Source organism: Hydrogenophaga sp. (assembly GCF_030656115.1).
In the GTDB taxonomy this organism is placed as follows: Bacteria; Pseudomonadota; Gammaproteobacteria; order Burkholderiales; family Burkholderiaceae_C; genus Hydrogenophaga.
The window spans coordinates 1-46,128 of the sequence record NZ_JAUSOO010000158.1 but is presented as its reverse complement, the minus strand read 5'-3'; the positions used below and the strand labels follow the sequence as shown (position 1 = coordinate 46,128).

Genomic DNA, 46,128 nt, shown 5'->3' with positions numbered 1-46,128 from the left:
ACAAGGGCAAGGGCATCCGTTATTCGGATGAAAAGGTCGTGATCAAGGAAACCAAGAAGAAATAAGGATCAGGATCATGTTGACGAAAAAAGAGCAACGTCTCCGCCGGGCCCGTCAGACGCGCATCCGCATTGCGCAGCAAGGCGCCGTCCGCCTGACTGTGAACCGCACCAACCTGCACATCTACGCCAACGTCATTTCCGACGACGGCGCCCGTGTGCTGGCCTCCGCCTCCACGGTCGAAGCCGAAGTGCGTGCCCAAATTGGTGGCGCTGGCAAGGGTGGCAACACCGCTGCCGCCCAGTTGGTGGGCAAGCGCATCGCTGAAAAAGCGAAGGCAGTAGGCATTGAAAAAGTGGCGTTTGACCGTTCCGGTTTTGCTTACCACGGCCGGGTGAAAGCCCTGGCAGATGCGGCCCGTGAAGCCGGTCTGCAGTTCTGATCAAACGGAATACACAAAATGGCTAAATTTACCGCAAACATCAAGAACGAAGCAAACGACGACGGTTTGCGCGAAAAGATGATCGCGATCAACCGCGTGACCAAAGTGGTCAAGGGCGGTCGCATCCTCGGTTTCGCCGCACTGACTGTGGTTGGTGATGGCGATGGCCGCGTTGGCATGGGCAAGGGCAAGGCGCGTGAAGTGCCGGTCGCAGTGCAAAAAGCCATGGAAGCGGCTCGCCGCAACATGATCAAGGTGTCGCTGAAGAATGGCTCTTTGCACCACAGTGTGCACGGCGAGCACGGTGCCTCCAATGTCATGATGCTGCCTGCTTCCAAGGGTACCGGCATCATTGCTGGCGGCCCTATGCGCGCCGTGTTCGAAGTGCTGGGTATCACCGATGTCGTGGCCAAAAGCCACGGTTCGAGCAACCCTTACAACCTGGTGCGCGCCACGCTGGACGCATTGAAGAACTCGACCACGCCGGCCAGCGTCGCTGCCAAGCGCGGCAAGTCGGTTGAAGACATTCTGGGTTGATGGGAGCAATCATGACCACACAAAATACCGTCAAGGTCCAGTTGGTGCGCAGCCCGATTGGCACCAAGCAGTCGCACCGCGACACCGTTCGCGGCTTGGGCCTGCGCAAGCTCAACAGCACCAGTGAACTGCAGGACACTCCTGCAGTCCGCGGCATGATCAACAAGATCAGCTACCTGGTCAAGGTACTCTGAACCGGAGTCGCAAGACATGGAACTCAACACTATCAAGCCTTCAGAAGGCTCCAAGCACGCCAAGCGTCGCGTGGGTCGTGGCATTGGCTCGGGTCTGGGTAAAACCGCTGGCCGTGGTCACAAAGGCCAAAAATCGCGTTCGGGTGGTTACCACAAGGTGGGCTTTGAAGGCGGTCAGATGCCGCTGCAACGCCGTCTGCCCAAGCGTGGCTTCAAATCGGCGCAACTCCAGTTCAACGCTGAAGTGACGCTGGCTGACATCCAGGCTCTGGAGGTCGCTGAAGTCGATATGCTCGTTTTGAAGCAGGCAGGCCTTGTGCCCCATTTGGCCAAACGCGTCAAAGTCATCAAGACCGGTGAAATTACCCGTGCGGTGGCGTTCAAAAGCGTTGGCGCAACGGCAGGCGCAAAAGCAGCCATTGAAGCAGCCGGCGGTTCGCTGGTCTGACCGAAACTTAGCGGAAGCAACTTGTGGCAACTGGATCAACGACCCTAGCCAAAACAGGCAAGTTCGGCGACCTCCGTCGCCGGCTGGTGTTTCTGTTGTTGGCGCTGGTGGTTTACCGCATTGGGGCTCATATCCCCGTGCCCGGTATCGACCCGGCCCAGCTGGAGGCACTCTTCAAAGGTCAGGCTGGCGGCATTCTGAGTTTGTTCAATATGTTCTCGGGTGGTGCGCTGTCACGGTTCACCGTGTTCGCCCTCGGGATCATGCCGTACATCTCGGCGTCCATCATCATGCAGCTCATGACTTACGTGGTTCCCACGTTTGAGCAGCTGAAGAAGGAAGGCGAAGCGGGTCGCCGCAAGATCACCTCGTACACCCGTTACGGTACCCTGGCGCTGGCTATTTTTCAGTCAATGGGCATTGCCTTGGCGCTGGAAGGTCAGGCTGGTTTGGTGATTGATCCTGGTATGGGGTTTCGCCTGACGGCTGTGGTGAGCTTGGTGGCCGGTACGATGTTCCTGATGTGGTTGGGTGAACAAATCACCGAACGCGGTCTGGGCAACGGTATCTCAATCCTGATCTTTGCTGGTATCGCCGCAGGTTTGCCCAGCGCAGTCGGCGGACTGCTGGAACTGGTCCGTACCGGTGCAATGAACATACTTGTGTCGATTTTCATCATCGCGCTGGTTGTTCTTGTGACCTATTTCGTCGTGTTTGTCGAACGCGGTCAGCGCAAGATTCTGGTGAACTATGCACGCCGTCAAGTGGGCAACAAGGTGTATGGCGGTCAGTCATCGCATCTGCCGCTCAAGTTGAACATGGCGGGCGTGATTCCTCCGATTTTTGCTTCCAGCATCATTTTGTTGCCAACAACAGTTGTGAGTTGGGTCAGCACGGGCGATTCCACACGTTGGTTGAGAGACATTGCTTCGGCCTTGTCGCCTGGTCAACCCATCTATGTAGCGTTGTATGCTGCGGCCATCATCTTCTTCTGTTTTTTCTACACCGCACTGGTGTTTAACAGCCGTGAAACGGCTGACAACCTGAAGAAAAGTGGTGCATTCATCCCCGGTATTCGGCCGGGGGATCAGACCGCACGTTACATCGACAAAATTCTGCTTCGGTTGACCTTTGCAGGTGCGATCTACATCACAGCGGTTTGCTTGTTGCCTGAATTTTTGATCCTGAAGTACAACGTACCTTTCTATTTTGGCGGTACGTCGTTGCTGATCATTGTGGTCGTTACCATGGATTTCATGGCCCAGGTTCAGAATTACATGATGTCGCAGCAGTACGAATCGCTGTTGAAAAAGGCCAACTTTAAGACCTCTATCGGCAACTGAGTTTTGTGATGGCCAAGGACGATGTGATCGAGATGCAAGGAGAGGTTCTGGAGAACCTCCCCAACGCTACCTTCAGAGTCAAGCTCGAAAACGGGCACATGGTTTTGGCACATATTTCCGGCAAGATGCGGATGCATTACATACGCATCTTGCCAGGCGACAAGGTCAAAGTGGAGCTCACGCCGTACGACCTTACGAGGGCGAGAATTGTTTTTCGCTCCAAGTGATCTGTCAGTTGTTGACTATTTTTGGAATATCTAGGAGAAGATTATGAGAGTTTCGGCTTCGGTCAAAAAAATGTGCCGCAACTGTAAGATCATCAAGCGGCATGGTGTGGTGCGGGTTATCTGCACCGACCCACGTCACAAACAGCGTCAAGGCTGATTGAAGTTTAGAGGACCAAAATGGCTCGTATTGCAGGCATCAACATTCCGCCGCACAAGCACGCCGAAATCGGCTTGACGGCAATTTTCGGTATCGGTCGCACCCGCGCTCGCAAAATTTGCGAAGCCTGTGGGATCGACTACACCAAGAAGATCAAAGACCTCAGCGACGCTGAACTCGAAAAAGTTCGCGACCAGGTTGGCGTTTTCACGATCGAGGGTGACCTGCGCCGTGAAACCACCATGAACATCAAGCGTTTGATGGACATTGGTTGCTACCGTGGTTTCCGCCACCGCCGTGGTCTGCCGGTTCGCGGTCAGCGCACCAAGACCAATGCACGTACCCGCAAGGGCCCGCGCAAGGCAGCACAGTCGCTGAAAAAATAAACGGTTTCAAGGATTACCATGGCTAAGCAACAATCCAACACCGCTGCAGCACGCGTCCGCAAGAAAGTCCGCAAAAACATTGCCGACGGTATTGCACACGTGCATGCTTCGTTCAACAACACCATCATCACGATCACCGATCGCCAAGGCAATGCCTTGTCTTGGGCGTCTTCTGGCGGTCAAGGTTTCAAAGGCTCACGCAAGTCGACGCCTTTCGCAGCACAGGTGGCCTCCGAAGTCGCTGGCCGTGCAGCCATTGAGCAAGGTATCAAGAACCTTGATGTCGAGATCAAAGGACCAGGTCCAGGTCGCGAATCGTCCGTGCGTGCTTTGGGCGCTCTCGGTATCCGTATCAATTCGATTGCAGACGTGACACCGGTACCTCATAACGGCTGCCGGCCACAGAAACGCCGTCGCATCTGATGCGCGTTGCCGCCGAGAGCGGTATACTGTAAAGCTTTTTTGAGCGCCACCGCAGTCGTCTGCGGTGGCATTTTTTGCTAAGCCCACCGCCATCTCTTGTCCGAGATGGCTCCCGCAGCGTTCTGTTGCGGCAGCGTAAACCCTAGGAAATCAACGTGGCACGTTACCTCGGCCCCAAGGCCAAACTTTCCCGCCGTGAAGGCTCTGACCTGTTGCTCAAGAGCGCACGCCGCTCCATCAGCGACAAGGCCAAATTTGATTCCAAGCCTGGTCAGCATGGCCGTACCTCGGGTCAGCGCACATCTGACTTCGGTCTGCAGCTTCGTGAGAAGCAAAAAGTCAAGCGCACCTACGGCGTGCTTGAGCGCCAATTCCGTCGCTACTTTGCAGAGGCAGACCGCCGCCGTGGCAATACCGGCGCCAACCTGCTGTTCTTGCTCGAAGCCCGACTCGACAACGTGGTGTTTCGCATGGGCTTCGCTTCCACGCGAGCTGAAGCACGCCAGATCGTGTCCCACAAGGCCATCTTGGTCAACGGCCAATCGGTGAATATTCCTTCGTACTCGGTAAAAGCCGGTGATGTCATCGCTGTGCGCGAAAAGTCGAAGAAGCAGGCCCGCGTGATTGAGGCTCTGGAGTTGGCCAAACAGATCGGCTTCCCTGCCTGGGTTGATGTGTCTGTGGACAAAGCCGAAGGTGTGTTCAAGAAATCGCCTGACCGCGACGAATTCGCGGCCGATGTCAACGAGTCGTTGATCGTCGAACTGTATTCCCGTTAATTTCGTTCCCGGCGGTCGCCTGAAGGCAGCTGCCGGGCCATGCTCCGTCTGCCTTATCGGTGTAACGAGCCGAGGGTACTGAAGGAAGTCTGAATGCTGAACAATCTGCTCAAGCCCAAAACCATCAATGTCGAGCAAGTCTCGACCAACCGTGCGAAAGTCACGCTGGAGCCTTTCGAGCGCGGCTACGGTCACACGCTGGGCAATGCCCTGCGTCGGGTCTTGCTGTCCTCCATGACGGGTCATGCGCCGACCGAAGTCACCATTGCGGGTGTTGTACACGAGTACTCCTCAATCGATGGCGTGCAAGAAGACGTCGTCAACATGCTGCTGAACCTCAAGGGTGTGGTGTTCAAGCTCCACAACCGCGACGAAGTGACACTGAGTTTGCGCAAAGATGGCGAAGGCCTCGTTACTGCGGCCGATATCCAGACGCCGCACGATGTCGAAATCGTCAATCCTTCGCACGTCATTGCGACTTTGTCGGCTGGTGCAAAACTGGACATGCAAATCAAGGTCGAGAAAGGCCGTGGTTATGTGCCCGGTAGCCTCCGCCGCAACGATGACCAGGCACGTTCGCTGGGTCGTATCGTGCTTGATGCCTCTTTTTCGCCGGTCAAGCGCGTGAGCTACACCGTTGAAAGTGCCCGTGTTGAACAGCGTACCGACTTGGACAAGCTGGTTCTCGAAATCGAGACCAACGGTTCCATTGGTCCTGAAGAGGCTGTGCGTGCTTCAGCCAAAATTTTGGTCGAGCAATTGGCTGTTTTTGCTCAACTTGAAGGATTGGAGTTGTGGGATCCTGTCCAGCCTGCACCGCGCAGCTCTCAGCAGTTTGATCCGATTCTGTTGCGTCCTGTCGATGAGTTGGAGCTGACGGTGCGTTCGGCGAACTGTCTCAAGGCGGAAAACATTTATTACATCGGTGATCTGATCCAGCGCACCGAGAACGAGCTGCTCAAGACGCCCAACTTGGGTCGCAAGTCGCTCAACGAAATCAAGGAAGTGCTGGCATCCCGCGGCCTGACCTTGGGTATGAAGCTTGAAAATTGGCCACCTGCTGGTCTCGACAAGCACTGAAAAATGAGCCAGCCATGGTTGGCAACTGACCAACCCGCAGTACCTGATACGGCTGCGGGTAAAACATTAAAAGGATCTAAAAATGCGTCACGGACACGGACTGCGTAAACTCAACCGCACCAGCGAGCACCGCCTCGCCATGTTGCGCAACATGATGAATTCTTTGCTCACGCACGAAGTCATCAAAACCACGGTGCCGAAAGCCAAAGAGCTGCGCCGCGTGGTGGAACCCATGATCACCTTGGCCAAGGTGGCTACTGTGGCCAACCGCCGTTTGGCGTTTGATCGCTTGCGTGATCGTGACGTGGTTGTGAAGCTGTTCAACGAACTGGGCCCACGTTTTGCTGCCCGTCCGGGTGGTTACACGCGCATCCTGAAAATGGGGTACCGCGTGGGCGACAACGCTCCTATGGCCTTGGTCGAACTGGTTGATCGTGCGGAAGATGCTGCTCCAGCAGCAGAAGCCGATAAAGCGTGATATAATTCATTTCTTGACGCGCGGTGGAGCAGCCTGGTAGCTCGTTGGGCTCATAACCCAAAGGTCGCAAGTTCAAATCTTGCCCGCGCAACCAATAAATTCAAGTACCAGCTTGGCAAAAAAGCCCACCAAACGGTGGGCTTTTTTGTTGGTGCACCCATGTTGGTATGTCCAACATGGGCGCACCCCCCGCTCATGCGATTGCCATATTCGAAGGTTGTCTGAGCACTGTGTTTGTGAGAGACCTGCTTTCACAACGCAGACAGCTGTTGGAAACGGATTTTGCTGCGAACAAGCTGCGTGAACCGGGCTTCCATTCCTCTAGGCGGTAAACGCGGCTTTGCTTGCAGGCAGACCGCTTCACCCAGTCACTTTGTGCTGGGCTTCAGCAACGTCACCTTGAATGGGTGTATCAGGATGTCGGTAAGCCAAACGGCTTGACCATGGGCCAGCCTTTTTTAGCCCAGTCGCTCATGCCGCCGTGCACGTAGCGCACGTTGGTCCAGCCGGCTTCTTTCATGGCTTGCACCACTTTGCTGGACCGGTTTTGCGTGTTGCAGATGATGAGCACGGGTTGTGCCGGGTCTTTGGGGATTTCGCTGGCGCGCTGGTTCAGCTGTGACATGGGCAAGAGCATCGCGCCGTTGGCCACGCCGGTGGCGTGTTCTTTGGGCTCGCGTATGTCAAACATCACCACCTGTTTGCTTTCAAACAGCTGGCGGCCTTCTTCCAGGCTGACGCGCAGGGAGTCTGGGGTGGCCTGGTCTGAGCAACCGGCGACCAAAGCCAGAGCAGCTGCGCCCAGCAGGCCCAGGGTGCGGCGGGTGATGAGCGATGGGCGGTTGGTGTGTGTCATGTGGCGGCGTTTTTGTATTTGATGCTGCAGCCATAGGCCTGGCTGGTGGGGTTGCTGACGGGTTTGCCGGCGAGCAGTTCGTTCAGGCCCTGGCGCACGAAGTTGGTGGCTTTTTCAATGTCGGCCACGCGGGCTGACGGGATGCTGTCGATGGCGCCGGCGTACACCAGCACGCCTTGCGGGTTGACGACATACATGTGGGGTGTGACGCGGGCACCGTAGGCCATGCCGACGGTGCCGTCTTCGTCCATCAGGGTGGCGGTGGGGCTGGCTTTTTGCTCGGTCATCCAGCGGGCCAGCTGGGCTGGGCTGAGGTGGTCGGCGCTGTCGTTGCGGGTGGAGTTCACGGCGAGCCACACCACGCCTTGGGCGGTGAATGCTTTTTGCAGCGCCTGCATGTTGCCTTGGTAGTGCTTGCGCACAAAGGGGCAGCCGGGGTTGTTCCACTCCAGCACCACGGGCTTGCCTTTGTATTGCGACAGCTTCACGGGTTTGCCTGCGGTGTCGCTGAGTGTGAAGTCGGGCGCGGGCTGGCCCACGCTGGCGGCCTGGGCCAAGCGCGGCAGCAGGCTGGCTGGTAGAGCGAGTGCGCCCAGTGCAGTGGCGCTGAGGGTGGTGAACTGGCGGCGTTGCAGCATGGTGTGTCTCCGTTGAACAGCAAAATTTCTACGATACGGTTGGGGCGGTTGGGTTTGATCCGACAGTTCACCGAACCTGCCCTACCGGAGCGTTACAGGCTCCCCAGCGCCGTGCGCACATCGTTCACGCTCAACACCTCAGACAGCACATGGGTGGGCTGGCCGTTGCGGTACAAGGCGTACACCGGCACGCCGTTGCGGCCCAGACTGGCCAGGGCGGCTGTGACGGTGGGGTCGCGGCGGGTCCAGTCGGCGCGCAGCAGGGCCACATTTTTCGCGGCCATGTCGGCCAGTACGCTGGCGTCGGCCAGGGTGGTGCGCTTGTTGTATTGGCAAGTCACGCACCAGGCGGCGGTGAAATCGACAAACACGGGGCGGCCTTCGGCCAGCAGGGCAGCCTGGCGTTCGGGGCTCCAGGGCTGCCAGCTCAGACCGTCTACGGCGGTGGCCACGGCGGCGCCGGGTGCAGCGTCGGCCATGCGGGTCACGTTGGGGCCCACGGTCCAGCCCAGCCACAGCAGGCCCGCGAGCGACAGACCCGCCAGCACGGTGCGGCTCTTGCCGCGCAGGCCCAGCGCCCACACCAGCAGCGCCAGTACCACCAGCAGCATGAGCAGGGCGGCCGTGCCGTCGATGCCGCTCTGCTGGCCCAGCACCCACAACAGCCACACCACGGTGGCAAACATGGGGAAGGCCATGAGCTGGCGGAAGGTGTTCATCCAGGCGCCGGGGCGGGGCAAGGCGCGGGCGATGGCTGGCCACCAGCTGGCGGCCAGGTAGGGCAGGGCCATGCCCAGCCCCAGCATGCCAAACACGGCCAGCGCCTGCGCCGTGGGCAGGCCAATGGCCAGGCCCAGCGAGGCGCCCATGAAAGGCGCTGTGCAGGGCGAGGCGATGGCGGTGGCGAGCACGCCGGTCAAAAAAGCGTCGGCGGTGGGGTTCTTGGCCTGCAGGCTGGCCACAGCGCTGGGCAGCACGCTGCCAAATTCAAACAGGCCCGCCAGATTCAAACCAATGAGCGTGAAGAGCACCGCCAGCGCCGCCACCACGCCGGGGCTTTGCAGCTGAAAGCCCCATCCCAGCTGCTCGCCAGCCGCGCGCAAGCCCAGCAGCAGGCCGCCCAGCGCCAGAAACGACAGCACCACGCCGGCGGTGTAGGCCAAGCCGTTGGCGCGGTGGGCAGACCGGTCGTCGGCGTGTTTGGCAAACGCCAGCACCTTGATGGCGAGCACCGGGAATACGCAGGGCATGAGGTTGAGGATGGCGCCGCCAATGAGCGCGCCCAGCAGCGCGGCCCACAGCGTGATGGGTGGGCCGCTGGGTGCGGCCGGCGCGGTGGCGGCGCGGGCTGCGTTGGCGTCGAGCGCGGCTTGCAAAGCATCGGGCACGGCAGCGGGCAGCGGGGCGGCGGCGGGCCAGGCGCCTTGCACCGGCACGTCAAGCAACACACCGGTGCTGCCGGGGCCCGAGCCGCTGGGGTTGGCCAGCGCCACCACCAGCGGCACCTGGGTTGGGCTGTCGGCGCGGTGCGGCGAGAGCGGTACCCGGGCGGTCCAACGCTCGCCGGTCCAGGTCTGGGTCCAGGCGGCGCCGGGTTCAATGAGGCCGGCGGTTTCGGGGAAAAACTCCAGCGGCTGGCCACGCCACGCGGCGGGCAGGCCCGCCAGCGACACGTTGAGCCAGCCGGCTTCGGGCGTCAGGGTGCTGTCGGCCGCAGGCTGGCTAGCGGGGGCAGCGGCAAACGCCGCTTCAAAGGCCATGCCGTGCAGCGCGGTGGAGCCCTGCACGGGAATGCGCAGCGTGAAGTGGCCTTCTTCGGGGATGCATTCCTGGCGGCAGGCCAGCCATGCGGCGTAGAGCTTCACGTCCACGTGGGTGCCGGTGAAGCCCGGCTCGATGGTGAGGGGCACAGGCAGCAGCACGGTGCCATCAAAGCCGTAGTTGGCCAGGGTGCCAAGCGGGAATTTTCGTGGCGTGGGCCAGGCGATGTCGCCCGCGCTCACACCGGCGGGCAGGGTCCACTGCAGTTCGGTGGGCAGGCCCGAGTCGCCCGAGTTTTTCCAGTAGGTGTGCCAGTGCGGCTGGTGGGAAAGCTGCAGACCGACCCACACCGTTTGGCCCGGCGCAGCGCCTTGCGGGGCGTGCGCCAGCAGCTCGGCGCGTACCTGCTCGGTTTGCACCACCGTCGTGCCCGCCGTGGCCGACAACAAGCCTTGGGATTGCGCGGTGTGTGGCACGAGCAGGGCGATCAGCAGCGCCAGCAGCATGGCGGGCAGCCAACGGTGCAACGCAACGCCAGACCGCCGTTGCAGGGTGTTGGGGATGGCGGTGTTGAACAGGGTGGGGAACATCACGGGCGGTTTGTTAGGGATGGGCGGGACCGACGCCGTGGTGCCCACGGGGACACATAGGAGCGGCGTGGGCGCGGCAAGTTCCAGTGCGGGTGGGCTGCCATGCGCCATGGGCCCAGAGCACGTGCTGAATATAAGGTAACGCTTACATGTTCGTTGGTTCGGCCTCTGCAAACACCACTGTGCTCACCGGTGCACCTGCGTTGCGCCCGCTCAAGTTGGTGGTGACGATGCACAGCCGATGGGTTCACAAGCCGTGCTGATTTCGATAAAAACACGGTTTGGGGTGAAAGGAGCGGCTCTGATGGGATCGATCTTGGAACAGGCCCTGTTGCCTTGGGCGAAACGGGTCCAGACACGGGCCAACTTGCCGGTGCGTCTGAGTTGGGGCGAGCGCGGAGCGTCTTCTTTGGCGCTGGGCGAGTTTGAAGAGCCTCGGGTGGAGATACGGGTGCGCGACCCGGCCGCCTTGCCGTTGCTGATCGACCCCAGGCTGGACACGCTGGGCCAGGCCTATGTGGAGGGCCTGATTGACGTGGACGGCCCGCTGACGGACATGATGGCGGTGGCGCACCGGCTGGCCGAAACGGCCGAGCCAGCTCAAGGGCTGATGGGGCGCATCCGGCGCCGCTTTGGCCACACGCGCGAGAGCGACAGCGAGGCCATTCAGTACCACTACGACGTGTCCAACGCGTTTTATGCGCCGTGGCTGGGCGAGGGCATGGTGTATTCGTGCGGGTATTTCGAGCAGGGTGATGAGACGCTGGACACCGCGCAGGCCAAGAAGATCGACCACATTCTGACCAAGATCCAGCTGCAGCTCGGCCAGCGCCTGCTGGACATTGGCTGTGGCTGGGGCGCGCTGGTGTTGCGCGCCGCGCAGCACTTTGGCGCCCGGTGCGTGGGTGTGACGCTGTCGCAAAACCAGGCCGACCTGGCGCGCGAGCGGGTGCGAGCCGCCGGGCTGCAAGACCGCATCGACATTCGCTTGCAGGACTACCGCGACGTGAGCGACCCGCCGTTTGACCGCCTCACCAGCGTCGGCATGTTTGAACACGTGGGGTTGGACCACCTGGCGGCTTACTTCGGGCACATGCGCCAGTTGCTCAAACCCGATGGCTGGGCCATGAACCACGGCATCACCAGCACCGATGCCCTGGACGGCGAAACCCGCCACGGTGGTGGTCATTTCATTGACCGCTACGTGTTCCCGCGCGGTGAGTTGCCGCACATCAGCACCGTGCTGCGTTGCCTGCAAGAAGGCGGGTTGGAGGCGTTTGACGTGGAAAACCTGCGCCGCCACTACCAGCGCACCACCCAGCTCTGGGCCGAGGCGTTTGAGGCCCACACCGCGCGCATCAAGCCGCTGGTGGACGAGCGGCGCTGGCGCATCTGGCGCGTGTATCTGGCCGGCTGCGCCTGGGCGTTTGACCACGACGAAGTGGCCATCTACCAGGTGCTGTGTCGTCCGGCTGGCCAGTCCTCGCAGGGCTTGCCGTGGTCGCGGCGGTGGATGTACCAAGCGCGTTGAGCGCTGGCCTGTGCCGCGGGGCGCCCCGCGTAAGATGCCGGCCATGAACGTCCCTTCCCGCTACTGGTCCGATCTCACCACCGCCGAATTTTCGGCGCTGGACACCCGCCGCACCATCGCCGTGTTACCCGTGGCCGCCACCGAGCAGCACGGGCCGCACCTGCCGCTGTCAGTGGACACCGACCTGGTGAACGGGGTCATTGCCACCGCGCTGCCGCACCTGGCATCCGAGCTGCCCGTGTTGTTTTTGCCCACCCAGGCGGTGGGCTTCAGCCCGGAGCACGCCCGTTTTGCCGGCACGCTCACGCTCAAGGCGGAGACGCTGGTGCGGCTGTGGACCGAGCTGGGCGAGTGCGTGGCCGCCAGCGGGGTGAAGAAACTGGTGCTGTTCAACGCCCACGGCGGCCAGGTGGGCGCCATGGACCTGGTGGCGCGCGACCTGCGGGCCCGGCTGGGCATGCTGGTGTACAGCGTGAGCTGGTTCAACCTGCCGTTGCGCGACGCCGATGGGCAAGACGTGAACGCCTTGTTCAGCGCCGAAGAGCACCGCTTTGGCATTCACGGCGGGGACGTGGAAACCTCGATGATGCTGGCCCTGGCGCCGCCGCGCGTGCGCATGGCGCAGGCCGAATATTTTCGCTCCACGTCGCAAGACCGGGCCGAGCGCTTTCCCATTTTGGGCAACGGCAAAAGCGCCAAGCTGGGCTGGCAGATGCAGGACTACAACGCCAACGGTGCGGTGGGCAACGCGGCAGCAGCCACCGCCGACAAAGGCCGGGCACTGCTGGACGCCGCCGGCCGCGCGCTGGCGCAGCTGCTGAGCGAGATCGACCAGCTGCCGCCGGACACGCTGAGCGACAAAACCGCCTTCAGCTGAGGGGCGGAAAGGATCGGGCACGCCTGTGGAGCGCGTGACCCCACCCAGGGCACCCGTGGAACCGGCTGCGCCGGGCCATTGGGTGCGTCCCCCTTGGGGGAAGCTGCGTCTGCGGCGCAGGGGCTTACGCGTAGGTCACCCAGTCCACAAAACCCGGCGCATCCAGGTGCGGCAGGGTGTTGTAGGTCAGCAGGGTGTGGCGTTTGGGGTTGAACTGAAACTCGGTCACCGCGCTGTTGCGGATGCGCATGTTCAGCTCGATCGTGCCTTCCGGGCTCAGCCCCAGCACATGGCCCACGGCGGTGGCAATCGGCCCGCCGCTGGACACGATGAGCACCTTGTGGTCGGGGTGGTGCGCGCGCACATGGTCCAGCGCGCTGGTGATGCCTTGCACAAAGTCGTTGTAGCTGGGCATGCCCTGCGGGCTCACGGTGCCCGCCATCCACTGCGTGAGGCCGTCGCGCAGCAGCCGGAAATGGTGGCGGTACAGCTCGGGTGTGTCAGGCTTTTGCAGCGGGTGGGGGTGCACCGTGTGGATCACGGCCTGGCTGTCGTATTCGTTCAGGCCGGGCCAAGCCAGGGGCTCGTTGTCCAGCCCGGCGCCTTCAGCGATGCCGGCCCAGGTCTGGGCGTGGCGGCGCAGGGTGCCGGTGATCACGGCGTCAAACCGCAGGCCGCGCTCGGCCCAGTAACGGCCCAGCTGCAGGCTCTGTCGCTGGCCCAGCGGGCTGAGCTGGTCGTAGTCGTCGGCGCCAAACGAGGCCTGGCCGTGGCGCACAAGGTAGAGGGTTCCCATGAGTGGCATTCTGTGGGCGGGCTGCGGTAGCGCTTTGTCACCGCAGCGACTGGCGCACACAGGCGCAGTCACGCCGGTGTCAAAGAAAGCAGGGCTGCCGATCGCCCTGTTCGGTTCATTTTGGTTGTCGTTATTGCCCTGAATTGGTGTGATTTAATTCACGAATATGCTTGTTGCCCCCCACCGCCATGCCGCTTGACCTGCTGACCCTTTTGGCGGTACGGCTCGGCGTTGATGGCTTGATTGCGGCGGCTTTCTTCGCTCTCATGCGCCGTTATCCCGCCATTGGCGGGCCGGGCTGGTGGACTTTGTCGGCCCTGCTGTCCATCGTGGGGTCGATCGGGCTTTGGCTGCGGGTGGACGCCCACACCCTGTTCTCCATCAGCGTGGCCAACACGGCCATCTGCGCCGGAGGCGCCTTTGCCTGGCTGGGCGTGCGCAGCTACCTGGGCCTGAGCAGGCCGCTGGGCTGGGTGGTCACCGGCTTGATGGCGTTGTTGACCGCCAACGTGTGGCTCTTCAGCGTGTGGGACTCGGTGGCTGCGCGCCAAATGCTGTTTTCCCTCACGGTCATCTCGGTTGGGGTGCTGGCGGTACGCGACGTTGAACGCAGCGACCCGCAGCAGCGGGTGCCCGAGTTGCAGGCGCTGAAGATCCTGGTCTGGGTGGAATGTACCGCCATGGCTGTGTTGGGCATGGTGGTGGTTTACGTGGCGTTGAACTCACAAGGACGGGCACCGCTGACGCTGATTGCGCCCGTGTTCGTGTTCTTTTTTCTGCTTGCCAAGCTGTTGCGGGCGGTGCTGTTCACCGCGCTGGTGGCCTACCGCTTGCGCCGCGATGGCGATCAGGCCCGCCAGGTGCTGCAGATCCGCGAAGCCGACTCGCGCGCTTTGGTGGAAAACCTCAGCGCTGGTGTGATGCTGTTCCGGCCCGACCGCACGCTGTCCCACGCCAACGGCGCAGCGCGCCGCTTTCTGGGCTGGGGCGAAGGGGGGTTGAACCTGGCCGCACGCGACCCGATGGTGTCGCACGGGACCCTGCTGGCCGAAGACGGCCAGCCCATGCACCGCCACGAATTGCCGTTTGAACGCGTACTCTCCACCGGCCAGCCGGTGCGCGACGTGGTGCTCGGTGTTTCGGTGGGCGGCGGGGGGGTGCGCTGGGCGCTGTGCAACGCCCACCCGGAGAACGATGCCCAAGGCGGCTTGCGCCATGTGGTCCTCACGTTTGTGGACATTTCGTCCTTGCGCGCAGCCCGGCACCAGCAGGAGGCGCTTCAAAACCAGCTCGCCCAGTCGCAAAAAATGAAAGCCCTCGGCACGCTGGCAGGCGGTGTGGCGCACGACTTCAACAACATCCTGGCCGCCATTTTGGGCAACGCCGACCTGGCACGCCAAGACCTGGCGCTCAACGCGCCTGCGCGCGAAAGCCTGCAAGAGATCAGCACCGCAGCCCGGCGCGGGCGCGAACTGGTGCGGCAAATTCTGGCTTTCAGCCGCCAGCAGCCCATGGCGCTCCAGCCGGTGCAGGTGGCCGATGTGGTGGCCGAATCCTGCAGCTTGTTGCGCGCGGCCATGGCGCCCCAGGTGGAGCTGGTGCAGTGCTGTGCGCAAGGCGTTGGTCCGATCCTGGCCGATACCACCCAACTGGGGCAGGTGCTGCTCAACCTGGGTACCAACGCTGTGTATGCGCTGCAAGGTCAGCCAGGGCGTATTGAATTCCGCGTGGAAGAGTTGCCGCCGAGGCACCAGGCGTTGCCCGCCGAGCTGGCCAGCAGGTGCGCCGAGCGGGGCACCGGTGCCGTGCGCATTCAGGTGCAAGACAATGGCAGCGGCATGAGCGAGGAGACACGCAGCCGCATATTCGACCCGTTTTTCACCACCAAACCCGTCGGCAGTGGCACGGGTTTGGGCTTGCCGGTGGTGTTGGGCATTGTGCAGGCCCTGGGCGGTTTCATTGAGGTGCAAACCGCTGCGGGCGAGGGCACCACGTTTTCGCTGTTTTTTCCTGTGTTGGACAATCCGTCCACGGTGTGCAGCGCCGAGGTTCTTGACCTCCCTTTTCGCACCCCCGCCCAACCAGAGATTCATACCATGGCCGACACGCAGACAACAGCGCCACAGCACATTTTGTACCTCGACGACGACGACGCCTTGGTGTTCCTGGTGCGGCGTTTGCTTGAGCGCCGCGGTTACCGTGTCACGGGTTTTACCGACCAGGCGCAAGCCATCGCTGCGGTGCGCGCCGACCCGGAGGGCTTTGACCTGCTGCTGACCGACTACAACATGCCTGGCATGTCCGGTCTGGAGGTGGCCAGGGCTGTGCTGGGCATTTGCCCCACACTGCCGGTGGCTGTGGCCTCGGGCTACATCACCGACGAGCTGCAAGCCCAGGCGCTGGCCGCCGGTGTGCGCGAGGTGGTGTTCAAGACCGATGCGGTGGAAACTTTCTGCCAAGTCGTGGCGCGGCTGGTGAAGTAGCGCACGCGCGGCGCCTGCTTCAGCGCCGCAGAGCCTGAGAGGCTTTCGCTCATGCCCGCACACCACCCCAAAACGCACCCGTGCGGCGTTGCAAATGCGCGTCAACCTGAGCGGTGGTTGTGCTTTGCGCCTTGATCGGGCACGCCCGAAAAATTGTCAGCTTGTGAGGACTTTGGCGAACGTGGCGCTGTCCACATTGCCACCGCACAACGTGGTGCCCACCACCTGTCCTTGGAGCCGATCGCGCTCCTGCCACGCCGCCGCAAAGCTCGCAGCCCCGGCGCCTTCGGCCACGTTGTGCGTGTCGGCAAACAGCCAGCGCATGGCCTGCGCCACCTCGCTGTCGCTGACCTTCACCACATGGTCCAGGTGCGGTATCAAGACCTGCAGGGCTGCCGCATCGGCCACGCGGCAGGCCATGCCGTCGGCCAGTTCGGTGGTCACCGCTGACTCGACCACGCGGCCCGCCGCGATCGAATCGGCGTAGGTGGTGGCGTGGGCGCTGACCACACCGACGATGCGCGCCCGGTGCCCCAGCGCCAGCTTGGCGGCAATGGCCGAACAGGCGCCCGATCCCTGGCCGATGGGCACATAGACCACGTCGAGCTGTGGCACGGCCCGGAAAAATTCCCACCAGTAGGTGCTCACGCCGCGCAGCAGGTCTTTGTGGTAGCTGGGCACCATGTGTGCACCGCGCTCGGCGGCCAGGTGCATGGCGTGTTCGCGGGCGGCCTGGAAGTCCTCACCGTGTTCGATCAGCTGCACGCCCAGTGCGCGCATGGCGTCGTTTTTCTCGGTTGAATTGCCCCGTGGCACCACGATGCTGCAGGCCACGCCGTGCGCTCGCGCGGCCCAGCCCATGCTCTGGCCGTGGTTGCCCCGGGTGGCGCTGATCACTTCACGCGGCATGTCGCCGCGTTGCCGGAGCTGGTCGAAATAGGTCAGACCTCCGCGAATCTTGAACGCGCCCACCGGCGTGTGGTTTTCGTGTTTGACCCAGCAGTCCGTGCCCAGGCGCTGGCTGAGCGTGCCCCAACGGTACTGCGGCGTGGCCTGAAAAGCGTGGTAAACCACCTCGGCGGCGGCCTCGATGTCTGGCAGGTTGGGCAGTTGGAGCGGCATGTTGGGCAACGGTGGGGTCAGATGGCCGAGCGCAGCGTGCGCGGGCCTTGGGGTGTATCGAGCTGTGCGGTGAGGGCGGCCGGCCCGGGCGCCACCGGCATGGCGCTCAGCCCGAGGGTGTCGAGCGCGTGCTGCAGCTGAGGCGCGTCCGGGTGGCTGAGGGTGAAGCTGCGCAGCGCGATGCCGCTGGCGGGCATGGCGTCGGCCGGGTGGGTGTCGCCCCACTGAATCAGCGTGGGCAGCGCGCCACCGAGCAGGCGCTGGCCGTCGTCGCGCACGCTGATGCGCCATTGCAGCAGGCCCTGCGGGGTGGGGCGCGAGGCGGCCAGCACCGGGCCGCGATCAAAGCCGAGGGCGCCCAGTTGCCGGGTTGCTGCGACCACGTCGGGCACGCTGGCCACCCAGTGCACCAGCTGCGGGCCGTGCTGTGCCAGCCGTGCCTGCAGCGCCGGGTCGTCCAGGTCGAACCAGCGTTTCAGCCCGGCCGGGCGCGTGGGCGTGGCCTGCGGGCGGATGGCGATGATTTCCAGGTAGGCGTGTGGTGCGTGTTCGCAGGCCAGCCGCAGCAGCCGGTTGTGGGTGCCAAACAGCGCGTGTTCACCGCCGGGGCCGGGCGCCACGCCCAGCGTGGCTTCGCACCAGGCCACGCCTTCGGCCAGCGTGCGCGCGGCCACCACCAGGTGGTCGAGCTGCGCGGGTGGCGGCGAGGTCACAGCGCCACCTGGCCGCTGATGCAGGTGACCGACTGGCCGCCGACCCACACCGTGCCGCTGGCGTCGCGCTCAATGAACACGCGGCCATCGCGCGCCATCGCCGTGCCTTGCGCGGCCACGTAGCGCTCGGGCGCCAGGCCAGCGCCGATCAGCCATTGCGCGAGCGCGGCGTTCAGGCTGCCGGTCACCGGGTCTTCGCACAGACCGTTGTTGCCGGGGAAGAAGGCGCGGACTTCAAACGCCGTGTCGCGGCCAGCGGGTTGCGGCCCCACCACGCCAATGTCCAGCCCGGCCAGCACCGCGCCGTCGGGCTTGAGGGCCAGCACCTGCTCGGCACTGCGCAGCATCACGCCACGCCAGTTCGGGCCGTTGTCGCACCAGGCGTGGGCCGTGATGTCGCTGCGCGCCACACCCAAACCTCGGGCAATGCGCTGCACATCGGTTTCGTCCAGCGGGCCGTTTTTGATCAACGGTGGTGCGGCAAAGGCTGAACGTTCGCCGTCGCGCTTGATCTTCACCAGCCCCACGCCACATTCCTGCACCACATGTTCGCCGCGCGGCACGCCGCCCGCTTCCAGCCACGCATGGCAGGTGCCCAGCGTGGGGTGACCGGCAAACGGCAGTTCACGCTCAGGACAAAAAATGCGCACGCGGTAGTCGGCCCCGCTGGCGCGGCCTTCGGGCGTGGGCGGCAGCACAAAGGTGCATTCCGACAGGTTGGTCCAGTTCGTGAAGTGCTGCATGGCCTCGGTGCTCAGGCCGGTGCCGTCGAGCACCACCGCGAGAGGGTTGCCCCGGTAGGGCGTGGCGGTGAACACGTCCACCTGGCTGAAGGGTCTGGATTTGAACAGGCTTGAGCGAGTGCGTGACCGCCTGGTGAACACGTCCACCTGGCTGAAGGGTCTGGATTTGGGATGCATGGGCGGTTTGGGTTCCGGAGCTGGAAGCTCCGGCTACGGTGGTTGTGGTCAGTGGCTGCTGCGGATGGCCCGGGCCAGCGCCGCTATGCCGGTGCGGATTTGTTCCACGTTGGCGGTCACAAAGCTCAGGCGCAGGGTGCGCGGGTCGGCGTGGTCGGCGTAAAACGCGCTGCCCGGCACAAAGGCCACGTTCTGTTCCACCGCCTTGGGCAGCAGTTCAATGGCACTCATGCCTTCGGGCAGGCGCACCCACAGGAACATGCCACCGTCGGGCTCGTTCCACTGCACGTCCAGCCCCGCCATTTCGGTTTTCAGGGCGTCCAGCATGGCGTGGCACTGGCGCTTGTACAGCGCGCGGATGGTGGGGATGTGGCGGTCCAGGAAGCCGTCTTTAATCACCTCGGCCACCACGCGCTGGTTGAAGCTGGGGCTGTGCAGGTCGGCCGCTTGCTTGGCCTGCAGCAGCTTGGGGTACACGCTGGGCGGCGCCACCAGAAAGCCCAGGCGCAGGCCGGGCGCGAGGATCTTGGAGAACGAACCCAGGTAAATGCAGCCGTCGGGGTTCAGCGCGGTCAGCGGTGTGGGCGGGGGCTGGTCAAACCACAAATCGCCATAGGGGTTGTCTTCCACCAGCGGCAGGCCCAGCCGGGCAGCGGCGGCCACCAAGGCTTGGCGTCGGGGCAGGTCCATGCTGCGGCCGGTGGGGTTTTGAAAGTTGGGCAACACATACAGAAAACGCGGCGCGGCCTGCGGGTTGGCCACCGGGTCCAGGTCCAGCGTCAGCAGGCGGCGGCGCTCCAGGCTTTCCGGGTGGTCAGCGCCTGCGCCCAGCTGTTCCAGCAGCGCGGCCACGTCCACACCGCCCGCGTCGCTGGCCACGCCTTCAATCACCGGCTCCATGGGCGAAAACGCCTGCAGCGCGCCCAGGTAGGTGGGCGTTTCCACCAGCACGCGGCTGCCCGCATCAATCAGCACCTTGCCCACCAGGTCCAGCCCTTGCTGGCTGCCGGTGGTGATGAGCACCTGCGCCGGGTCCACCGCCCAGGGCAGGCTGGCCGCCACCCACTCGCGCAGCGGCGCAAAGCCCTCGCTGGCGGCGTATTGCAGCGAGGCGCGACCGCTCTCCAGCCCGTGGCCGTGCAGCACGCGCTCACAGGCTTCGGCAAAGGCATCGACCGGAAAGGTTTCTGTGGACGGCAAACCGCCCGCAAAACTGATGATGCCGGGCTTCTCGGTCACTTTCAGAATCTCGCGGATCACCGACGGGTTCATCCGTTCAGCGCGCTGGGCCAGGGTCCAGGGGGTGTTCATGTGGGTTCTCCTTCTTGGGGGCCGTAGAAAACGACCCAGGTGACAAAGTCTTGACTGAAATCTTCGAAGCGGTGCGGTGCGCCTGCGGGCACGAACAACACATCGCCGGTTTGCACCTCACAGCGCTCGCCGTCGAGCCAGAAGCCCGAACGACCACGCTGCACCACGTACAGTTCGTCCTGTGTGTGAGGTTGCTGTATGTCTTGGCCCAGTTGCGATGTGGCGGGTGCGAAAAGCTCCACACTCATGCTGCCGTGCGCCAGCGCACGGACGAACGGCGTGCCGAGTGGGTAGTTTCCGCCGGGCGCTTGAGGCAAGGCTTTCAGGTGGTCTTGAAAGTCGGCTTTCATGTCACAGTTGCTTCACGGGTGTGGATGGGGTGGCGGGCACGGCCATGCGGCGGCCCATAAACACGGTGGCCACCACGGCGAGCGCAAAGCCCAGCGTGGTGAGGTCCAGCGATTCTCCCAGCAGCGGCACGGCGGCCACGATGCTGACGAAGGGTTGCAGCAGTTGCAGCTGGCTCACGCGCAGCGCGCCGCCCAGCGCCAGGCCGCGAAACCAGGCGAAGAAGCCGGCCCACATGGAAAACACACCCACATAGACCAGCGCCAGCCAGGCCGATGTGTTGATGGGCTGCTCGGGCCAGGTCAGCAGCGCGCCCGGCACGGTGATGGGCAGCGCCATCACGCAGACCCAGCTGATCACGCGCTCGGCGCCCAGCACCGGCGTGACCTTGGCACCCGCCACATAACCCACCGAAGCCGCCAGCACCGCGCCCACCAGCAGCAGGTCGGCCCAGGCCAGGCCAAAACCGTGCCCCTGCTGCAGGGCGCGCAACACGCTGTAGGCCGCCACCAGCAGGCTGCCCAGCCCGGCAAACAGCCAAAACCCCAGGCGCGCGCGCTGGTGCAACAGCCAGGCCGCCGCAGCGGCGGTGGCCAGCGGCAGCAAGGCGGTGATGACGGCCGCGTGGCTGGCGGTAACGTGGCGCAGCGCCCAGCCCAGCAGCAGCGGGTAGCCAATGGCATTGCCCAGCAGCGAAAGGGCCAGCGGTTGGCGGTGCTGCGGTGCCGGCAGCGGTGAGCGTGTGGCCAGCAGGTAGATCATGGACAAGCCCCCGGCCAGCGCCGCGCGGCCCCAGGTGACGAACCAGGGCGAGAGCTGCGGTGCGTCGGCCGTGCCGGTGGCCAGGCGTGTCATGGGCAAAGTCAGCGCAAACACCACCACGCCCACCAGGCCCAGCCACAGGCCCAGGGTCTGGTTGCGCTGGTCTTGTGCGGCCGACAGGCACACGCCGGTGGTCATCGCAAGCCCCCAGCGGTGTGCGTTGCCAGCCCGGTGCCCAGCATCCACACGGCGGTGAGCACCAGCGCCAGCGCCATGCAGCGGTTGAACACCAGCAAGCGCCCGCCGGTGGGCTGCCCGTCCACCACCGGCCCGGCCAGCCAGTGGCGCAGCAGCGAGCCCACCGTGGCATAGGTCAGGTTGCTGAAAAACGCATAGGCCAGCAACACCGGAAACACCTGCACAAAGCGTTCAGCCGCATCGGGCCGCCCGGCCACCCAGCCCGCCACAATGGACAGCGCCAGCATCCAGGCCTTGATGTTCAGAAATTGCAGCATCACGCCCTGGGTGAAGGTGACGTTCAGCCGCGCAGCATTCACCGCGCTCAGGCTGCGGCTGCCCGACAAGCGCCAAGCCAGCCACAGCAGGTAGCCCACACCGCCCAGCAAAATGCTCCAGCGCAGCAGCGGCAGCGCCACCACCAGCGCACCCACGCCGCCCGCGCACAACGCAAACAGCAGGCCCCAGCCCACCGGCACCGCACACACAAAGCGCATGGCGCGGCGCAGCCCGAAGTTGGCCGCCAGCGCGGTGGACAAGGTGGTGTTGGGCCCGGGGGTGAAGCTGGTGGCCGTGGCCAGCACCAGCAGCGCGCTGAATTCGGCGGCGTTCATGCGGCAGCCCCGTGGCGAATGGGCGCAAAGACAAAAAATGCTTGTGTGTGCATGGCAGACACTTTATCCTTTTAAAACCATACACAAGCCATACAGTTCAGGGGCTCAGTTCACAAACTGTGTGACCGGTTCGACTCATACACCCGCCATGTTCAACGACACCCCAACGCCCGACGCCCTGGCCAGCGCGCCTGCCCTCACGCGCACCGCCGCACAGACGCTGGCCGAGCAACTGGCGGCCCGGTTTGCCGACCGCATCCGCGACCGCCTGCTGGCCCCCGGTGCGCGCCTGCCCAGCGTGCGCCAATGCGCTGCCCAGCACGGCGTGAACCCGTCCACCGTGGTGGCCGCCTACGACCTGCTGCTGGCCCAAGGCCTGGTGCAGGCGCAGCGCAACCGGGGCTACTTTGTGCGCGACCGCGCACCCCTGCGCGAAAGCCTGAGCGACCGCAGCAAGACCGCCGCCACCGAAACCCACACCGAGACCACCCAGCCCCTGGCCGCGCCGGTGAACGCCGCCGCGCTCATTCGCGGCATGTTCCACCCGGCGGGTTCGCGGCCGCAGCCCGGCATGGGTGCCTTTCCGCCCGACTGGATGGCCTCCACCTTCATGCAAGCCGCCGTGCGCCGCGTCACCACACCGCAAGCGCTGGCCGACAGTTCGCTGCGCTACGGCGAGCCGCTGGGCGACGGCCACCTGCGCCGCGTGCTGGCCGACCGGCTGCAAGGCATGGGCCTGCCGGTGGGGCCGCAGCAGATCATCACCACCGTGGGCGCCACCCACGCGCTGGACATTGTGAGCCGCACCCTGCTGAAACCGGGCGATTGTGTGATGGTGGAGGAGCCCGGCTGGGCGGTGGAATTCGCCCGCCTCGCCGCCATGGGCATGCGCATCTTGCCGGTGCCACGCGGCCCCGCCGGGCCCGACCTGGCGGTGATGGCGCGCTACTGCGAAGCCCACGCGCCCAAGCTGTTCGTCAGCGTGAGCGTGTTGCACAACCCCACCGGTTACAGCCTGTCGCCCGCCAGCGCCCACCGCGTGCTGCAGTTGGCCCAGCAGCACGACTTTTGCGTGGTGGAAGACGACACCTACGGCCACATCGCCCCCGAACACGCCACCCGCATGAGCGTGCTCGACGGTTTGCAGCGCACCATCTATGTGAGCGGTTTCGCCAAAATTCTGGCGCCCAACTGGCGCGTGGGCTACCTGGCCGCACCTGCCGAATGGGTGGAGCGCCTGCTGGACACCAAGCTGCTGACCACCCTCACCACGCCCAGTCTGCTGGAGCGCGCCCTGGCGCACTGCATTGAACAAGGCCAACTGCGCCGCCACGCCGAACGCATCCGCACCCGGCTCGACGCCGCCCGCAGCCGCAGCGCACGCCTGGCGCTGGCGGCGGGCTGCCGCTTTGTGTCAGAGCCCGCTGGTTTGTTTGGTTGGGTTGATACCGGCGTGGACACCGAAGCCTTGTCGCAACGCATGCTCGACGAAGGCATTCTGATCGCCCCCGGCGCCCTGTTCCACGCCGCCCGCGCGCCCAGCACGCTCATGCGCATCAACTTCGCCACCACGCAAGACACGGCGTTTTGGTCGGTTTACCGCCGGTTGGTGGCGGGGTGAAATGTCACGATGAACCGCAGCTGCATGGGTGAAGCGTGCCCCCACCCCAACCCTCCCCCAGAGGGGGAGGGAGCCAGACATGGTGCGCCCAGACCCTCCGCAAGGAGCCAGACATGGCGTTCTCAGGCGTCGCGCATCGGGGGTGTCTTGCTCCTTCCACCTCTGGGGGAAGGTTGGGATGGGGGCTCTGCGCACCTTTCAACACGAGAGCGGCTGACCGCTCACGCCCTCAACTCCCACCCAAGGTTTCCCAGCGTTCCATGGCCTGCAGCCATTCCGCTTCCACCTGCGCATGCCGGGCCGCCAGTTGCGCGGCGCGGGCCGGGTCGGCTGAAAACAACTGACCATTGTTGAGCTGCAGGTCCAATTCGGCCTGCTCGGCCTCCAACTGGGCTATGCGCTCCGGCAGTGCGTCCAGCTCGCGCTGTTCTTTGTAGCTCAACTTTTTCTTGGTGGCGGGGGCAGAAGGGGCAGCGGCGGGGGCCGCTTTGCCCGCCGGTGCGCTGGCCGGGGCCGTGCTTTTCTCGCGCTGCAAAGCCTCGGCCCGGGCCGACTGCGTCAGCCAGTCCTGCACGTCGCCCACGTACTCGCGCCAACGGCCTTCGCCCTCGCTCACGATGGTGCTGGTCACCACGTTGTCCAAAAACCGGCGGTCGTGGCTGACCAGAAACACCGTGCCCTCGTACTGCTGCAACAGGTCTTCCAGCAGCTCCAGCGTGTCAATGTCCAGGTCGTTGGTCGGCTCGTCCAGCACCAGCACATTGGCCGGGCGCGCAAACAGCCGCGCCAGCAACAGCCGGTTGCGCTCGCCGCCCGAGAGCGTGCGCACCGGCGCATTGGCCCGCGCTGGTGAAAACAAAAAGTCGCTCAGGTAGCTCTTCACGTGGGTGCGTTTGTTGCCAATCTCGATCCACTCGCTGCCCGGGCTGATGAAGTCTTCCAGCGTCGCGTCCAGGTCAATCTGGTCGCGCATCTGGTCAAAATACGCCACGTTTTGCTTGCTGCCCAGGCGCACCGTGCCGCTGTCGGGGGCCAGCTCGCCCAAAATGATCTTCAACAGCGTGGTTTTGCCCGCGCCGTTCGGGCCAATCAGGCCAATCTTGTCGCCGCGCAAAATCGTGGCCGTGAAGTCTTTGATCACCGTGCGCAGGGCGCCGTCCGCCGTCGGGTAGGCCTTGGTCACCTTCTCCAGCTCCGCCACAATTTTTCCACTGGCGTTGCCGCTGGCCACCTCCAGCTTCACGCTGCCCAGGGCATCGCGCCGCTGTGCACGTTGTGTGCGCAGCGCTTCCAGCCGGGTGATGCGGCCCTGCGCCCGCGTGCGCCGCGCCTCCACGCCCTTGCGAATCCACACCTCTTCTTGCGCCAGCAGCTTGTCGGCGCGCGCGCTGATCACCGCCTCTTGCGCCATTTGCTCTTCTTTGAGCACCTGGTACTGCGCAAAATTGCCCGGGTAGCTCAGCAGCCGCCCCCGGTCCAGCTCCACCATGCGCGTGGCCACCCGGTCCAAAAACGCCCGGTCGTGGCTGATCGTCACCACGCTGCCCTTGTATTCCAGCAGCAGGTCTTCCAGCCAGGTGATGCTGTCCAGGTCCAGGTGGTTGGTGGGTTCGTCCAGCAGCAACACGTCGGGCCGACTCACCAGCGCCTGCGCCAGCGCCACCCGTTTCTTGTTGCCGCCCGAGAGCGCGCCCACCAGCACGCTGCCCTCCAGGTGCAGGCGGTGCAGCGTTTCTTCCACCCGCTGCTCCCAGTTCCAGGCGTCCAGCGCCTCAATGCGGTTCTGCAGCGCGTCCAGGTCCAGCCCGTCGGCGCCGCTCAAATACAGGTCGCGCGCCGCCCGCGCATCGGCCAGGCCCACGCTGGCCGCCTCAAACACGCTGCTGGCCAAATCCAGAATGGGCTCTTGCGGCACATACGCCACACGCAGCCCGGTTTGCACCTGCACGGTGCCATCGTCGGGCTTCTCCAGCCCGGCCAGAATTTTCAGCATCGACGACTTGCCAGTGCCGTTGCGGCCAATCAGACCCACACGCTCCTGGGCCTCCAGCGCAAAGTCGGTGTGGTCCAGCAGCGCCACATGGCCAAAGGCCAGTTGCGCGTTCTGCAAGGTAATGAGTGCCATGAAATTGCCAAAGTAAAGTTGCGGCGATTATCCCAGTCGGCCATCACCGTGATGGGCCTTGAGGCGGCATCGGGTCAGCAGTGCACACGTATCCGATTGCAACCAATCGCAACAGCCGGTCCAGGCAACAACGCTGTCGCTTCCCCCATTTGGGGGAGCGTGGCGCATGCGGAGCACAGACAAGTCGGGTGAATTTGTAAATAAAACCGGTTTGTAGCCCGTAACGACACCACCTGTCGTCGGCAGTTTCTAAGATCGCTTACATCCATTCCCGAGCCGCCCACAGCGCCCCGGCCCATCCCTGTCATCGCTACCTGTTGACGCTCGAAAAGCCACCATGCCCAAGCCGGATACCCACAACGCAGAACGCGACACACTCGCCCCGCGCCTCACAGCCATTTTGCGAAAACTCAACGACGGAGAGAAGCTGGTGCCGCGCGAGCTGGCCGATGAGTTCAACGTGGGCATCCGCACCATTCAGCGCGACTTGACCGAGCGCTTGGCGTTTCTCGATCTGGAAAAATCCAACGGAGCCTACAGTCTGCCTGTCCACAATCTGGGCCGGCTGGGCTTTGCCGACTTGCAACGCTTTGCCAGCCTGGCCGGCGTGAGCGGCCTGTTCCCGTCGCTGGACAGTGGGTTTTTGCGCACCCTGCTCAACGCCCACCTCAAAAACAGCAGCGCCCTGCTGGTTCAAGGCCAGAGCTTTGAAGACCTGGGCGACAAGCGCGCCCAATTTGACCGCACAGACCAGGCCATTCAAGAACACAGGCTTTTGAGCTTCACCTACCAAAAAGACACCGGCCCCAAAACCTACGCCGGCGCCGAGCCCTACAAGCTCATCAACCACGCGGGCGTGTGGTATTTGGCGGCCGTGGACAACGGGCAAATGAAGGCATTCACTTTCAGCAAAATTGAAGCACTGGACGTGTCGCTGGCCTGCTTTGTGCGCGAAACACACCACGAGCAAATGCTGCTGGACGAAGACAGCATCTGGCTCAACGCCAACAAGACCGAAGTGGTGCTGAAAGTGTCCAAACCGGCAGCACACTATTTTTTACGCCGCAAACTCATTGGCAGCCAGACCATCGAAAAAGAACTGGAAGACGGCGGCCTGATCGTCTCCGGCAAGGTGGCCCACCCCAACCAGATTCTGCCCATCGTGCGCTACTGGATTCCTAATGTGCGCATCATCAGCCCAGAGGGTTTGCAGACCACGCTGGAAGTTGAAATGAAAGCCTATTTGCATTTGTGACTTCTACTATCCATCGTTGCGTCTGATGTCAAGTTCCACACAGGACGGCATAGAACCGTTTATTGTCGTCGTAAATGTATATTGTCAATCCCAATAAGAAGTTAATTTGTCATCTGTGCTGGCTTGGTTCTTAGGGATGTTCTCAAATTTGCAGAAGAACTTTCGATAGAAATTTATCAATCGCATCTTAATATTAATTGAAAATTATATGTCCTCGATAAAATCCGAAAAACTAATTGCAGTCTTTAATCAACTTCGCGTAGATTGCCTCAATTGGAGAAAAGCTTTTAATAAGCCAGATTACGATGATCGTTTTGGAGATCTTCATGACTTGCAAAAAGATTTGATCGAAAAGCTCAGGCGATTTGCGAGTGATGAGCAAAATTTAAGTATCGGAATTATGGGTCAAGTCAAAGCGGGTAAAAGCAGTTTCCTAAATGCAGTTTTATTTGATGGTGTACCTGTTCTACCTGAGGCTGCAACGCCAAAGACTGCGAATCTTACGCGAATTATATATGGTGAAAAACCAATTCTTACAGTCACATATTATGAGCAAGAAGAGTGGAATGAGTTGATAAGACTTGCGATTCCAGAAAACTCAAGCGCAGAAGGAAAGGTGGCTCGGGAACTTATAAAATTGGCTTCTGATAACAAGTTGAACATCAGTACCATTTTGAAAAAAGGTTCGGAAAAAATTGAAGCTGGTGATGAGCAAGAATTGAGAAAAAAACTGAATGACTACGTTGGTGAAAATGGAAAATTCACAGCTCTAGTAAAAATGACAGAGATCGCATTACCTCGTCCTGAACTTAAAGGATATGAGGTTGTAGATACTCCGGGCATGAATGACCCAGTTGTCAGTCGTGAAGCAAAAACAAAAGAATACATGGCCCAATGCGACGTTGTTTTTTTTCTGTCGCGTTGCGGCCAATTTTTAGATGCGAAAGATTTGGAGCTGCTATCTCGTCTTCTACCCGGCAAAGGCGTTAAACGGATATATTTGGTAGCAGTCCAATTTGATTCAGCTATTTTAGATGATGGTCCTGACTGCTCCAGCTTAACTGAAACTGAGAAAAATATTCATGATAGTCTTTTGAAACGATCTATCGACGAAATTGATAAATGCATAGAAATGCACAGAAAAGTTGGGCATCTGGAGATGGCAAAATTACTGATAACATTAAAAATACCAATATTTACCAGCAGCTATGCACATGGTATCGGTGCTTGGCCGATGGAACGTTGGAGGTCCCAAGAAAGTATTGCGTGGATACATGATCGAATCAATGATTTGTCGATCGAAAGCTGGGGTGGCAAATCGCTCACTCAAAATGAATGGCTGCGAATAGGGAACTTTCCGAAGGTTTTATCAACTTTTGATATTGCTCGTAAAGACAAAGCAGCACTCATTGAGCAGCAAAGACAATGCATATTGCCGGAGTCAGAAAGAAACCTTCAAGTTTGGCGTAAAGAGTTGCAAGAAACTGTGATAGATCGTTCAACCATGTTGAGGAAATCGGATCTGGCACAATTGGAGAAAAAGAAATTAGAATGTCAAAATCGGCTGACCCAAATGGTGGCAGCCATGAAAAATGAAATATCAGCGGAGAAATCTAATGCCAATAAAGTGCTTAGGGAAATTTTACAGCGCCTCAAAAACAGTGACAAAAGGGTTGGAGATTTTCGGGTGCAAACGGGCGTTGAATCCTACCAAGTATTTTCGCATACGGAAAGTACAAAAAAATTACTAAATCCGCTTTCTTGGCTGAGTAAACCCAGAGATGTGTATGAAACACGCTATCGTGATTATCAATACATTTCCCGTGCCGATGCAGTCGAGCAAGTCATGCTTTACGGGAAAGATCAAGCCAGTGGTATTCAACGTGAATTTGACAAAGTTGTTTCAGTAAAAATACTACGTGCAAAGCTGCAACAAGTACTTCTTGAGCAACTTGAAGCTGGGGATAAAAATTTTGATCCAGGGCATTTCCGAAACACATTTGGACACGTCATTTCTCAATTAAAACTCCCCGTCTTGCAATTGGAATACGGTGGTGCAATTCAATCTATTACGAATCAGTTTGCCAGTGAGCTTCGAGATACTGCTGATGCTGAGCATTTACGCCAAGCTACTGTGGATGCAAAGCAGACCGTGCATGACGATTTGCATAAGGAATGCAGCAGCAAGGTAGGTGCACTATGCCATGCATTGGACACTATCGTTGATCACCTAGCCAATGAAATGCCCACAAGACTGCATCAAGAAATGGAGCAATTACGCGTTGCGTTTGCTAACAAGGAACGCGAATTAGACCAATATAATGCGCTACTTAAATTAATTTCGTCACAAAAATAAGTATACGTCGCACCTTGTCTATCGATTTTCATCAAGAGGTATTCACATGTTTAAAATTCAAGAGTTGCTGCTACAAACACTTCCAATCGCAAATGCATTAACAGCCAAATATAACCCCCCTGCTGAGATGAAAAATGTAGTTAGCACACAAGATGTATTCGAAAATTCAGTGCGGAATTTCATAGTCAGAACACCTGTTGTAGGAGGATTTAGCGCTGGCAAATCACGATTGCTGAACGCTTTTGCGCACCAAGAAGGACAGGAGCCGCTATTCAGCGTTGAGGTTACGCCGGAGACTGCGGTACCCGCCGAATTAGGATATGGTGAAAATGACCAATTTATCGGGCGTTTTTCCGATGGTCGTACCGTTAAATTAACACGCAAGCAAGTTCAGAAAAATGATCTGGCTGTTCTGCAAAGAAAATCTGAAAATCATCCTGCTGGTTGGGTAGAGGTAAGCCTAAACATTCCACAGCTTGCACAAATTCCACATATACGTATTGTGGATATGCCTGGTTGGAATTCAAATGCACAAGCACATAACCAAGCCATTGATGGTTATGTGTCAAACAGCCTAGCCTACTGCGTAGCTGTCAGCGCGGATGAGGGCACAGTTCGGGATGATATTCGCAAGCTATTGAACGAACTCCGACTTCACAACATGCCGGTAGTCGGTATAGTGACCAAAGCAGATAAGAAGCCACCCAATGACATCGAAGCTGTGAAAATGAAAGTCGCGCAAGAGCTTGAAACCATCATGGGGAAACCACCTGTTCGCATGATCGCTATTTCCGCAGTGTCCAAGCGAATTGGTGTCGGGGAATTTACACAAGCACTTCTTGAGCTTGAAGTGATGGCAGAACCTGTTTTCAGACAAGCCATAGTGGCGCCCTGGCTGGAGCGCATGGGAAATTTGCAAAAAAGAGTGGAAACCCTTTGCAATGGAATTGACTGTGAAAGTGAGACCATACATGCGCAGCTGCAAACTGCACAGCAAAGCTACGACCGCTTCAATAACGAATTGCAAAGTCAAACGGACGAACTACAAAGCCGATTAGCTGTGATACTTGATAAAATTGCAGGTCGAATCAAGAGCACACTAACCTCACAACTCAGCGGGTTGACCAATACTGCCGCTAGTGGAGGAGATATGCAAATTGCGGTCAATGAGGCGGTGCGGTTATCTGTAACCATGGGTTTAGATGAGGACTTTAAACCCGAAGTACATCGATATTTAACTAATGTACAAGCGGTGGTGCCAAAAGACGTTGTTATTGATCTTTCATTGAGTTTGCCCAGCGCTCAGATAGGTAACTCATCTGATTTTGATTGGAAAAAAGGTGCTTTAGCTGCCTTGCCTGCCATTGTTGCTATACCTGTATTTGGCCCTATTGCAACACTCGTTAGTGGTGTCCTTCTTGTATTTCTTAGTACTGCATTCGGTAGTAAATCATCGACTCCAAAAGTCGATCCTGAAGTCGCGAGGCGAGAATATATTAGGAGTCAGTTGGCCAACAATATCATTCCAAAGGTGGCAAACGATGTTTCTGAAAAAATTCGCCCTGAATTACAAAAACGCATCGAGGATGCCAAGAATGCAATCAAAGAATCCGTTAAAACGGAGCAGGCAAATCATGAAAAAACGCTTCTTCGGTTAAAAACGGAGCTAGAACAGGGACAAGCTGCATTCAAGATGAAGCTCAAGACTTACCAGGCAGATTTAGGTGTAATTAAAGATTTTATTGGTAAAATTAATAACTCTTAATGTGTGAAGTTTGGATATACGAAGTAATCATTTAATCTACTGTCGTCCGTTGATGAAAATACCTTATATTAGCCCAAGCGAACTGGTTTCGCGCTATGGTTTTATGTGTCGCAGCACTGCGCACCAGCCTTTTAATAGTGTGCAGATTATTGAGGAGGATCTGAGGAGGTTGGAGCATTTAATCAAGGTGGATCTTGTCAATCTATCGCGCAAGGAAAGTCCTAGTGACTTCATTGAAGTCTATACGGCAATGCTTCATGAGTTGGATAGATTTAAGATGTTTTGCATCTACCCAGCTACTGCGACAAAATTTGTCGTAGCTATAGGCGGGGCATTTAGTGCTGGAAAATCCAGTTTGATTAATAAACTTCTCGGCGTAAAACTATTGCCTTCTGATATTGCAAAGGTGACTTCCCAGCCTACTTTTGTACTGCATGGCTCAAAAAATGAAATTCATGCACTTAATTTGCATGGCCACCCCATTTTGCTATCCGAGTCTGAGTTTGCTTCGCTTAAACACGGAAAGGGTGGGGAGTTGGAAAAATACGGCAGCCAAATAGCAGGTATTTTGCAAAATGTTTTTATAACTCGAACTGACTTTAAATGGGAAAACTTAGCCATTTCGGATACGCCCGGATATAACCCCGATGACTCTCACTCGCATGGACGATTGGATGCGCAACTGGCTCAGTCTCAATTAAATGCAGCGAATGCAATAATCTGGACTGTTGATATAAACAAAGGAACCATGACCACTAGCGATATGCAGTTTTTGGGGGCACTTAGTCCCGAAATACCGCTTCTTGTAGTTTTGACAAAGGCAGACAGTAAACCAAATGCTGATGTTGAGAAGGTATTGCTGGAGGTTCGAAATAAATTATCGCAATATGGTATTCCTGTCGTCGATGTTATTGCCGTAAGCACCAGAGCCAGTTTGGTGAATTCAATAAACTCAATCACCAAATATTTTAACAAATGGAATGCGAGCAAAGCAGTGCCGACATTTGCGCGTAATTTCTCGATTTTGTTCTCGCGTTACTCAAATTATCTTGATTCGGAAAGAGCTCATGCGCTCGCCCAGCTTGGGTATGTCAATAAAATTCTGGCGCAGCAGAACGTTGGTGGTTTAGAACCCATCCATGACGCGGCGAAAGACCGTATTGCAGTGTTAGAAAATGAAGTATTTCCATTGTTGAAAAAAATAGAATTTGATTTCTTTTCAACTTTAAAAAAAGCATACGCTAAAGTAGGTAAGCTCCCGATATGCCCGATTTTGCAACCTGCTCCCAAATCAACATTGCTACATGCTGGAAGAGTTTGGTTGTATGGTATTGCGAATAAACAGCATTCAGCAGCGCAGGAAATTGAAATTTACTCTACATCCGAGCAGTTCGATAAATTTGTACCAGAGGAGTTTTGGCAGCAGTGGAGTGATATCAATAGTAAAGTGATTGATAAAACTGTAGCTGCCAAGAGAATTTTGGAAAAAAAATATAGTGCTAATGATGATGGAACGATCACAGATGATAAAACAAAGCATGTTTGGAAGCGAATTGATGCGGCGAAGGCGAAAAATTACCATTGGATCTTGAAATACTTGGCTGTATTTGTTTTGGGTGGCTCTGTTGTATTCGGTTATTTTTCACTCTTCGACAATGATAGTCAATTAACTCTGAGAACTTTTGCTACAAAGCTAGGGCTAGATCTAACACCAACAACAAAATGAATTTTTAGCATGCTGAAAAGGCCTTCGGCAATAAAATTCTTGCTGAAGTGAAGACTCTGCTGGTTGACAATGCCAGCCTTTCCTGCGTATTCCTTTACGCCGAGATCGTGGCGTATTGCCTGAAACAGACGGTGGCTCGGTAACGCCATCACCACAACTGGCCACATCGCCATGCCCATCCGCCCCCATGCCCACACCTACATCTGCCCGCAATGCGGTTGGTCCAAAACCGTGGCGCCGCGCAGCGATGCGTTGGGGCCGGGGGAGCATTTCTCGCGCTGTCCGGCTTGTGGCCATGGCAGCTTGGTCACCCGGCCTGCGGATGCGCTGGCCTCCGCGCTGGCGGCTGGTTTGCAAACCCTAGGCAAGCTGTGGCGGCGTTGATGTGAATGTGAGGCAGGCCCCGTCTGCCGCAGCTTCCCGCACAATGCGGTTCAAATGCCAACAGCATTTTTGTCTTTCCATCCCTGCCATGACCCGACCTGCGCCCCAGCCAGTCCCTGCCACAGCGGATGCCGCTGTCCAGCCCGACAGCGGTCCCACCCCGCGCAAGCGCCTGACCATCGGCTTGCAAACCCTGTCGCGCCTGATGGAAGATGGCTGTTACTACGCTGACAAATCGGGCTTTGCGGTGGACTTGGCGCAGACGGGCACCTACTATTTCCTCAGCCGCCCAAGGCGTTTTGGCAAAAGCCTGTTTCTGGACACGCTCAAAGAAATGTTCGAGGGCAACAAGGCATTGTTCAAAGGGCTGGCTGCCGAAAACCGATGGGATTGGACGAAAAAGCATCCGGTGATTCGCATCAGCTTTGGCGATGGCGTGTTGCAAAGCCGGGCTGAACTGGATGAACGCATACGCGGGTTGCTGTTGGACAACCAGCGCCTGCTGGGCGTGACCTGCACGCAAACCAGCACCGGCATCAGCGGGCAATTTTCCGAGCTGATTGCCCAAGTCCACCAAGCCAGCGGCCAGCGCGTGGTGGTGCTGATTGACGAATGCGACAAGCCGGTTCGGGACAACATCGCCGACAGCGCTACGGCCTCCAAAATGCGCATGGGGTTGATGAACCTGTATTCCGTCTTGAAAGATGCCAACGAGCACCTGAAATTTGTACTCCTCACCGGTGTGAGCAAGTTCAGCACGGCCAGTATGTTCTCGGGGCTGAACAACCTGCAAGACATCACGCTGGACCCGCGCTACAGCGGCCTGTGCGGATTCACCGACAACGATGTGGACACGGTATTTGCCCCCGAGCTGCCGGGCTTGGACCGCGAAGAAATCCGCCGCTGGTACAACGGCTACAACTGGCTGGGCGAGCGTGTTTACAACCCGTTTGATGTGCTGGAGCTGTTTCACCACCGCGTGTTCACACCTGACTGGGTGGAAGCCGACCCACCCGCCTTTCTCATCCAGTTGCTGGCCGAGCGGCAGGTGTTCACACCCAAGCTGGGGCAGGCCGTGGGCGAGGAAGGGTTGTTGTCCACGTTGGATGTGGACGACATCGTGCCGGAAGCACTGATGTTTCAGGCCGGGTATTTGACGGTTGATTCGGTCAGGAAAATTCCGGGTCGACAAGTGCTCACGCTTAAATACCCCAACAAGGGAGTGCAGGCCAGCATGAACAGCAGCCTGCTCAAGCATTGGTGCGGCGGGTCTTCGATCCCCGGCCCGCACATCAGCCAACTGTACGACCTGCTGCTGGCCAACGACCTGCCCGCGCTGCAGCCGCTGTTTCACGCCTTCTTTGCCACCATCCCGCGCGACTGGTACCGCAACAGCCCGATTGCGCAGTACGAGGGCTACTACGCTAGCATCTTCTACAGCCACTTTGCCGCGCTGGGCTTGGACATCCGATTAGAAGACGCCACCAACCAAGGCCGCATCGACATGGCTGTGCTGTTCAACGGCTATGTGTATATCTTTGAGTTCAAGGCCATTGATGGCAACCCGCAGGGCAAGGCCTTGGAGCAGATCAAAAACAAGCACTACGCAGAAAAGTACCGCGCACGGGGTGAACCGATTCACTTGATCGGGGTGGAGTTCAACAAAGCCAGCCGTAACATCGTGGGCTTTGAGGTGGAAGCGGCTTGAAGCCCTGATCCACGCGCACCAGCAGCCAAATCACGCCGTTGTCCACACGGTTGATGGAGTCCATGTGGTTTTAGACGGCTTATGCATGTCGTTTTGGACGGTTCGTCTATGTTGTTTTGGACGGTTGCCAGATGCATAAGGTGATGGGCATTGAGGTCAAGGCGGCAGCTACCGTGTCGGCCGTCGATTTCAAGGGGCTGCGGCGGCTCAAGGAGCACACCGGCAATGACTTCATCGCCGGCATCGTCCTGTATGACGGTGACAAGGCACTTCCTTTTGGCGAGGGCATGTGGGCGGTCCCGCTGGCCGCGCTGTGATTCCGTTTCCAGATCCATCGTGAACGCGAAGGCGAAGCGCAGACAGTACAAACGTACGGCAAGCGAAGCCGACAAAGTGCACGGTTGAAATGGAAATGGAATGAGACGCCCTGGGTGTTCAATCCGGCAACACCGCCGTCACTTCAATCTCGACCTTGGCCCGTTCTTCCACCAAGGCACTCACTTCCACGCAGGTCATGGCGGGGAAGTTTTTGCCCAATATCTCGCGGTAGACCGTGCCCAGCTCGCGCAGGCGGGCGTTGTATTCCACCCGGTCCACGATGTACCAGGTCATGCGCACCATGTGTTCGGGGCCGGCACCGGCGCAGGCCAGCACGGCGTGGATGTTGGCCAGCGCCTGGCGGGTCTGGGCGATGAAGTCGTCGCTCTCGAATTGTTGGGCGCTGTTCCAGCCGATTTGCCCGCCGACAAAAATCAGCGTGCCGCGCGCGGCCACGCCGTTGGCGTAGCCCTTGGGGGTGGCCCAGCCGGGCGGTTGCAGGTGTTTCATGGTGTGGTGGGTGTTGGGAGCGTTGCGGATTCGGTGGCCCGTTTGCGCAGGGCAAAGCGCTGCAGCTTGCCGGTTTCGGTGCGCGGCAGTTGCGCCACAAACACCACGTCGCGTGGGTATTTGTAGGGTGCCAGGGTGTGTTTCACATGGTCTTGCAGCGTTTTGGCTTGCGCGGCGTCGGCCACTTCGCCGGGCTTGAGCACCACGTAGGCCACCACGATCATGCCGCGCTCGTCGTCGGGTCGGCCCACCACGCCGCACTCGGCCACCGCCGGGTGTTGCAGCAGGGCGGCTTCCACTTCGGGGCCGGCCACGTTGTAGCCGGCGGTGATGATCATGTCGTCGGTGCGGGCCTGGTAGACGAAGTAGCCGTCGGCGTCTTGCATGAAGGCGTCGCCGGGGAAGTTCCAGCCGTCTTGCACGTAGGCGGCCTGGCGCGGATCGTCCAGGTACCTGCAGCCGGTGGGGCCTTTCACTGCCAGGCGGCCCACGGTGCCGCGTGGCAGCTCGCGGCCTTGCTCGTCCACGATCTTCGCTTGGTAGCCCGGCACCACGCGGCCGATGGCGCCGCGCTTCACGTCCGCTGGCGCGGCGGAGATGAAGATGTGAAACATCTCGGTGGCGCCGATGCCGTCGAGCATTTCCAGGCCACTGGCGTCTTTCCAGAGCTGGCGGGTGGCGTCGGGCAGACCCTCGCCCGCGCTGACGCTGATGCGCAGCTTTCCGATGCCGTGCTGTTGGGCGAAAGCCGCCATCTGCCGGTAGAAGGTGGGCGCGGGGTAGCAGAGGGTGGCGCCCACTTGGCCGATGAGTTTCACCATGGCTTCGGGCGTGTACGGAATGCTGGGGAAGTAGACCGAGGCCCCGGCCCACATGGGGAAGATGAGCAGGCCGCCCAGGCCGAAGGTGAAGGCCAGCGGTGGTGAGCCCATGACGATGTCGTCGGGCGTGGCGCGCAGCACGTGGCGCGGCCAGGTTTCGCAGGCGGCGAGCACATCGCGGTGGCTGTGCACCGCCGCCTTGGGGCTGCCGGTGGTGCCCGAGGTGAAGGCCAGCAGCGCGATGTCGTCGGCGCGGGTGGGGCAGGGCGTGGCGGTGTCGCTGGCGTGGCGGGCCAGCGCTTCCAGGGAGCCGTCCACGGCGTCGCCGGTGTTGAACAGGCGCAGGGGCAGGGCGGCGGTTTCTGGGCTTTGTGCCAGCGCGGCTTTGAGTTCGTCTTGCAGCTTCGCGTCGCACAGCGCGGCCGACGGCTTCGACTTGTCGATGATGGCCTTGAGTTCGGTGGCGCGCAGCAGCGGCATGGTGGCCACCGCGATCAGGCCGCTCTGCACCACGGCCAGCCAGGCCAGTGCCATGGCCACCGAGTTGCCGCCGCGCAGCAGCACCCGGTTGCCGGGTTGCAGGCCCGTCTGTGCCAGCACATTGGACAGGCGGTTCACCTCGGCGCGGGCTTGTGCATAGGTGAGCGTGCGCTCGTCGCTGCGCAAGAACGGGCGGTCGGCGTGGCCATGGGCTTGCGCGCGGTCAAACAGCGCCTGCACCAGGTTGAGGGGCGTGTCTGGCGCTTGCAGGGCTTGCAGCTCGGGCAGGTCGTAGCGCAGCTCGGGCTCCTGTTCGGGCGGCGGCAGGCGGTCGTGAACAAACCGATCCACTTGGGCTGAAAGCATATTGATCTCCTTGACGCGGTTCATACACGGGGGTGTTTCATCTCAAAGCGTGTTTGCCCAAAATGAGCAACTGCACCTCGCTTGCGCCCTCGTAGATGCGCAGCGAGCGGATGTCGCGGTACAGGTGTTCGATCACGTTGCCCACCTGCACGCCGCGTCCGCCAAACATTTGCAGCGCCATGTCGATCACGCGCTGGGCGTTTTCGGTGGCGGTGAGCTTGGCGCTGGCTGCTGCTGCGGTGTAGGCCGATGTGCCCGCGCCTTGGGTGGCGCTGCAATCGCGTTGCCAGGCGGCGCGGTAGGTGAGCAGGGCGGCAGCGTCGATCAGCGCACTCATTTCGCCCAGCCGGGCCTGCGTGAGCTGGAAGTCGGCCAGGGTCTGGCCAAACATTTTGCGGCTTTTGGCGTGCGCCACGGCCTCGGCGAAGGCGCGGCGTGCCATGCCCAGCGCGGCAGCCGCCACCGAGGCGCGAAAGATATCCAGCGTCTGCATGGCGAGTTTGAAGCCGCCGTTGACGGTGCCGACCAAGGCGTCGTGCCCCACGGTGCAGTCGGTGAAGGTGAGCGTGGCCAGCGGGTGCGGCGCCATCACCTGGATGTGTGCGCTGCTGTCCAGGCCGGGCGCGTCGGCGTCCACGATGAATGCGCTGATGCCGCGCGCACCGGCGTCGGGTTCGGTTTTGGCGAATACCACATAGAAGCCGGCCATGCCGCCGTTGCTGATCCAGGTTTTCTGGCCGTTGAGCGTCCAGCCACTGGCGGTGGGGGTGGCGCGCAGGGCCATGGCAGCCACGTCGGAACCGGCGTCGGGTTCGCTCAGTGCAAAGGCGGCAATTTTCTCGCCGCAGGCAACCGCAGGCAGATAGGCCGCCTGCTGCTCGGGCGTGCCGGCCAGCGTGATGGCGCCGCTGCCCAGGCCTTGCATGGCAAAGGCGAAGTCGGCCAGGGGCGAGTGGTAGGCCAGCGTTTCGCGCAGGATCACCAGCGCACGCGAGTCCAGCGCGGGCAGGGCGCCACCGTGGGCGGCGGGCACGCAGTAGCGCAGCCAACCACCCGCGCCCAGGCGCTGCACCCAGTCTTTGCAGGCGGCGCGGTCGTCGGTTTCGTCCACGCGCTGTTCGCGCGCCCAGGCCACCAGGCCGTGGGCCAGGGCGCGGTGGGTGTCGTCGAAAAACGGCAGTTCGAGGTGCGCGGTGGGCACCAGCGCGCCGTGGGGGTGGGGGTGTTCAAAGGCGACCATGTCAGTCTCCCTGGAACTGTGGGCGCTGTTTGGCCGCAAAGGCTTCGTAGGCGCGTTTGAAGTCCTGCGTCTGCATGCAGATGGCCTGGGCCTGGGCTTCGGCTTCGATGGCCTGGTCCAGCGTCATGGCCCATTCCTGGTGCAGCATGGTTTTGGTCATGCCGTGGGCGAAGGTGGGGCCTTGGGCCAGTTGGGCGGCCAGTTTGTGCGCGGCGGGCAACAGGGCTTCGCTGTCGTGCAGGGCGTTGAAGAAGCCCCAGGCCTGGCCTTCTGGTGCTGTCATGGCGCGGCCTGTCAACAGCAGTTCGCTGGCGCGGCCCTGGCCGATCATGCGCGGCAGCAGGGCGCAGGCGCCCATGTCGGCGCCAGCCAGGCCCACGCGGGTGAACAGGAACGCGACGGTGGCCGATGGCGTGCCCAGGCGCAAATCCGAGGCCAGGGCCATCATGGCGCCCGCACCGGCACACACGCCGTCGAGCGCGGCCACGATGGGTTGCGGGCAGGCGCGCATGGCGCTGACCAGGGCGCCGGTCATGCGGGTGAAGGCCAGCAGCTCGGGCATGGTCATCTGGGTCAGCGGCCCGATGATTTCGTGCACGTCGCCGCCGGAGCAGAAGTTGTTGCCCGCGCCGGTGAGCACCACGGCCTTGATGTCGGTGGCGCGTTGCAGCGCCAGAAACCAGTCGCGCAGCTCGGCGTACGAGTCGAAGGTGAGCGGGTTTTTGCGTTCGGGCCGGTTCAGCGTGACGGTGGCCACGCCGTCTTGCACGCTGAGCGCGAAATGCCGGGGCGCGGTGTCGGCCATGGCGCGGTATTGGCCGCGCATGGGGTTGTGGTCGGGAATGGGGTGTTTCATGGTGTTTATTCGGCTGCGGCGCCTAGGCGCTGGTTGATGTCCAGTTGGTGTTGTTTGACCTTGCCGAGCAACTTGTGCAGCTGGTCCAGGTCGCGCGGGCTCATGCCTTCAAAGGCTTGCACGATCCACTGCTCGTGCTGGAGCGCCATCTCGGCAAACGCCGTGTGTCCGCGGGGCGTGAGCCGCACGCGAAAGGCGCGGCGGTCGCCGTCCACCTCGGTGCGCTCCACCAAACCCTCGCCCACCAGCTGGTCGGTGATGCCGGTCACGTTGCCGCCGGTCACCATGAGCCGGTGCGACAGCTCTTTCATCTTCAGGCCCTCGGGGTGGCGCTCCAGCTGGGCCATGAGGTCAAAGCGCGGCAGCGTGGTGTCGAACTGCTCGCGCAGGCCGGTGCGCACGCGTTTTTCAATCAGCTGCGAGCAGGTGAGCAAGCGCAGCCACAGCCGCAGTTCTTGGGCGTGCTCGCTGTGGGCGCGGGCTTCCAGGTCGAGGGTGGGGTCGGCGTTCATGCGGCCTCCGCAGGGTCTTGGGGCGTGGGCGTGGGTTGCAGGCTGCGCTGGCGGGCGATTTCGCGGTACAGCTGGTCGCGCCCGCTCTCGTAGGGGCGCGGCCAGTCAATGGCGCGTGTTTGCAGCTTGGCGGCTTCATGCAGCGTCCAGGCTGGGTTGGCCAGGTGCGGGCGGGCCACGGCGCACAGGTCGGCACGGCCTGCGCCGATGATGCTGTTGGCGTGGTCGGCTTCTGAGATGGCGCCCACGGCCATGGTCAAAATGCCGGCTTCGTTGCGCACCCGGTCGGCAAACGGGGTTTGGTACATGCGGCCATACACCGGCTTGGCGGCGCGTGTGGTCTGGCCGGACGACACGTCGATCACATCACAACCCGCCGCCTTGAACAGGCGGGCCATGGCCACCGCGTCGTCGGCGGTGTTACCACCGGGCGCCCAGTCGTGGGCTGAGATGCGCACGCTCATGGGCTTGTCGGCAGGCCAGGCGGCGCGTATGGCGGCAAACACCTCCAGCGGGTAGCGGCAGCGGTTGTCCAGCGAGCCGCCGTAGTTGTCGGTGCGCTGGTTGGTCAGTGGGCAGATGAAGGCCGAGAGCAGGTAGCCGTGCGCGGCATGCAGTTCCAGCCAGTCAAAGCCCGCCGCCGCAGCGCGTTGGGTGGCCTGCACAAAGGCGGCGGTGGTGGCGTCCATGTCGGCGCGGGTCATGGCCTGTGGCACCTGGTTGCGCTCGCCGTAGGGCAGGGCGCTGGCCGACATCAGCGGCCAGTTGCCGTGTTCCAGTGGTTCGTCCATCGCCTCCCAGCCCAACTGGGTAGAGCCTTTGGGGCCGCTGTGGCCGAGCTGGATGCCGATCTTGGCGCTGCTGTGCTGGTGCGCAAAGTCCACGATGCGCTGGAACGCGGCCTGCTGCGCGCCGTTCCACAGCCCCGGGCAACCGGGGGTGATGCGGCCCTCAGGCGTCGGGCTGGTCATCTCCACCATCACCAGCGCCGCGCCGCCCACGGCGCGCGCGCCCAGGTGCATCAGGTGCCAGTCGCCCACCACGCCGTCTTGCGCTTTGTACTGCGCCATGGGCGACACGACGATGCGGTTCTTCAGCTCCACGCTGCGCACCTTCAGCGGCAGCAGCATGGGCGGTGTGGGGTGCTTTTGGGGCGCGGTGCCGGGCCGGGCTTGTGCTTCCAGCCAGGCCTCGTAGCCTTCCAGCCACTGCGGGTCGCGCAGGCGCAGGTTTTCGTGGCTGATGCGCTGGCTGCGCGTGAGCAGCGAGTAGCTGAACTGCTCAATCTCCATGCCGGTGTAGCGGTCCACGTTTTCAAACCACTCGGTGGAGTTGCGCGCGGCGTTTTGAATTTTGAGGACCTCCACGCTGCGCCGCGCTTCGTAGCCTTGCAACACCGTGGCCATGTCGGCGTCCGGGTGGCGGCTGAACTCGTCGGCCAGGTCGATCGCGTCTTCCAGGGCCAGCTTGGTGCCGCTGCCAATGGAGAAATGCGCGGTGTGGGCCGCATCGCCCATGAGCACGATGGGTGTGGGTTTGCCTGTCACGTCCTGAAAATGCACCCAAGTCTGGCAAATCACACGCGGAAAGCGAATCCAGTTGGCCGAGCCGCGCAGGTGTTTGGCGTTGCTGATGAGGGCGTGGCCGTCCAGGTATTTGGCAAACAGCTTTTCGCAAAAGGCCACGCCGTCTTCCTGGCTCATGTCTTCAATGCCGTGTAACTTCCACACCGCTTCGGGCACCTCGACGATGAAGGTGGATGTATCCGCGTCGTACTTGTAGGCGTGGGCCTGAAACCAGCCGTGCTCGGTTTGCTCGAAGGCAAAGGTGAAGGCGTCAAAGGTTTTGTGGGTGCCGAGCCAGACAAAGCGGCATTGGCGCGTGTCGATGTCGGGTTGGTAGGTGTCGGCGTAGCGGGTGCGGATGCGGCTGTTCAGGCCGTCGCTGGCAATGACCAGATCGGCGTTGTACTGCTGTGCTAAGGCCTGGTCGTCGGTCACGTCGGTTTCAAACACCAGTTCAACGCCCAGCGCCAGGCAGCGCTCTTGCAAGATGTTGAGCAGGCGCTTGCGCCCAATGCCAATGAAGCCGTGGCCGGTGGAGCGCACGCGCCCGCCTTTGTAAAACACCTCGATGTCGTCCCAGTGGTTGAACGCATCGGCCATCTGCTGGGCCGACTCCGGGTCGGCCCGTTTCAGGTTCTGCAGTGTCTGGTCAGAGAACACCACGCCCCAGCCAAAGGTGTCAAACGGTCGGTTGCGCTCGACCACGGTGACCGTGAGCGAGGGGTCGCGCCGCTTCATCAGCAAGGCAAAGTACAGGCCCGCCGGGCCGCCACCGATACACAGGATGCGCCGCAGCGCTGGAATGGAGGTGTTCATACCTCATTAGTTTAGATATGAACAAAATGGCGACCAGCGGGGAAACCCTGAAACCGGAAAACACGGCACGCAAATGCCGCTGCCGTGGCCGGAGCTTTCAGCCCAGGCCACGGAAGTTCAAACGAGAACAGCGGCGGCTTGACCCAACCGGTAGGCATGGGCTGCCTTTGGTGCAAAAATGGGCTTTTAGACCAAGGAGAGCAACATGTCTTTGTACCGATTCAAATCCCGGGAAACCGGCGACCTGGTGATGCTGGAACCCACCGGCCAACGCGTGCTGGACATCCTGGGCAAAGACCCGAGCGGTCCCGGCATCATCTTGCCCGAGCAGATGGCCGCAGCGGTGCAAGCGCTGCGCGATGCGGTGGTGCAGGAAGAGGCGGAACAAAAACGCCTGAAAGAAGAGGCCGAAGCCAATGGCGATTTGCCCCCCGAATTCGATGTGGTGAGTCTGCGCCTGCGCTGTGCCCCGTTCATTGAAATGCTGCAGCGCTGCGAGCAGGCCGGGGTTGAGATTGTCTGGGGCGTGTGACCTCCAAGCGCCCATAAAAAAACCGCCGAAAGGCGGTTTTTTTATGGGCGCCGACCCCGCAGGGCTGGGTCGGTTGGCGTCTCCAGTCAGGGATCAGTCGGCAAACTGACCGGCAGCGTCGATCACTGTCTTCAGCTTGGTGATTTCAGAACTCACAAACGCTTTGTGGCCCGCCGGTGTTACGCGGTTGTCGGTGGTGACCAGCGCGCCCAGAGCTTCCTGGCGCTTGATGAAATCAGGGTCTTTCAGGGCCACTTGCAGCGCGTCGTTCAGCTTTTTGGTGACCGCAGCGGGCGTGCCCTTGGGCGCGTACATGGCGTGCCAGATGGTCAGGTTGAAACCTTTGAGCCCCATCTCTTGCAGTGACGGGTAGTCTTTCAGCAGCTTGTGGCTCGACAGGGGCTTGGCCGTGGTCACCGCAAAAGCCTTCACGCGGCCGCCTTCGATCTGGCTGGTGGTGTTGGTGGTCTGGTCACACATCACGTCCACCTGGCCGCCGATCAGGTCGTTCATGGCCGGGCCGGTGCCGCGGTAGGCGATGGTGGTCATGGACTTGTCGAGCTTCACCGCCGACTGCCACATCAGGCCGCACAGGTGGGACGCTGAACCCAGACCGGCGTGCGCCAGGTTGAGCTTGCCGCCGTTGGTGCGAATGTAGTTTTCAAAATCGCGGTAGGTGTTGGCCGGCAGCTTGGGCGAGCCCAGCAAGGTCATGGGCACGTCGTTGATCATGCCCAGGTACTCGAAGTCTTCCAGCGGCTTGTAGGGCAGCTTGCGGTACAGGCCGGCGGTGGCGGCCATGCCGATGTGCCAGACCAGCAGCGTGTGGCCATCGGGGGTTGCGCGGGCGACTTTGGTCGCTCCAATCGTGCCGCCAGCACCGGCTGCGTTTTCCACCACGATGTTGGCACCGCCCAAGGGCTTGCGCATGGCTTCGGCCAATTGTCGGGCCACCAGGTCGGTGGGGCCGCCTGCCGCAAAGGGAACAACGATGGTGATGGGCTTGCTGGGGAAGTCTTGGGCGAAGGTGCTCACCGAGAAAGCGGCCGTCAGGGCCAGGGCCAAAATCTTTTTCATGCGAAGGTTCCTTAAGGGTTAATTGCCTGCTGATATTAGCTGTTGATCCTGCGCCGGAAATCGCGGTAATTACTTAGCCCACCACAAGGGGAAACCCTGGGGCATCCGCTGTTTGCAGGTTATTTGTAACTGCGTGCGTCTTCAATGACCTTGCCGTCGTTGGGCAAGGTGCCGGGGCTGACCACCTGCACGGTCCCCCGCAGCTTGGTGATTTCGCGCATGACGGCTTCCATTTGCTCTGCCAGCCCATCCACCGCTTGCGCCGCTTCCACCTGCAGGCACATGCTGTCGTTGGCCATTTCACCGCTGACCACCAGGCGCGCTTTGCCCACCTGGGGAAAGCGCCGGGCCATGTCGGCCACTTGCGAGGGGTGCACGAACATGCCCTTGATCTTGGTGGTCTGGTCGGCGCGGCCCATCCAGCCCTTGATGCGCGGCGCGGTGCGGCCGGTGGGACAGCTGCCGGGCAAGATGGCTGAGAGGTCGCCGGTGCCGAAGCGGATCAGCGGGTACGCGGGGTTGAGCGTGGTCACCACCAGTTCACCCACCTCGCCCTCGGGCACCGGGTCGCCGGTGCCGGGGCGCACAATTTCCACGATCACGCTCTCTTCGAGCACCAGGCCCTGACGCGCGCTGGTCTCGTAAGCCACCAGGCCCAGGTCGGCGGTGGCGTAGGTCTGGTACACGTCCACACCCTGTTCCTGAAACCAGGCCGTGAGGCTGGGCGGGCAGGCTTCACCGCCCACCGAAGCCTTGGTCAGGCACCCAATGTTGGCGCCGGTCTGCTGGGCTTTTTCGAGCAGGATGCGCAGGAAGCTGGGCGTGCCGGTGTAGCCGTTGGGCTGCAGGTCCAGCATGGCTTCAAGCTGCTGCTCGGTCTGGCCGGTGCCGGCCGGAAACACGGTGCAGCCCACCGCGTGGGCGCCCGATTCCAGAATGAAGGCGCCCGGCGTCATGTGGTAGCTGAAGCTGTTGTGCACCAGTTCGCCCGCGCGAAACCCGGCCGCGTACAAGGCGCGCCCGGTGCGCCAGTAGTCGGCCGTGTTGCCTTCGGGTTCGTAAATGGGGCCGGGCGACGCAAAAATGCGCGACATGCCGGGGCCGCGCACCAGCGCAGCAAAGCCACCAAAGGCATCGCCACCCGCTGCGCGCAGGGCTTTCTGGCGCTCCAGCAGCTCGCTCTTGCGTGTGACGGGCAACTGGGCCAGCGCAGCGCGGCTGTTCACCGTGGCGGCATCCACACCACGAAGCATCTCGGCCATGGCCGCGCTGTGCGCCTGGGCGTGCGCAATCTGACCCGGCAGCGCAGCCATGTGTGCAGCCTCGCGTTCGGCCGGTGAACGGGTTTCCAGGGCGTCAAAAAAAACGGTCATATTTAAAACCACAAAAGGTGGGGGGATGCGATTTGCCTTCAACCAAGAACGCCGCGGAACCGGCTTCGCCGGGCCGCCAGCGTTGCTCCCTGGGGGGGTGACGCGCCACAGGCGCGGCGCGGGGGGGATTAGGCAAGCCAGCGCTTGCGCCGTTTGTAGCTTTTCACGTCTTTGAACGACTTGCGCTCGCCACCGCCCATGCCCAGGTAAAACTCTTTCACGTCTTCGTTGTTGCGCAGGTCGCTGGCAGCACCGTCCATCACGATGCGACCGCTTTCCATGATGTAGCCGTAGTCGGCGTACTTCAGCGCCATGTTGGTGTTTTGCTCGGCAATCAGGAAGGTCACTTGTTCTTTGGTGTTGAGGTCTTTCACGATCTCGAACACCTCTTCCACGATCTGCGGCGCCAGGCCCATGGACGGCTCGTCCAGCAGCATCACGCTGGGGTTGGTCATGAGTGCGCGGCCAATGGCGCACATCTGCTGCTCGCCACCCGAGGTGTAAGCCGCCTGGCTGGTGCGGCGCGTTTTCAGGCGCGGGAAGTAGTTGTAGACCTTCTCCAGGTTGCGGGCGATCTCGGCCTTGTCGGTGCGGGTGTAAGAGCCCGTCATCAGGTTTTCTTCAATGGTCAGGTGGGCAAAGCAGTGCCGGCCTTCCATGACCTGCACC

45 protein-coding genes, 1 tRNA gene and 1 pseudogene are annotated in these 46,128 nt (G+C 61.0%); 26 read left to right on the top strand and 21 right to left on the bottom strand.

The annotated features are described in order from the left end of the window. From Q7J58_RS21000 to Q7J58_RS20935, 14 genes and pseudogenes are all read left to right on the top strand, one after another. Positions 1-65, top strand: a pseudogene (locus Q7J58_RS21000) (50S ribosomal protein L6); the annotation flags it as partial. Between the two features lie 11 nt (positions 66-76). Continuing rightward, positions 77-442, top strand: coding sequence for a 50S ribosomal protein L18 (gene rplR / locus Q7J58_RS20995; protein ID WP_304831818.1), 366 nt, complete (start codon positions 77-79; stop codon positions 440-442). Positions 443-460: 18 nt separating this feature from the next. Continuing rightward, positions 461-979, top strand: coding sequence for a 30S ribosomal protein S5 (rpsE, locus tag Q7J58_RS20990; RefSeq protein WP_304831817.1), 519 nt, complete (start codon positions 461-463; stop codon positions 977-979). Between the two features lie 11 nt (positions 980-990). Next, entirely contained in the window at positions 991-1,173 is a 183-nt protein-coding gene (gene rpmD / locus Q7J58_RS20985; RefSeq protein WP_056268982.1) for a 50S ribosomal protein L30, read from the top strand. A gap of 16 nt (positions 1,174-1,189) precedes the next feature. After that, on the top strand, positions 1,190-1,621 hold the full coding sequence (gene rplO, locus Q7J58_RS20980) for a 50S ribosomal protein L15 (RefSeq protein ID WP_304831816.1): 432 nt from the start codon (positions 1,190-1,192) through the stop codon (positions 1,619-1,621). A 23-nt stretch (positions 1,622-1,644) separates the two neighbouring features. Then, on the top strand, positions 1,645-2,964 hold the full coding sequence (secY, locus tag Q7J58_RS20975) for a preprotein translocase subunit SecY (protein WP_304831815.1): 1,320 nt from the start codon (positions 1,645-1,647) through the stop codon (positions 2,962-2,964). Between the two features lie 8 nt (positions 2,965-2,972). Further along, on the top strand, positions 2,973-3,191 hold the full coding sequence (gene infA, locus Q7J58_RS20970; RefSeq protein WP_304831814.1) for a translation initiation factor IF-1: 219 nt from the start codon (positions 2,973-2,975) through the stop codon (positions 3,189-3,191). 43 nt (positions 3,192-3,234) lie between these two features. Beyond that, a complete protein-coding gene (gene rpmJ / locus Q7J58_RS20965; RefSeq protein ID WP_009514917.1) occupies positions 3,235-3,348 on the top strand; it encodes a 50S ribosomal protein L36 in 114 nt (37 codons plus the stop codon). A gap of 20 nt (positions 3,349-3,368) precedes the next feature. Then, positions 3,369-3,734, top strand: coding sequence for a 30S ribosomal protein S13 (gene rpsM, locus Q7J58_RS20960; RefSeq protein WP_068174954.1), 366 nt, complete (start codon positions 3,369-3,371; stop codon positions 3,732-3,734). Between the two features lie 18 nt (positions 3,735-3,752). Further along, positions 3,753-4,157 (top strand): 30S ribosomal protein S11, encoded by a 405-nt coding sequence (gene rpsK, locus Q7J58_RS20955; protein WP_304831813.1) that lies wholly within the window; start codon positions 3,753-3,755, stop codon positions 4,155-4,157. Between the two features lie 155 nt (positions 4,158-4,312). After that, complete coding sequence (gene rpsD, locus Q7J58_RS20950) at positions 4,313-4,936, top strand: 30S ribosomal protein S4 (RefSeq protein ID WP_304831812.1); 624 nt, start codon at positions 4,313-4,315, stop codon at positions 4,934-4,936. 93 nt (positions 4,937-5,029) lie between these two features. Further along, positions 5,030-6,016: a DNA-directed RNA polymerase subunit alpha gene (gene rpoA, locus Q7J58_RS20945; RefSeq protein ID WP_304831811.1), complete on the top strand. Its 987-nt coding sequence runs from the start codon at positions 5,030-5,032 to the stop codon at positions 6,014-6,016. Between the two features lie 82 nt (positions 6,017-6,098). Further along, positions 6,099-6,494 carry a 50S ribosomal protein L17 gene (gene rplQ, locus Q7J58_RS20940; RefSeq protein ID WP_291085285.1) on the top strand — a complete coding sequence of 132 codons (396 nt, stop codon included), beginning with the start codon at positions 6,099-6,101 and terminating at the stop codon, positions 6,492-6,494. Between the two features lie 17 nt (positions 6,495-6,511). Next, a tRNA-Met gene (locus Q7J58_RS20935) sits at positions 6,512-6,588 on the top strand. A 318-nt stretch (positions 6,589-6,906) separates the two neighbouring features. Here Q7J58_RS20935 and Q7J58_RS20930 read toward each other — a convergent pair. The 3 genes from Q7J58_RS20930 to Q7J58_RS20920 form a co-directional block, all read right to left on the bottom strand. After that, entirely contained in the window at positions 6,907-7,350 is a 444-nt protein-coding gene (locus Q7J58_RS20930; protein ID WP_304831810.1) for a rhodanese-like domain-containing protein, read from the bottom strand. Continuing rightward, positions 7,347-7,988: a thioredoxin family protein gene (locus Q7J58_RS20925; RefSeq protein WP_304831809.1), complete on the bottom strand. Its 642-nt coding sequence runs from the start codon at positions 7,986-7,988 to the stop codon at positions 7,347-7,349. The genes Q7J58_RS20930 and Q7J58_RS20925 overlap by 4 nt, the downstream gene beginning before the upstream one ends. A 92-nt stretch (positions 7,989-8,080) precedes the next feature. Continuing rightward, positions 8,081-10,339: a thioredoxin family protein gene (locus Q7J58_RS20920; protein WP_304831819.1), complete on the bottom strand. Its 2,259-nt coding sequence runs from the start codon at positions 10,337-10,339 to the stop codon at positions 8,081-8,083. 304 nt (positions 10,340-10,643) lie between these two features. Between Q7J58_RS20920 and Q7J58_RS20915 the strand changes: the two genes are divergently transcribed. Both Q7J58_RS20915 and Q7J58_RS20910 read left to right on the top strand, forming a co-directional pair. Further along, the gene (locus Q7J58_RS20915; RefSeq protein ID WP_304831808.1) at positions 10,644-11,870 is read left to right on the top strand and encodes a cyclopropane-fatty-acyl-phospholipid synthase family protein; all 1,227 of its coding nucleotides are present in this window, start codon (positions 10,644-10,646) and stop codon (positions 11,868-11,870) included. 43 nt (positions 11,871-11,913) lie between these two features. After that, positions 11,914-12,747 carry a creatininase family protein gene (locus Q7J58_RS20910; RefSeq protein ID WP_304831807.1) on the top strand — a complete coding sequence of 278 codons (834 nt, stop codon included), beginning with the start codon at positions 11,914-11,916 and terminating at the stop codon, positions 12,745-12,747. A 124-nt stretch (positions 12,748-12,871) separates the two neighbouring features. Here the strand turns inward: Q7J58_RS20910 and Q7J58_RS20905 are convergent, their stop codons facing one another. After that, on the bottom strand, positions 12,872-13,543 hold the full coding sequence (locus tag Q7J58_RS20905) for a histidine phosphatase family protein (protein ID WP_304831806.1): 672 nt from the start codon (positions 13,541-13,543) through the stop codon (positions 12,872-12,874). A 170-nt stretch (positions 13,544-13,713) separates the two neighbouring features. Between Q7J58_RS20905 and Q7J58_RS20900 the strand changes: the two genes are divergently transcribed. After that, entirely contained in the window at positions 13,714-16,026 is a 2,313-nt protein-coding gene (locus Q7J58_RS20900) for an ATP-binding protein (RefSeq protein ID WP_304831805.1), read from the top strand. Between the two features lie 156 nt (positions 16,027-16,182). On the opposite strand, the gene Q7J58_RS20895 is transcribed toward Q7J58_RS20900, so the two are convergent. Genes Q7J58_RS20895 through Q7J58_RS20865 form a run of 7 tightly spaced genes read right to left on the bottom strand, consistent with a single transcriptional unit; the run spans position 16,183 to position 22,053 of the window. Further along, positions 16,183-17,148, bottom strand: coding sequence for a threonine dehydratase (locus Q7J58_RS20895; protein WP_304831804.1), 966 nt, complete (start codon positions 17,146-17,148; stop codon positions 16,183-16,185). Positions 17,149-17,165: 17 nt separating this feature from the next. Further along, entirely contained in the window at positions 17,166-17,861 is a 696-nt protein-coding gene (locus Q7J58_RS20890; protein WP_304831803.1) for a VOC family protein, read from the bottom strand. Continuing rightward, the gene (locus tag Q7J58_RS20885) at positions 17,858-18,781 is read right to left on the bottom strand and encodes a PhzF family phenazine biosynthesis protein (protein WP_304831802.1); all 924 of its coding nucleotides are present in this window, start codon (positions 18,779-18,781) and stop codon (positions 17,858-17,860) included. The genes Q7J58_RS20890 and Q7J58_RS20885 overlap by 4 nt, the downstream gene beginning before the upstream one ends. A gap of 48 nt (positions 18,782-18,829) precedes the next feature. Further along, on the bottom strand, positions 18,830-20,092 hold the full coding sequence (locus Q7J58_RS20880) for a PLP-dependent aminotransferase family protein (RefSeq protein WP_304831801.1): 1,263 nt from the start codon (positions 20,090-20,092) through the stop codon (positions 18,830-18,832). After that, complete coding sequence (locus Q7J58_RS20875; RefSeq protein WP_304831800.1) at positions 20,089-20,442, bottom strand: cupin domain-containing protein; 354 nt, start codon at positions 20,440-20,442, stop codon at positions 20,089-20,091. The genes Q7J58_RS20880 and Q7J58_RS20875 overlap by 4 nt, the downstream gene beginning before the upstream one ends. Position 20,443: 1 nt before the next feature. Then, positions 20,444-21,400 carry a DMT family transporter gene (locus Q7J58_RS20870; protein ID WP_304831799.1) on the bottom strand — a complete coding sequence of 319 codons (957 nt, stop codon included), beginning with the start codon at positions 21,398-21,400 and terminating at the stop codon, positions 20,444-20,446. After that, complete coding sequence (locus Q7J58_RS20865) at positions 21,397-22,053, bottom strand: LysE family transporter (RefSeq protein ID WP_304831798.1); 657 nt, start codon at positions 22,051-22,053, stop codon at positions 21,397-21,399. The genes Q7J58_RS20870 and Q7J58_RS20865 overlap by 4 nt, the downstream gene beginning before the upstream one ends. A gap of 148 nt (positions 22,054-22,201) precedes the next feature. Here Q7J58_RS20865 and Q7J58_RS20860 point away from each other — a divergent pair, with 148 nt between their 5' ends. Beyond that, a complete protein-coding gene (locus tag Q7J58_RS20860) occupies positions 22,202-23,674 on the top strand; it encodes a PLP-dependent aminotransferase family protein (RefSeq protein ID WP_304831797.1) in 1,473 nt (490 codons plus the stop codon). A gap of 229 nt (positions 23,675-23,903) precedes the next feature. Here Q7J58_RS20860 and Q7J58_RS20855 read toward each other — a convergent pair whose 3' ends face one another. Continuing rightward, positions 23,904-25,799 carry an ATP-binding cassette domain-containing protein gene (locus Q7J58_RS20855; RefSeq protein WP_304831796.1) on the bottom strand — a complete coding sequence of 632 codons (1,896 nt, stop codon included), beginning with the start codon at positions 25,797-25,799 and terminating at the stop codon, positions 23,904-23,906. A 337-nt stretch (positions 25,800-26,136) separates the two neighbouring features. Between Q7J58_RS20855 and Q7J58_RS20850 the strand changes: the two genes are divergently transcribed. From Q7J58_RS20850 to Q7J58_RS20820, 7 genes are all read left to right on the top strand, one after another. Beyond that, the gene (locus Q7J58_RS20850; RefSeq protein ID WP_304831795.1) at positions 26,137-27,054 is read left to right on the top strand and encodes a WYL domain-containing protein; all 918 of its coding nucleotides are present in this window, start codon (positions 26,137-26,139) and stop codon (positions 27,052-27,054) included. Positions 27,055-27,262: 208 nt separating this feature from the next. Beyond that, entirely contained in the window at positions 27,263-29,410 is a 2,148-nt protein-coding gene (locus tag Q7J58_RS20845; protein ID WP_304831794.1) for a dynamin family protein, read from the top strand. A gap of 46 nt (positions 29,411-29,456) precedes the next feature. Beyond that, on the top strand, positions 29,457-31,175 hold the full coding sequence (locus Q7J58_RS20840) for a dynamin family protein (protein WP_304831793.1): 1,719 nt from the start codon (positions 29,457-29,459) through the stop codon (positions 31,173-31,175). 52 nt (positions 31,176-31,227) lie between these two features. Beyond that, positions 31,228-32,901 (top strand): dynamin family protein, encoded by a 1,674-nt coding sequence (locus tag Q7J58_RS20835; RefSeq protein ID WP_304831792.1) that lies wholly within the window; start codon positions 31,228-31,230, stop codon positions 32,899-32,901. A 171-nt stretch (positions 32,902-33,072) separates the two neighbouring features. Beyond that, complete coding sequence (locus tag Q7J58_RS20830) at positions 33,073-33,285, top strand: hypothetical protein (protein ID WP_304831791.1); 213 nt, start codon at positions 33,073-33,075, stop codon at positions 33,283-33,285. A gap of 88 nt (positions 33,286-33,373) precedes the next feature. Next, positions 33,374-34,993 carry an ATP-binding protein gene (locus tag Q7J58_RS20825; RefSeq protein ID WP_304831790.1) on the top strand — a complete coding sequence of 540 codons (1,620 nt, stop codon included), beginning with the start codon at positions 33,374-33,376 and terminating at the stop codon, positions 34,991-34,993. 143 nt (positions 34,994-35,136) lie between these two features. Beyond that, entirely contained in the window at positions 35,137-35,310 is a 174-nt protein-coding gene (locus Q7J58_RS20820) for a hypothetical protein (protein WP_304831788.1), read from the top strand. Positions 35,311-35,428: 118 nt separating this feature from the next. Here the strand turns inward: Q7J58_RS20820 and Q7J58_RS20815 are convergent, their stop codons facing one another. Genes Q7J58_RS20815 through Q7J58_RS20790 form a run of 6 tightly spaced genes read right to left on the bottom strand, consistent with a single transcriptional unit; the run spans position 35,429 to position 42,477 of the window. After that, positions 35,429-35,821 (bottom strand): RidA family protein, encoded by a 393-nt coding sequence (locus tag Q7J58_RS20815; protein ID WP_304831787.1) that lies wholly within the window; start codon positions 35,819-35,821, stop codon positions 35,429-35,431. Further along, a complete protein-coding gene (locus tag Q7J58_RS20810) occupies positions 35,818-37,488 on the bottom strand; it encodes an AMP-binding protein (RefSeq protein WP_304831786.1) in 1,671 nt (556 codons plus the stop codon). The genes Q7J58_RS20815 and Q7J58_RS20810 overlap by 4 nt, the downstream gene beginning before the upstream one ends. 37 nt (positions 37,489-37,525) lie before the next feature. Beyond that, complete coding sequence (locus tag Q7J58_RS20805) at positions 37,526-38,728, bottom strand: acyl-CoA dehydrogenase family protein (protein WP_304831785.1); 1,203 nt, start codon at positions 38,726-38,728, stop codon at positions 37,526-37,528. Between the two features lies 1 nt (position 38,729). Then, a complete protein-coding gene (locus Q7J58_RS20800) occupies positions 38,730-39,584 on the bottom strand; it encodes an enoyl-CoA hydratase family protein (RefSeq protein ID WP_304831784.1) in 855 nt (284 codons plus the stop codon). A gap of 5 nt (positions 39,585-39,589) precedes the next feature. Further along, entirely contained in the window at positions 39,590-40,096 is a 507-nt protein-coding gene (locus Q7J58_RS20795) for a MarR family transcriptional regulator (RefSeq protein WP_304831782.1), read from the bottom strand. Then, positions 40,093-42,477, bottom strand: a complete 2,385-nt coding sequence (locus Q7J58_RS20790; RefSeq protein WP_304831781.1) for a bifunctional salicylyl-CoA 5-hydroxylase/oxidoreductase — start codon at positions 42,475-42,477, stop codon at positions 40,093-40,095. The genes Q7J58_RS20795 and Q7J58_RS20790 overlap by 4 nt, the downstream gene beginning before the upstream one ends. 205 nt (positions 42,478-42,682) lie before the next feature. Between Q7J58_RS20790 and Q7J58_RS20785 the strand changes: the two genes are divergently transcribed. Then, on the top strand, positions 42,683-43,009 hold the full coding sequence (locus Q7J58_RS20785) for a DUF1840 domain-containing protein (protein WP_304831780.1): 327 nt from the start codon (positions 42,683-42,685) through the stop codon (positions 43,007-43,009). Positions 43,010-43,102: 93 nt separating this feature from the next. On the opposite strand, the gene Q7J58_RS20780 is transcribed toward Q7J58_RS20785, so the two are convergent. The 3 genes from Q7J58_RS20780 to Q7J58_RS20770 all read right to left on the bottom strand — a co-directional run. Further along, on the bottom strand, positions 43,103-44,086 hold the full coding sequence (locus Q7J58_RS20780) for a tripartite tricarboxylate transporter substrate-binding protein (RefSeq protein WP_304831779.1): 984 nt from the start codon (positions 44,084-44,086) through the stop codon (positions 43,103-43,105). Positions 44,087-44,205: 119 nt separating this feature from the next. Continuing rightward, positions 44,206-45,459: an AMP-binding protein gene (locus Q7J58_RS20775; protein WP_304831778.1), complete on the bottom strand. Its 1,254-nt coding sequence runs from the start codon at positions 45,457-45,459 to the stop codon at positions 44,206-44,208. A 128-nt stretch (positions 45,460-45,587) separates the two neighbouring features. Next, positions 45,588-46,128: ATP-binding cassette domain-containing protein (locus Q7J58_RS20770; protein WP_304831777.1), on the bottom strand; the 541-nt coding region annotated here is incomplete at its 5' end.

What these genes read in the sequence shown, in the direction of transcription:
- rplR (WP_304831818.1), top strand. Translation starts at nt 77, where the DNA reads ATGTTGACGAAAAAAGAGCAACGTCTCCGCCGGGCCCGTCAGACGCGC.
- rpsE (WP_304831817.1), top strand. Translation starts at nt 461, where the DNA reads ATGGCTAAATTTACCGCAAACATCAAGAACGAAGCAAACGACGACGGT.
- rpmD (WP_056268982.1), top strand. Translation starts at nt 991, where the DNA reads ATGACCACACAAAATACCGTCAAGGTCCAGTTGGTGCGCAGCCCGATT.
- rplO (WP_304831816.1), top strand. Translation starts at nt 1,190, where the DNA reads ATGGAACTCAACACTATCAAGCCTTCAGAAGGCTCCAAGCACGCCAAG.
- infA (WP_304831814.1), top strand. Translation starts at nt 2,973, where the DNA reads ATGGCCAAGGACGATGTGATCGAGATGCAAGGAGAGGTTCTGGAGAAC.
- rpmJ (WP_009514917.1), top strand. Translation starts at nt 3,235, where the DNA reads ATGAGAGTTTCGGCTTCGGTCAAAAAAATGTGCCGCAACTGTAAGATC.
- rpsM (WP_068174954.1), top strand. Translation starts at nt 3,369, where the DNA reads ATGGCTCGTATTGCAGGCATCAACATTCCGCCGCACAAGCACGCCGAA.
- rpsK (WP_304831813.1), top strand. Translation starts at nt 3,753, where the DNA reads ATGGCTAAGCAACAATCCAACACCGCTGCAGCACGCGTCCGCAAGAAA.
- rpoA (WP_304831811.1), top strand. Translation starts at nt 5,030, where the DNA reads ATGCTGAACAATCTGCTCAAGCCCAAAACCATCAATGTCGAGCAAGTC.
- rplQ (WP_291085285.1), top strand. Translation starts at nt 6,099, where the DNA reads ATGCGTCACGGACACGGACTGCGTAAACTCAACCGCACCAGCGAGCAC.
- Q7J58_RS20930 (WP_304831810.1), bottom strand. Translation starts at nt 7,350, where the DNA reads ATGACACACACCAACCGCCCATCGCTCATCACCCGCCGCACCCTGGGC.
- Q7J58_RS20925 (WP_304831809.1), bottom strand. Translation starts at nt 7,988, where the DNA reads ATGCTGCAACGCCGCCAGTTCACCACCCTCAGCGCCACTGCACTGGGC.
- Q7J58_RS20920 (WP_304831819.1), bottom strand. Translation starts at nt 10,339, where the DNA reads ATGTTCCCCACCCTGTTCAACACCGCCATCCCCAACACCCTGCAACGG.
- Q7J58_RS20915 (WP_304831808.1), top strand. Translation starts at nt 10,644, where the DNA reads ATGGGATCGATCTTGGAACAGGCCCTGTTGCCTTGGGCGAAACGGGTC.
- Q7J58_RS20910 (WP_304831807.1), top strand. Translation starts at nt 11,914, where the DNA reads ATGAACGTCCCTTCCCGCTACTGGTCCGATCTCACCACCGCCGAATTT.
- Q7J58_RS20905 (WP_304831806.1), bottom strand. Translation starts at nt 13,543, where the DNA reads ATGGGAACCCTCTACCTTGTGCGCCACGGCCAGGCCTCGTTTGGCGCC.
- Q7J58_RS20895 (WP_304831804.1), bottom strand. Translation starts at nt 17,148, where the DNA reads ATGCCGCTCCAACTGCCCAACCTGCCAGACATCGAGGCCGCCGCCGAG.
- Q7J58_RS20885 (WP_304831802.1), bottom strand. Translation starts at nt 18,781, where the DNA reads ATGCATCCCAAATCCAGACCCTTCAGCCAGGTGGACGTGTTCACCAGG.
- Q7J58_RS20880 (WP_304831801.1), bottom strand. Translation starts at nt 20,092, where the DNA reads ATGAACACCCCCTGGACCCTGGCCCAGCGCGCTGAACGGATGAACCCG.
- Q7J58_RS20875 (WP_304831800.1), bottom strand. Translation starts at nt 20,442, where the DNA reads ATGAAAGCCGACTTTCAAGACCACCTGAAAGCCTTGCCTCAAGCGCCC.
- Q7J58_RS20870 (WP_304831799.1), bottom strand. Translation starts at nt 21,400, where the DNA reads ATGACCACCGGCGTGTGCCTGTCGGCCGCACAAGACCAGCGCAACCAG.
- Q7J58_RS20865 (WP_304831798.1), bottom strand. Translation starts at nt 22,053, where the DNA reads ATGAACGCCGCCGAATTCAGCGCGCTGCTGGTGCTGGCCACGGCCACC.
- Q7J58_RS20860 (WP_304831797.1), top strand. Translation starts at nt 22,202, where the DNA reads ATGTTCAACGACACCCCAACGCCCGACGCCCTGGCCAGCGCGCCTGCC.
- Q7J58_RS20855 (WP_304831796.1), bottom strand. Translation starts at nt 25,799, where the DNA reads ATGGCACTCATTACCTTGCAGAACGCGCAACTGGCCTTTGGCCATGTG.
- Q7J58_RS20850 (WP_304831795.1), top strand. Translation starts at nt 26,137, where the DNA reads ATGCCCAAGCCGGATACCCACAACGCAGAACGCGACACACTCGCCCCG.
- Q7J58_RS20845 (WP_304831794.1), top strand. Translation starts at nt 27,263, where the DNA reads ATGTCCTCGATAAAATCCGAAAAACTAATTGCAGTCTTTAATCAACTT.
- Q7J58_RS20840 (WP_304831793.1), top strand. Translation starts at nt 29,457, where the DNA reads ATGTTTAAAATTCAAGAGTTGCTGCTACAAACACTTCCAATCGCAAAT.
- Q7J58_RS20835 (WP_304831792.1), top strand. Translation starts at nt 31,228, where the DNA reads ATGAAAATACCTTATATTAGCCCAAGCGAACTGGTTTCGCGCTATGGT.
- Q7J58_RS20830 (WP_304831791.1), top strand. Translation starts at nt 33,073, where the DNA reads ATGCCCATCCGCCCCCATGCCCACACCTACATCTGCCCGCAATGCGGT.
- Q7J58_RS20825 (WP_304831790.1), top strand. Translation starts at nt 33,374, where the DNA reads ATGACCCGACCTGCGCCCCAGCCAGTCCCTGCCACAGCGGATGCCGCT.
- Q7J58_RS20820 (WP_304831788.1), top strand. Translation starts at nt 35,137, where the DNA reads ATGGGCATTGAGGTCAAGGCGGCAGCTACCGTGTCGGCCGTCGATTTC.
- Q7J58_RS20815 (WP_304831787.1), bottom strand. Translation starts at nt 35,821, where the DNA reads ATGAAACACCTGCAACCGCCCGGCTGGGCCACCCCCAAGGGCTACGCC.
- Q7J58_RS20810 (WP_304831786.1), bottom strand. Translation starts at nt 37,488, where the DNA reads ATGCTTTCAGCCCAAGTGGATCGGTTTGTTCACGACCGCCTGCCGCCG.
- Q7J58_RS20805 (WP_304831785.1), bottom strand. Translation starts at nt 38,728, where the DNA reads ATGGTCGCCTTTGAACACCCCCACCCCCACGGCGCGCTGGTGCCCACC.
- Q7J58_RS20800 (WP_304831784.1), bottom strand. Translation starts at nt 39,584, where the DNA reads ATGAAACACCCCATTCCCGACCACAACCCCATGCGCGGCCAATACCGC.
- Q7J58_RS20795 (WP_304831782.1), bottom strand. Translation starts at nt 40,096, where the DNA reads ATGAACGCCGACCCCACCCTCGACCTGGAAGCCCGCGCCCACAGCGAG.
- Q7J58_RS20790 (WP_304831781.1), bottom strand. Translation starts at nt 42,477, where the DNA reads ATGAACACCTCCATTCCAGCGCTGCGGCGCATCCTGTGTATCGGTGGC.
- Q7J58_RS20785 (WP_304831780.1), top strand. Translation starts at nt 42,683, where the DNA reads ATGTCTTTGTACCGATTCAAATCCCGGGAAACCGGCGACCTGGTGATG.
- Q7J58_RS20780 (WP_304831779.1), bottom strand. Translation starts at nt 44,086, where the DNA reads ATGAAAAAGATTTTGGCCCTGGCCCTGACGGCCGCTTTCTCGGTGAGC.
- Q7J58_RS20775 (WP_304831778.1), bottom strand. Translation starts at nt 45,459, where the DNA reads ATGACCGTTTTTTTTGACGCCCTGGAAACCCGTTCACCGGCCGAACGC.